Source organism: Campylobacter rectus (assembly GCF_004803795.1).
GTDB lineage: Bacteria > Campylobacterota > Campylobacteria > Campylobacterales > Campylobacteraceae > Campylobacter_A > Campylobacter_A rectus.
In genome coordinates this window covers 2,414,704-2,471,299 of record NZ_CP012543.1, presented here as the reverse complement: position 1 = coordinate 2,471,299, position 56,596 = coordinate 2,414,704, and the positions used below count along the sequence as shown (strand labels likewise).

The window sequence follows — 56,596 nt, the reverse complement described above, 5'->3', positions numbered from 1 at the left end:
GCCTATGGATGATGAGATAGGATGACGGCTGTTGCACCAAAGTGAAAGGAGTATAATATGATCAGATGTCCTTGCTGCGGATACTTAACTATGGAAATAAATGCGAATGACGGATTTTGCATAGATATTTGCAAAGTTTGTTTTTGGCAATTTGACAGCACCTCAAATTCTCGCCCAAATATATCAATAGGACCGAATTCGGTATCCTTAAATCAAGCTAAAGAAAACTATAAAAAGATGGGAGCGATGGAAGAAAGATTTTTGCATTTTGTTCGTCCTCCTACTAAAGAGGAATTTGCGGATAAAAGGATAAAATGTCCTTGCTGCGGATATCTAACCATAGTAGATAAAGAGGATAAGAATTTAATACAAGATGTTTGTCCCGTTTGTTTTTGGCAATACAATACTGAGGCTATAAACAACCCTGATAAAATAATAGAGCCCAATGTAGTATCTTTAAATGAGGCTAAGAAAAATTATAAAGAGTATAAAGCTTCAAGTAAGTTAGGCTCTATAAATGCCAGAGAACCTATGGATGATGAGTTGTTTTAAAAATTTGTCCTATTATAATTATGCCGTGAGGATGTGGAGTTCATATCCTCACTTCTTGGGAGCGATAGTGATAGTATTATAGTAAGCGGATTTAAGCTCAAGCATCGGTAAGTTACGATGAAACCTATGTTCTTGTAGGGCAACGGGAGGTCTAAGGCTTTTAGTCGACGGTAGCCAGCGAAGTTAAAAAGCAAATACATAGCCGGTTTAAGAATTTTAGAGGTTAGATTGACCGCGAAAACGGCCGTTAGTTCCGCTCGTTTCGAGATTTTTTATTTTTATAGTAGCTGCCCACCTCGCTAACGACGATGCCAAAGAGTATGAGCCCGGCTCCTGCTATCTGCACACCGCTTAGTATCTCGCCGCCGACGAAATACCCCACGATTCCCGCACTCACGGGCTCAAAGGTAAAGATGAGCGAGGTTTTAACGGGCGTCGTGTAGCGCTGTGCCGCGGTTTGCACGAAAAACGCCAAAACCGTCGCAAACACCGACGTTACCGCGACCGCGATGAAAAACGCCTCATCCAAAACGGGCACGACGCCTCGAGGCTCGAAAATCTGCGCGGCAACGAAACAAAGCGCCGCCACGGCCGCAAACTGCGCGCTCACCATCCAGTACAGCTCGCACCTGCGCACCAAAACGCCCGTGAAAATTATATGTAGCGCAAAGCCTAGCGCGCAAACGACGCTAAGCCCCTCGCCGACGCCAAAACCCAGCTCGCTGCCCGTTAGCAAATAAAGCCCCGCCGCCGACAAAAACGCGCCGATAAAGGCGTAAACGACGACCTTTTGTCCGAAAAACGCAAGCGCGATAAAGGGCGTAAAGACGGCATTTAGTCCCGTGATAAAGGCGACGGTGGAGCTTAGGGCGTATTTTAGAGCAAAGGTCTGAAGCGTAAAGGCCGCAAACAAAAGCGCGCCTAAAAATGCGCCGAATCTTAACGAATTGCGGTCGATTTTTCGCGTAAATTTGAGGCTTATGAGAGCCATCAAAACGGCCGAGATCAAAAACCTCCAAAACAAAAGCGTAAAAACGCTGTTGGTCTTTAGCGTCTGCGCCATCGGCAAAAACGTCACGCCCCAGACCACCGCGATCACGAACAGCGCGAAGTCGGCCTTAAATTCGGTTGATTTTTTCATCTGATTTCTTTAGCTAAATTTAAGGGGCAAATTTAACGCAATTTGACTAAATTCGGGCTTTATCGCGTCAAATTTAAAAGTCGCCGCCGTCTTAGCGGCGGGCGAAAACGACGATAAATTTAAAGCTAAATTTAAGAGGCGATTTTAAAAGATTTGCGTCAAAATCGCCGCGAGAGTAAATTTAGAGGCGAATTTATAAATTTGATTTTGCGGCGAGGTTTTGTCGCGGACGAAACGGCAAGCAAAACCCGCCAAATTTTAAGCTAAATTTTCCTTTTTGGCGCGCAGGTAGCTGCCTATCTCGCTAATCAAAACTCCAACTAAGATAAGCGCCGCGCCGCAAAGCCTATATGCGCTGATGTCCTCGGCGCCGATGAAATACCCCATCGCTCCTGCGGTTACGGGCTCTAGCGTGAAAAATATCGCCGTTTTAACCGGCGTGGTAAATTTTTGCATCAACGCCTGCGCGAAAAACGCAAACGCCGTGCCCAGCACGCCCACGACTAGCATCGCTATGATAAATGCCTTGTCCACGACGGGCGCGATTTTAGCGTCCTCAAAAACCAAAATGGCCGCAAAACAAAGCGCGATCAGGGTTAAAATTTCAAAATAGACCATATTTACGAGGTCGCATTTTTGCACTAGGCGGTTTGTTAGCACGATGTGAAAGGAGTATGCGCAGGCGCAAACCAGAGCCAAAATTTCGCCCAGCCCAAAGCCCACCTTCGTATCGCCTATCATATAAAGTCCCGCCACCGCAAACGCCACGCCCACATACGCGTAGGAGTAAATTTTATGCCTAAAAAGCCCCCCCGCGATAAAAGGCACCAAAGCCACGTTTAGCCCGATGATAAAGGCTACGGACGAGGTGTCGGCGTACTTAAACGCAAAAGTCTGGCTCACGAATCCCGCGAACAAAAACAGACCCAAGATCACGCCCGATTTTATATCAGGCGCGCTTACGTCTTTTAGCTTTTTATAAAATATCGCCCCGGCTATGATCGCCGCTAGCAAAAATCTCCAAAACAAAACGCCGAAAACTCCGTTAGTCGCGAGCGCGAGCGAGGTAGGCAGATAGCCCAGACCAAAGACTATCGCAACAAATATCATGCCTACGTCGGCGCGAAATTCCAAACTATTTTTCACTATTCTCCCTTATGATTTTACTTAAAAATTCCCTGCAGGATCTTCGTGCCCTGCTCGACCGCGCCGCCTCTTAGCGAGCTTTCTTTCTCACTCATCACGTTAAAGAGCCCGTCTAGCGTCTTGCGCGTGATGTAGTCGTTTAGATCCTCGTTTTCTTGCGGGATGTATTCGCCCGCGCCCATGCTAGTAGCGATGCCTTTTAGCTGTTTTGCGGCGTCGGATTTTGCCAGCGCGCTACCCGCGACGAACGAATTTAGCCCGTTATAGGCGGTTGCGAAGGTATTGTCGCTCATCATCTTGGTAATGATCGGCTTAAACACGGCTTGCAGCTTCTGGCTCGAGTTTTGTTGCAAAAACTTCGTAAAGCTATCCTTGCCGCCTTCTAGCACCTTTTTCACGTCCGCGTCGCTCATGTTTTTTATCACGCCCGAAAATACGTCCGCAGCTCCCGGCACGGCTGCGCTCGCGGCGTTATTTATCGAGGTTACGAGCTCGTTCGCCCACTTTTCGCCGCCTACTTTTTTAGCCAAATTTGCAGCCGTTTCCAGGCTCTTTGGCAGCGGGATTTTAGCCGTGGCGTTGTTTAGAAATCCCCCGTTTGACAGCTCCTTAACGGCCGCGTTTAGAGCCGTGCTAACCGCGCTTTTGTAGTCGCCCGAGTTTGCCGCGCCCAGTATCTGCGCGCCTTGATTTAGAGCCTCTTGCCAGCCTGCCGCCTGCGCCCAAGCTGTGAGCAAAACCGCGCATAAGATCAAACTTTTCTTCATCGATTTTTCCTTAAAGTAAAATTCGGCGGTTATGATATTAAAACTCGGCTTTTAAACGGGTAAATTTTGTCCTTTTTAGGGCGAATTTACCCGCATCTTTACGGCGCGGTAGGCTAAATTTGTCGCCGATTTTATCCGCCGGCGATAATTTTGCGGCTTTTGAGCGACGATTTATTAGATTTATTAAATTCGGTTCCGCAAAACCTGATTTTCGCACCTTAAATTTTACCCGAGAGAGCCGTTAAATTTAACGCCCCTACCTGTCCGAGCAGGCAGGGCGTCTAAGGTGCAAAACCAACTCATAGCGCGTAGCTTCACGCGCTATTTATTTGAGCGGCAAATTCGGCTAGCATTTTAAATTTTACGCGCTTGGGCTTGAGCGATTTTAGCGTAAATTTAGCGGACTTCATCGCGCGCGCAAAAAGTCGAGCAAAATCGGTAAGTTATTTTGCGCGTAAATTTAAGCGACTGCGCCTATCAAAACGCGGGCGATTTGGGGCGTCAAATTTAGCTGCAAATTTGAGCAAGATTGGCCGCAAGAAGTAAATTTTAAGCTAAAATTAGCCTTTTTGAAAGGACGAAATGGAGCTCTTACTTCTCTCTGTCGCGCTTGCTATGGACGCGGCCGCGCTTAGTATCGCAAACGGCGCAAAATACCGTAATCTCGTGCTATCAAAGATTTTATTTATCGCGTCAGTTTTTGGGTTTTTTCAGGCGGCGATGCCGCTTGCGGGCTACTTTTGGGGTGCTGCGTTTGCGAGATTTATCGCGCAGATCGATCATTTCATCGCATTTGCGATTTTGGGTTTTTTGGGCGTAAAAATGATCCGCGAAGCCTGTAGAAACGAGCCCGCGCAGGCCGTGAGCCTTGATACGAAGACGCTGCTTTGGGGCGGGTTTGCCGCCAGCATCGACACGCTAGCCGTCGGCGTGACGCTGAGTTTTACAGCCGCTGACATCCGGTTTAGCGCCGCCGTGATCGGGATAGTTTGCTTCGCGCTTAGCGTCGCGGCGTTTTACGTCGGTAAATTCGCGGGAGAGTTTTTGGAGCAAAAGGCGCTGATTTTAGGCGGCGCGATCCTCATTGCACTTGGATTTAAAATTTTAATCACGCACCTTTTAGATCACGGGTTTTTGAGTTAAAGGCTAAATTTGGGGTTTAGCGGACTAGTTTAGCTTTTGCCGTAAGCGTAAATTTGCTAAAATTTTCTTGATCGATTTGTTAAAATTGGGCGCTAAGCCGGCGTAAATTTAAGCGCAGTCGGCGGATGAAAGATAAGTTCAAGGAGTTTTTATGAACGAAAAATTTAAAATCATAGACACCGGTTCGCCTTACGGCGTACGCTATCCGTATACTCCTATGCCCTCAAACGGCAAAGACGCTAGAGTCGAGATCTATCCGCCTAGTAGGCTTGCTAAGGGCATAGCCTTCGCCAAAAACACGACATCCGCGCCGTTTCGATTGTAGGCAACGGGGGCACGCCTTTTTCGCTTGATTTTAGCGCGTTTGAAAGCTTTCCCGAAATGGAGGTTTTAGAGATCTGGGAAAATTTTAAAATCGGCGAAGTAAAGGGCGCGGAGGCGCTTTACGACACTGCGATGCGGGCTTTGCGCCTTTTTGAAAACGCCGAGTTCGAGCTTGATTTCTCGCGTTTTAAAAATTTAGAAGCGCTTGAAGCGGCACAAAACAAAAGGATGAAATTTAACCGCCTGCCGCCCGCCTTGCGCTGCGCTAAAATTTCAAAACTCTCGCACGAAAATCTAGGTATTTTTCGCGATACGCCAAAGCTTGAGCGGTTGGAGCTTAATTTCTCGAAGGTTACGAGCCTAGAAGGCATAAAGGGCTGCGGCGAACTGGAGCATCTGAGCGTATTTTCCGCGCCTAGGCTTACTAATATAAGCGAGCTAAACGGCCTAAAAAAGCTGAAACAGCTGAGCTTTGAGCGCTGCAGGCTGCTTAATAGCGCGGCGATGCAGGGCGTGCGGCTGGGGTTGCTAGAGCGTTTGGACGCGCGCTTTAACGTGGAAAATTTGAAATTTTTAGCCAATTTTCCGAATTTGCGCGAATTTTATTTTAAATACGTAGCAGACGGCGATCTAACGCCCATACTGGAGAGCAAAATCAGCGGCTGCGGCTTTGAAAGCAGGGGGCATTATTCGCATACCTGGAGCGAGCTTAGCGCGCTGCTAAGGGCTAAATTTAAGGATACATAGCGCAGGCGCGACCGAATTTACGCAGATTCGGATGTGAACGCAGCGAATTTATAAGGTTGCGAGCCAGCCGTCGCCTAGATTTAATTAAGCCGTTGGTTAAATTTAACCCCTGCCGCCGTAAAGCAAGGCGCAAGCGCCAAGCAGGCAAATTGCGCCGCCGATTAAGTCCCATTTGTAAAGGCTTGCTTTTCTACAAAATGCAGCCAAAGTAGCGACGAGACGATGTAGATACCGCCGTAGACGGCGTAGGCGCGTCCGACGAAGTCTAAATTTACCCGCGTCAAAATATAAGCAAACGCCGCGAGCGACGCACCGCCGAGCCCCAAAAACAGCGCGCTTTTGCCCAGCCTAAAATACGCCCAAAAGCTAAAGCGGCCCAAAATCTCAAAAAACGCCGACGCGAAATAAAGCGAGATTTCTTTTAGCAAAGCCTGTCCAAATCGATCTCGATGCCGACGGGGCAGTGATCAGAGCCCGTGATATCGCTCAGGATAAACGCGTCTTTTAAGCGGTCTTTGAGGCTTGCCGAAATGAAAAAATAATCGATCCTCCAGCCGACGTTTTTGGCGCGAGCGTTAAAGCGGTAACTCCACCACGAATACGCGTCCACCGCGTCGCCGCGCACGTGCCGAAAGGTGTCGATAAAACCGTGCGAGACGACCTCGTCCAGCCACGCGCGCTCGATGGGCAAAAAGCCCGAGGTTTTGGCGTTTGCTTTTGGGTTTTTGAGGTCGATTTCGCGGTGCGCGGTGTTTACGTCGCCGCAAAATATCACGTCTTTGCCCTGCTTTACGAGCTCCTGGGCGTAGGCTAAAAATTTAGCGTAAAAGTCCATCTTGTAGGCTAGACGCGCCTCGTCTTTTTGGCCGTTTGGAAAGTAGATGTTAAAAAGCGCGACGTTGCCGAATCGATGCTCCAAAACTCGCCCCTCGTCGTCGTCGAAAAACGCCGCCTTTTGCGTCACGGAGGCAAATTTTGCCAGGCTCATCACGCCAGAATACCCAGCGCGAGTGGCTGAATTTACGCTGATTTCGTTAAATCCGAGTTTATAAATCTCCGAAGGCACGTCGCTCTCGCGCACCTTGATCTCCTGAAGGCCCAAAAAATCGGGCTTTTGCTCCTCTAGCCAAGCAAAGCCGTCTTTAGCGGCGACCGCGCGCAGTCCGTTTACGTTCCAGCTGATTAGTTTCAAATTTGATCCTTTGTTAAATTTGGCGTATTGTATCGCAAGAGCCGTAAAATAAGCTAAAATTTAGTAAAATTAGGATCATTTTAAGGAGTAAAAAATGAAAAAAATCATCGTTTTATCGCTTGCGCTTGCAGTGTTTTTGGGCGCCAAAGAGATAAAAAGCGCGAATATTTTCCTCTCGGACGTAAAGTCGATTACGGAGCTGGGAGCGTTTTTAAAGGCAAACAAGGACGAGATCGTGAAGCTAAATTTGGGCTACTGCGCAAATAAAAACAGTTTAGAAGCGCTCGCGAAAGAAGCGCCGAATCGCGAAGACGGGCAATACGGAAACTACATATCCGAAACCTACGAACTAGCAGGCGGCGCTCGCATCGAATACAGCGGCCAAAACTACGACTCTAACGACTTTGACGGCGGTACGAACGCAGGCGTAAAATCGGGCGACCTAACGATGGTCTACAAGGCAAAGGACGGCCGCGAGAATTTTTTGCTTTTGCAAGCGCTTAACTCGCAAGAGGGCGAAAAATACAAATGGGAATACCTCTGGGACGAAACGGCTAAATGCGCCGGCGGCGAAGTGCGGCTGGAGGGGGCGTTTTATATAGACGAGGGTAAATTCCCCCAGAGCGCGGATATAGAAAAGTCCGGGGATTACGCTATTTTCTCGCTCGATCCCGTCGCGAAAAAATACTTTAAACTGATAGAATACAAGTAAATTTAGCGCGATGACGGAGTTAGAGAGGGAGATTTTCGGTCAAATTTTGGGCGAGAAAAAGATGGAGATCATTTTATTTTTAGCCCAAAATGCGGACGAAAACGGCTTCATAAGCGTTAAGATTTCGGATATTTGCGAGCGGACGGACGCCAGCAAGCCCACCGCGATAGAAACGATAAAACTGCTTGAGAGCCGCAAAATTTTCGAGCGGGTGAAAAACGGGATTTATAGATTTAAAAATTTAAAAGAACTAGAGAAAAAATGAGGAAATTTTGGATACTCGCCGCAGCGGCCGCGCTCGCAAACGCCGCGATAGACGAGGCTGAGTATCAATAAAGGCGACGCCGCGAGCTACAAAACGCTCGCCGCACCAAAAAGCTACTCGGGCGGCGCGCGCCGGCATGCTACTTTGCCGCGGAGTTTTACGCCAAAGGGCTAACGGGCTACAAGGACGGCGCGAAGACTTTTACGATCTACAAAGACGCCTGTGCCGCGGGGAGCGCGGAGTCGGCGTTTTTCTAAAAGGCTACGTCGCCTCGCAAGCTTCGAGCTCTCGGGCGAGCGCCTTAAGGGCCTGCAAACCGAGCTTTAAATGCGCGTGCAATATGCTTAAACTAGCGAAGCAAGGCCGTTAAAGGAGAAAAAGGAGGAGCCTGGCTTTGCTAAATTCGACCGAAAAAGCGGGGCGGTAGAGATGGCGAAATTTGCCGAATTTATGCAAATGTTCGCCATAGTGAAATTTAAAGCACGCTATCTTTGATATCGGCGATGTCTTCGGGTAGCTCTTTGGCTCTTTTGCCGCGATACTGTATGTTGATCTCAAATTCGCTAAGACGCTTATAAATCGAGCGAAGCTCGGTGATAACCGTCCAGTTGCTCATAAAGATATTTAAGCTGCCGCGCACTTGGCGAAATGCGTTATTTGCCTGCATCATCACGCCAAAAGTTATAGCTCCGCTTAGCACGCTCGGCCCCATTGCGATAAGCGGCACGAGCATCATACTTTGGCCAAATGAGTATCTCCAAAGGTCGAAATATCCGTAGTGTAAAAATAAGCGGTTGTAGTTGTATTTGAGGTCTTTAAAAAGGCCGCCGAGAGTCTCCGGCTTTCCGTAGTTTTGCTTGTCGTCTTCCGCATAAACCAGCTCTTTACGAAAGGCGGCTTCGACTTTTTGATTGTTGTATTCAAGCCCCGGAAGCATTATACCAACGAGCCACGATATGGCTAATCCGCCCACGCTAACTACGATGGCTATCCAGATGAGCGAGCCTTCGACATTTTCCATATATGGCACTTTTACCTGTTTGCTTAGTCCCCAAAGTATCGGTATAAAGGCGATTAGCGTCATTATGGAATCTACTATCTGTGCGCCGAGGCTTTCAAGAACGCGGGCGAAGCGATAAACATCCTCTTGCATACGTTGCGAGCTGCCTTCTACGTCGGTTTTTACGTTTTGCCAGTATTTTATGTATTCAAAAGTCATCGCCTCGCGCCATTTAAAAACCCAAATTCTAGTAAAGTAGTTGGTTAGTGTAGCGATAAAAATATACGGGAAAGCATAGCTTGCGAACTGGAAAATTTTACCCCAAAAATCATCTATCGTATGATCTTTGATATTTTGAAAAATATCATAAAAGCCTTTTGTCCACTGATTTATCTTTACGATAAATTCGACTTGGATATATGTCGAGGATATCAAAAAGACAAGTCCCAAATAAGCCCACAATACCCACTTTCTGTTTAAAAAAAACGATGAAAACAATGTAAATCCTTATCAAAAAATTAAGTAGGATGATATCTAATGCGCAATTAAATTTAGATAAAATTATACTTAATATTATTAGAAAACGCCGAGCTTTAAAAAATCATAATTTTATTAAAATTTTATTTTAAAATTCTAATCTTTTGATGATCATCGGCGATGCTAATTTATTTATACATACGCAGCAAAACCGCCGAAACGCCGAGGTTATGGCGTCGGTACGACCGGCTTGATGAGTGTGATAATTTAGTCCATAGGCGGCATACGACAACTACGAAAATTTAGAGCTGGGCAAGCGCTTTAACCAAGATACGATAATGGATCATCGGTATAAATCGTCAAAATATGGCTGCGTTTATAAGTCTTGGCATCGATAATATGCTAGGCAAAGAATAGGCCGCTACCCAAAGCTTGATCTTAACAACGCTTTTTATGGAGCGAGTCGCCGGTTTTGCCTAGAAGGCCGGCCTAAAGCGGTAAAATTTATCGAAATTTAATGTTTTAGACTAAAATTTTGCGGATATTCATACTTTAAAGCCGTAAAATGCTACAATAAGCTCTTTTTGCGGTTTTATAAATCGATCCCGCAAAAATAAGAGGGAAAATGATGCACATCAAAAATAAAATCGGCAACGCGGTATCGCTATCTTTTGGTATCTCGTTTGCTCTGCATTCGGGCGCGACATATCCGGCGTATGTTTTAGCCGATACGAAATCTCGCTTGCCGAAAAAGACGAAGCTCTTAAAATGCGAACGATTAGCTTAAATCAAATTTTGCCGAGCATAAATAACCAAAACCCTACGCAAACTACTCGGGAGCTAGCCCTGCAGTCGGTAGCGAGGCGCGCTCCCGCTACTTCGCATCCGAGTCAAAGCGTATCAAACAACCAAGCCGTATCGCCTTGCGGTGCGTTGCGATCCGGCAAGGGCAAAAGCGAAGAGCGGGCTCGGGTTAGAGTATCGGGCGAGACGCACGCCGCTAAATGCGAATCCTATGCGCTCGTCGTCGCAAAAAGCGAGTTTGGGCTGGTAAGCTATGACGACTATAAATTTATCCCTTTGCCAAGCGTTGGCTACGATCCGTTTGAGACCGCTTTAGATTTGCGTATGATTTTGCTTTCGAGTCTTTGCTGTTTAAAAGGCTGCGTTTTACCGTTTGAAACGAAAATAGCTCATAAGAGCCGTTATCGCAGCCTTAAATTTAGCGAATTTAGCGCAAAGAGCGTATTTTCGCCGGCGCTTGCGTTTTTTGTTTGCCGGCTTAAATTTCATAAACGAAAATCGGTTGCCAAAGCCGCTTGTATCGCGATTTTTGGTATTTACGGCTTTATCGCCGCACTATTTTACGACAAAGGAAAAAGATGAGAAAATTTTTACTTTTCGCGCTGAGCTGTATCAGCCTTTTTGCGTTAAAACAAGACCCGAGCATCGTCTCCGGCGAGCTTGAAAACGGGCTAAAATACTATATCAAAGAGAACCGGCTGCCTAAAGACTCGGCTCATTTTGAGCTGATAATAGATAGCGGCTCGACCGATGAAGCGCAAGACGAGAGCGGACTTGCGCACTTTGTGGAGCATATGGCGTTTAACGGCAGCCGCGACTTTAGCAAAAATGAGCTGATTAAACAACTTGAAAAGCTGGGCGTATCTTTTGGAGCGGATCTAAACGCGTATACGAGTTACGATCTGACGGCTTATCAACTAAATATAACTATAAACGATGAAAATTTAAAGAACGCCTTTAAAGTGTTTAACAACTGGATGGACGGGATAGAATTTGATCCGAATGAGCTTGAAAAGGAGCGCGGCGTCATCATCGAGGAGGAGCGCTCGCGAAATACGCCTAGCTACCGATTGTATCAGCAGCAGTCTAAGGATCTTTTTGCCGGCAGCATCTATCTGGACCGTGCGCCTATCGGCGATATGAACGTCGTTCGCAGCGTTGATGCGGCGAAGATAAAGGCCTTTTATCATAAGCTCTATCAGCCTAGATTTATGAAATTCGTAGCCGTAGGCGACTTTAACGCCACGCAAATACAAACGCTTATAAAGCAAAATTTAAGCGAGGCCAAAAACACGAACGACTACGTTCATCCGGATAAAACCATCCGTTTTAAAAATGGCTTAAACATCTTTAACTACGATGCGAGCGAGGTTGGCATAAATCTCATTAGACTGAGTTTTTTTGATGACTATTCGGCACGAATCGACGAAGCCGGCGCGCGCCGAATTTTAGTAAATTCATACATCTCAAGCATGCTCTCGATGCTCTATCAGCAAAAGCGAACCGAGCAAAACTCGGTACTAAACGTCGGTTTTTCAAGGCCTGGCTTGCAAAATAAACAAACTATGTATAGCTTTGAGATAAAGGCGATAAACGGCGATTTTGACGGTGCGCTAAAAGATATGTTAGGCGTGATAAAGGGCGTGGAAAAATACGGCTTTAGCGCGAGCGACTTTGAGGATGCGAAGAAAAATTTTATAAAATCCATCGAGATAAAATTTAAACGCTCAAAAACCAAAAAGACCTCCGACTACGCCGACGAGATAGTAGATTCGCTAAATTCGGGCGCGATAATCTTAAGCGACAAAGATAGTAGAGATCTTGGCGTAAAGCTTCTAAACGAGATAACGCTTGATGAAGTAAATGCCGAATTTAAGCGCATTTTAGCCATCCCCGACAAACGCGTGAGCGTCTTTAGCGCAAAAGACTATAAGCTAGATAAGGACAAATTCGAGCAGATAGAAAAAGACGCCGTGGCCTACGACGGACATATGAAAAGCGAAAATTTAACCCAAACTTTGATAGACGAGAGCTTGCAGCCAAAACCGGCTGTGAGTAAAGAATTTGACGAGAGATTGGGCATTTATACCGTCAAATTCGAAAACGGCGCGGCACTTGTTTTAAAGCAGGTCAAAACGCGCGAGAATTTCATCTCTTTCGCCGCCGTCGCAAAGGGCGGAACGTCGAATTTAAAAGAGCCTAGATGGGGGACTTTTGGCGTGCAGCTGGCCAACGAAAGCGGAGTGGATAAATATACCAACTACCAAATCTCAAAGATACTAAGCGGCAAGCATATAAGCTACGAGAGGCGAATAGACGCGCTTTCGCAAGGGTTTTACGGCTCGACGGGCAAGGAAGACCTAAAGGCGCTGTTTGGCATTATAAATTTAGAATTTAACTCGCCGAGGTTTGACGAAAAAGTGCTAGAGCGCATAAAAACCAGCCAAATCGACGCTCTAGCTAAACGGCAAAATTTACCGAGCTATAAATTTAATACCGAATTTACTAAATTTTATTATAACGACAACCCTCGAACCAAACCGATACGAAAAGAGGACATAGAGGCGTTAAATTTGCAAAATTTGCGCGATATCGTGCGGGACAAATTTAACGGCGGCGCATTTACCTTTATCTTGGTCGGCGATCTGGATGTCGAGGAGACGCAAAGGCTGGCTCAAATTTACGTCGCCAATCTGCCTGCAAGCAAGGGCGAAAACTTCGTAGATGACGGCGTGCGACCGTTAAGCGGCAAGCAGGAGTTTAGGCGCGACTACCAAACCACGCAACGAAGCGATGTTTTACTAAATATGACGAGCCGAAAGGTTGAGTATTCGCGCGAAAATTCGCTCAAAGCTCAAGCGTTATCAAACGTGCTGGCAACGGCGCTAAGAGAGAAGATACGCGAGGATAAGGGCGAAACCTACGGCTTTTTGGTCGGTATTTCGCTAAATCGCTACCCTTACGCTAACTCGGTCGCAAATATCTCATTTACTTGCGCTCCGCAAAACACGCAAAGCATCGTGACGGACATAAAAAAGATCATCGCAGACATCAAGCAAAAGGGCGCGCTAGAGGCCGTGCATCTGGCCAACTACAAAAAAGCGGCGCGAATCGGCATCAAAAAGAACTATGATCAGCCTGAATTTTGGGCGCGAAATATCCTGTCTAATGTGCTTTACGATCAGCCGATCTGGACGATAGATCAGTATGAAAAAGCGATCGAAGCGGTAACTAACGATGATGTAAAAGAGGCGGCAAGGCTCTATCTGGACGGCACAAACGAGCTTTTAAGGATAAACGATCCGGCTAAAACCACGAAATCGACCGCGAAAAGCGGCTCTAAAACCGACACGAAAAAATAAATTTAAGGCGGTAAAATCCGCCTTAGATCGCCTTAACTTTTTCTTTGAAATCGATAATAGCCGTATAGTTATGACAAATGCGTAATTTATTCAAATTTGCTTACATAATTTATGCGCACGCGAAAAATGCGGCATTTTCATCGACTGGCTGCGCTTAAAATTTTTAGTATTCCTGAGCGGCGGCAGGAACGAATCCCGATCAAAAAACGATGTCGCTACGATAGAAATTTATAAAATAACGAGCTAAAATTTTAGTAAGCGAATGAGTTTGCGTTTTTGCATTTAGCAAGACGGCTACGTATACTAAAAATAGTAGCGTCGTCGCATCGTAAATCAATATATCCGCACCGAATTCGGACTTTGAGATAATCTGGTTTTAGCAGAAATTCTGTAAAATTTAGCAAATTTTGCTCATCTAAATTAGGGTCTGTGGGAAATAAAATTGTATATCGTTTTGTCGAGACGATAAGTTTATTTAAGGAGAGAGGCTATTTGTCCTTGCCGAATTTTTTCGTTTTTGAAATTTTCAAGCGGTAGTTTAAGCAAATTTAAGTCGGTGAATCGGGTGGATTGCGGTTTTCGGATCAAAGGTTGCGCAATCAAAACGAGCTTTTTTGGTGTCGGGGGTATAGGGTAATCTGCATAAATTCGGGTTAAATTTCAGTTTCCGAAATCGCTTCGGCTTGATAATGCGCGATGAGAGGCTCGATGATCTCGTCGAAAAGTCCCGCCGCCATTATCGCGTCGAGGCGGTAAAGCGTCAAATTTATGCGGTGGTCGCTGATGCGGTTTTGCGGGAAGTTGTAGGTGCGGATACGCCCCGAGCGGTCGCCCGTGCCGACTTGGCTTTTGCGCTCGCTGGTTTCTTTGGCTACGCGCTCTTCTTCTTGTATCTCGTAAAGGCGCGCTTTTAGCACCTTCATCGCGGCTTCTTTGTTTTTGTGCTGGCTTTTGCCGTCTTGGTTCGTGACGACGATGCCTGTGGGGATATGGGTGATGCGCACCGCCGAGTCGGTCGTATTTACCGACTGTCCGCCGTGGCCTGAGCTACGCATAACGTCAATGCGAAGGTCGTTTGGATTTATCTCGATCTCGCTATCTTCGACCTCGGGCATGATAGCGACCGTGACTGCAGAGGTGTGCACGCGGCCTTGGCTCTCGGTCTCGGGCACGCGCTGAACGCGGTGAGTGCCGCCCTCAAATTTGAGCCTCGAGTACGCTCCTTTGCCCTTTATCAGTAAAATAATCTCTTTAAAGCCGCCCGTATTGCCCTCGCTTTGGCTTACGATCTCAAATTTATACCCGCGAAGTTCGGCGTATCTCGCGTAGGCGTTAAACAAATCGCCCGCAAAAAGAGCCGCTTCGTCTCCGCCCGTACCCGCGCGGATCTCTAAAAATACGTTTTTATCGTCGTTGGGATCTTTTGGAAGGAGTAAAATTTTAATCTCTTCTTCGAGATTTTCTTTTTGGGATTCGAGATTTTTGAGTTCGTCTTTTGCTAGTTCGCCAAGCTCGGCGTCATCTAGTAGAGCTTTGTTCTCCTCTATGTCTGCGAGAGTTTGCAGATAGGACTTTGCAGCCGAGGCGATATCTTCTAAATTTGATTGCTCTTTGGAGAGCTTGGTCATATTTGCGATATCGCTTGTGATAGACGGATCGCTAAGCAGACGAGAGAGCTCGTCGTAGCGATCCAAAAAAGGCTGCAGTTTGTCGGCTAACATTAAAATTTAGATTAAGCGGATAGTTTGTTTATGAGTTTTGCGAGGCGTCCTACGCGGCGAGAAGCTGTTTGTTTTTTTAAAAAGCCCTTGCTAACGAAGCTGTGGAAGTCTTTGTTTGCTACTTTAAACGCGTTTAGCGCGGCTTCTTTATCGCCCGCCTCGACGGCTACGCGCACGGCTTTAGTGATATTTTTAAGCCTAGTGCGGTAAAATCTGTTTCTTTCAGTCCTTTTGATAGTCTGTCTGGCTCTTTTTTCAGAAGATTTATGGTTTGCCATAATGTCCCTTTTGTCATAATTTTAGTCCGTGATTATATAAAAATCAGTTTTAAAATCCGCTTAATTTAAGTAAAATTTAAAGCGAGGAAATTTACAACTTAAATTTGGATATTTTTTGATAGAATAGGTCGGAAATTTAATAAATCGGCAAAATTTATACTTAAAACAAGGCGGTAGTATCGCGAGATGAATTTAAATGTTTTTGAGAATTTTTTGAGCAAGGCCGGACATGTAGTCCGCCGTAGCGAGAAAAATCGAAAATCATTTAAAGGCGCTTGCGAGACAACGCCGCAAAACCGCTAATAAAAGGAAAGATGATGAAGCTATTCGGTACCGACGGCGTCCGCGGCAAAGCGGGCGAAAAACTCTCCGCTGCCACGTCCATGCGCCTTGCTATGGCTGCGGGAATATATTTTAGGCAGTTTGCGTCGCACACGAACACCATTTTGCTAGGCAAAGACACGCGCAGAAGCGGCTATATGATCGAGACCGCCATCGTCGCGGGCCTCACGGCCGTGGGCTACAACGTCCGTCAGATCGGCCCGATGCCTACTCCTGCGATCGCGTTTCTCACCGAGGATATGCGCTGCGACGCGGGCATCATGATCAGCGCCTCGCACAACCCGTACTACGATAACGGCATCAAATTTTTTGGCAGCGACGGCAATAAACTGGGCGAAGAGGCCGAGGCGCAGATAGAAAAGATTTATTTTGACGACGCGCTCATCGAGAGATCGCAAAAACAGATGCTCGAAATCGGCGCCGCAAAGCGCATCGACGACGTCATCGGCCGCTATATCGTGCAGATCAAAAACTCATTTCCTAAAAACCTAAGCCTACACGGACTGCGCGTAGTTTTAGACGTCGCAAACGGCGCTGCGTACAGGGTCGCTCCGACTATCTTTAGCGAGCTGGGAGCTGAAACCATCGTCATAAACGACGAGCCAAACGGTAGCAACATAAACCTAAACTGCGGCGCGCTCTATCCGCAAAATTTGGCCTCCGAGGTCGTGCGATTACGGGCCGATTTAGGCTTTGCGCTTGACGGCGACGCCGACAGGCTCGTAGTCGTCGATGAGTGCGGCGAGGTAGCAAACGGCGATAGTTTGCTAGGCGTTATGGCCGCATTTTTACAAGAAAACAAAGCTCTAAAAGGCGGCGCGGTCGTGGCCACGGTGATGAGCAACGCGGCGCTCGAAGACTACCTAAAATCCCACAAAATCAAGCTCCTGCGCGCAAACGTCGGCGACAAATACGTGCTTGAAAAGATGAAAGAAAACGGCACGAATTTCGGCGGCGAGCAGAGCGGACACATCATCTTTAGCGACTACGCAAAGACGGGCGACGGGCTCGTGGCGGCGCTACAGTTTGCAGCACTGGTGCTAAAAAAAGGCAAAAAAGCGAGCGAAATTTTAAGCGAGATAAAGCCGTATCCGCAAATTTTGCTAAATTTAAAGATAACCGAGAAAAAGCCACTTGAAAGCATCGCAGGGCTAAAAGAGCTTGAAGCAAGCCTCGCAAAGGAGAGCATCCGCTCGCTATTTCGCTACTCGGGCACCGAAAACTTCATCAGGCTTTTGCTTGAGGGCAAGTGTGCCGACGCGCTAAAAACCCGCATGGACGAGGTCGAAAAATTTTTCGTAAAAGCGCTAAATGGCTAAAATTTTAGGCGTTTTTTTCGCGGCGTTTTTCGTCGTTTTCGCGCTCGATCAGGCGGTCAAGCAGATATTTTTGGGCGGTTTTTCGTGGCAGGGCGAATATTTTTCGCTCGTGCTTGCATACAACCGAGGCGTGGCGTTTTCGATGTTTGCGTTTCTTGGGCAGTGGCTCAAATTTATCCAACTAGCGCTGATTGCGGGCGTTTGCGGCTATCTGCTTTGGCGGCTTAAGCGCAAATTTGACGCGCGGGCCGCGGCGAAAACGAAGCCGAATTCGAGCTCAAATTCGGACTCAAATTTGAGCTCAAGCAACGGTAAAAATATCGAAAAAAAGGAAATTTTAGAGGAGCACGCGCTAGGAGCGGGTATAATCCTGGGCGCGGGTAGTTCAAATTTACTCGATCGCTTCGTTCACGGCGGCGTCGTGGATTACGTCTACTGGCACAAGTGGTTTGAGTTTGCGATCTTTAACCTCGCAGACGTTATGATCGACGTCGGAGTCGTACTCATACTCTGGCAGAGCTTCGCCGCTGGACGAAAAGGGCCTAAAAATGGGCGATAACGTTTATATAGCCTACGTGCTTTGGCTGCTTACGGGCCGGTTTGGCGGGCACGGGTTTTATCCGAGCAAATTCGCAAGCGGTTTTGCGATGATGGCGCTGTTTTTCATCGGATACGGCCTGGCTTGGTGCTTTTCTCGCACTTTTTTGCTTCAAACTTTTTGCAACTTACAAGCAAGAGCGGGCGCGGCGGCTATACAATCTGCGCTCTACGGCTATGGGTCTATAAAATCTACAATAGGAGGAAATGAGAAATAAGCTCGCAAAAGACCTTAAATAGCGGCTAAACGCCGTTGGGCTCTATGGGAGCGACACGATAAACAAGGCGGAATTTGAAGCGAGGAAGGAGAATTTGCCGGGGTGGGAGCAGGGTTGAATTTGTTGAGGTTTTTAAAACTGCTTCAAATTTAACTTTTTTGGGGTTTTGATAAAAATTTAAATCTACTCGCCTAAAATAGAACCCTGAGTCGAAATTTTTAAAACCCAAACGCTCAAAGCAGTTGCCTACCAAATTTCGGCTTCGCTATCGCTTAGCACGAAATTTGGAGGCGGTCTGCTGGCAGTTGCAAGCGTAGCGAAGCAAAAAGCTTTTCGCTTGTTGCGTTTTAAAAATTTTGAATCTAAATTTTAGCATTTTCAAGATGCAGGTCTCGGTGAGTCAAATTTGAACATAAAACGATAAGGCGAAGTTTTTTTCTTTAGACGAGGCGGAAATGAGCCGAGCGAGGGCGCGTATAAATAATACGTAACCGAGCTTCGGCGATATTTCTAACGATGTATAAAGAAAAAAGACAAGCCGTAAAAAACAAAAATTTTAAAAGGAGAAAAAATGGCAGAGTATTACAACCTCATCAAGTATTTCCACTACTTGTGTTTCATCTCGTGGATGGCGTTTTTGTTCTATCAACCGCGCCTCTACGTCTATCACGCGGAGAATATGGACAAACCCGACTTCGTGCGCGTCGTCGAGGTGCAGGAGTATAAGATGTACCACTACATCGGCTGGGTCGCGCTGATCGGCACGTTTTTGACGGGCATTTTGATCATCGTAGCGATGCCTGAGCTTTTGCGCAGCGGCTACGTGCACGTCAAGCTCACCGTCGTCGTCATCCTCGCGGCGTTTCATCTGGATCTTGGCCGCTATATGGTGCAGCTGCGTGAGAAACGCTGTAACAAGAGCGGTATGTTCTTTCGTGCTTACAACGAAGTGCCGACCATCGCGATGGTCATCATCATTTGGATGATGGTGTATAAGCCGTTTTAAATGCGATAAATATGCGTTTCGAGGCGGAGCGAACTCTCTTCGCCTCGGTATCGCAAAGCAAATTTATCTCGTCAATCAAATTAAGCTCGCCGTTTTTTGAGCTGCAAATATCGTAAATTTGACGCAAAAGCAGCGCCGAATTTTGATTTTCGCTCGGCTAAATTTAGACCCCCGACCGCTCAAAAATTTAGCTACGGGCTAAATTCTAAAATTAAAATAAACTCCGAATTCGCAAACCATAAACCAAGGCCGGGAACGCCCAAGCGGACAAATTTAAGCTTTTTTATTTAACCTCAAATTTAAAAATTTCACCCACCTCGATGCCTAAAATTTTTGAAATTTTATAAATATGCTCGAGATTGAAGTGCTTGTCGTAGCGGCAGCTCTCGCAGTTTGAGTAAAATGCGACCGACTTTATATCCATACTTAGCGCCATATCCAGCTGGCTCATGCCTTTACTTTCGCGTAGTTTGCGGACGTTGGCGGAGATTTGCAGATAAAAATTTCGTATCTCGTCACCGTCAAAAAAAGCTAAATTTTCACTCATTTTTTTATCCTGTAGGTAAAGTAAAAATTAAACTTTATTTGGATAAAATCCGCAAATCTATATCCTATAGGATAAATAATTTTAAAGGAGGCCGAAATGGCAGTAAATTTATCAAAAGGCGGCAGAGTTAGTTTGAGCAAAGAAGCTCCGGGATTAAGCAAAATTTTAGTAGGGCTTGGCTGGGACACGAACTCCAGCGACACGGGAGCGGAGTTTGACTTGGATGCGAGTGCGTTTTTGTTGGGCGCTTCGGGCAAAGTAGAAAACGAGAAAAATTTCGTCTTTTACAACAACCTAACTAGCGCGGACGGCTCGGTAGTTCACACCGGCGATAACCGCACGGGCGAAGGCGAGGGCGACGATGAGGCCATCAAGATAGATTTGAGCAAAATTTCACCGAACGTAAAAGAGATCGACATAGTCGTCACGATCCACGAAGCAAACGCTAGAAGGCAAAATTTCGGCATGGTAAAAAACTCGTTTATGCGCATAGTCGATGAAAGAAGCGGCAAAGAGATCGCCAGATACGATTTGGAGGAGGATTTTTCGACTGAAACCGCCGTATCGTTCGGTAAAATTTATTTTAAAGATAACGAGTGGCGCTTTGCGGCTAACGGAAGCGGCTTTAAAGAAGGACTAGCGGGATTTTGCAAGCAGTTTGGGCTAAGCGTATAAGGGCAAGTCATGGCGATAAATTTGATCAAAGGGCAAAAAATCTCGCTTGCTAAAGATGACGGCGAGCGACTGCAAAGCTTTTGCGTCGGCGCGAACTGGGGCGCTATAACCGAAAAAGGCTTTTTTAGAGACAAGATAAAGCCCGTGGATTTAGACTTGAGCGCCGCGATATTTGATTTTAATAAACAGCTTTGCGACATCGTCTATTTCGGTAAAAAATCGGCTCCCGGCATATTTCACAGCGGCGACGATCTCGTGGGCGATATCGGGGGCGACGACGGGCTGGATAATGAAATAATCAGCGTAGATCTCGCTCGCTTAAATGCGAACGTAGAGCAGATATTTTTCATGCTAAATTCCTACAATCAAATAGATTTTGATAAAATTCCTTTTGCTAGCATTAGGCTCTACGAAGGCACGCCCACGCGAGTAAATAAAGTCTTCGCATCGTATAATATCGTGCGAGATAGCGCGTTTGCCTACAAAGTCGCGATGATTTTGGGCAAGCTATATAAGCGAAACGGCGAGTGGAAATTTTCGGCTATCGGCGAGCCTACGAGCGATAGAAAGCTTGATGAGCTGATTTTAAATTCCGTAGTGAAGTACTTATGAAAATTTTATTTTTCGCAGTGGCTATGATCGCGATTTTAGGCGCATTTGAGATGAAGGGCGGTTATGAGATCCCGCCCTCGGCGAAAATTTACGGCAATGCACCCGTAATAAGCGATGAAATGATGCGAGAATGTGTTAAAATTTACGACGAAGCGTTTGCGATAGAAAGGGAGTTAAATTCTACTTTCGCGAATCGATATTCAAGCGACGAGGTAAATTTATACAACAAACGTCCGTATGCATTCGCAGCTAATAGGCCGGTTTAACGCAAATTGCGCCGGCAAGCAATCGTATTAGGCGTCAGGCGGCGCAAGATAACCGCCAAAAGAGACTTCTCCGGCAAAGCCGCCGGCGATAAAAACGGAGCCGAAATTTACCTCGGCGGCGAGTATGCAAGTCGTAAGCGATAATAAAAAGAAAGAGGAAAAATGGAAATTTTAGATTTTAAAACCGCGGTCGTTTTCGTCTCGCTCGCCGTAGCGGCATTTGTGATAGATTTTTTTGCGCACAAGAAGGACGAGAAAATCTCGCTAAAGCAAGCCGCGCTCTGGTCTATATTTTGGATCGGCGTAGCGGCGGCATTTGGCGGATATTTGTATTTTACCGCGGGTAGCGAGGCCGCTAGTTTGTTTTTCGCGGGCTATATTTTAGAAAAGTCGCTCTCAATCGATAATTTATTCGTTATGGCGGCGATTTTTTCGTGGTTTAGGATCCCTGAAATTTATCGTCACAGAGTGCTGTATTTTGGCATTATAGGCGCGGTTATATTTAGGCTCGTTTTCGTGACCGTCGGAGCCGGCTTACTTATGATTTCGCCATGGATGGAGTTTATTTTTGCCGTTGCGGTGGCTTATAGCGCGGTAATGATGATGAAAAAAGGCGAAGAAGGCGAGGAGATGCAGGACTACTCAAATCACCTGGCTTACAGGGCGGTTTATAGATTTTTCCCGGTATTCCCACGCCTTTTAGGCCACAGTTTTTTCGTGAGAAATAGCGAAATTTCGGCTCAAATTTCAGCAGACGAAAAGGCGAAACTGCAAAATCAAATCTCCAAATTAAACGCCAAATGGATAGCTACGCCGCTATTTTTGTGCCTTTGCGTTATAGAGCTTAGCGACGTTATGTTTGCTTTTGATAGCGTTCCGGCCGTCATCGCCGTGAGCAAAGACCCGCTCATCATCTACTCGGCGATGATTTTTGCGATTTTGGGGCTTAGGACGCTTTATTTCGTGCTAGAAGCGCTAAAAAGCTATTTAGCGCATTTAGAAAAAGCCGTGATCGCGCTTTTGTTTTTTATCGCCGCCAAGCTCGCTCTAAACGCTTCTGCGCATATCTTTCATCACGGATTTGAGATCTCGGCGCAGGCTAGCTTGTGGGTCATTTTGGGGATTTTAAGCATCGGGGTTTTATCTAGCCTATTTAAGGCAAAATAATATGCGTATGATCGCTTTATCGCGGTAGCCGGGTTTGGAGCAAACGGGCATCTTGATAGATGCGCCTCGCTCGTAGCGCTGCGATAATTTAAAATGTAAAATTTGAGCGAAAATATCGCGAAACGGATTTAAATATCGTGTAAAATTTAGCTCGAGGTTGGTTGTTTGCTTGCGGCTGCAAATGCAGCGAAGCAAAGCGCTATGCCGCAGACTTAAAATTTTCGTCTGCTCTGCTTTGCGCTTTGCGTTGGCAGCTTTACGAGAAGCGGTTGCGGGCGCAGGCGAAACAAAAAATTATTCAAAGACGCGAGATAAGCCGCTATGTAAAGTCAAGTATCTTTCTATTTTGATGCGCTTATAACTTTTTAAGACGATTTAAATTTACGATAGGCATGCGGCGCACGGCAAGCGAAAGATGCATAAATTTGAGCGAAAGACGAGGCGAAATTCTTGGGTTTAGACAAGGCGGATTTAAAATTCAAGCTCGAAAAATACGCATTTTATCTAAGCTTGATTTTAAACCCTGCGCCGTATAAAGCTAAAGGCGAGCTTTTATCCGCGCGCCTTTTTGACGCATGCGGCGACCGCATCCATCGCAGCCGCGCGAAATCCGCCGTTTTCCAGCGCTTTGACCGCTTCTATCGTCGTGCCGCCGGGCGAGCAAATTTCGTCTTTTAGTGCTGCTGGGTGTTTGCCGCTTTTTAGCATGAGTCGCGCCGAGCCTGCGACGCTAGCCGCGACGGCTTCGTACGCCAGCGCTCTAGGCAGCCCCTCCAGCACTCCCGCGTCCGCAGCTGCCTCGATAAACATAAAAACATAGGCCGGCAGGCTACCCGCGATGCCCGTAAATGCGGCAAATTTAGCCTCCTCCAGCTCATAAACGGCGCCGAAATTTTCAAAAATCTCTCGCACCGCCGCCCGCTCGTCCGCGCTTAAATTTTCGTTAAAGCACAGCGCGCTTACGCCCTCTGCGATTGCCGCGGGAGTGTTTGGCATCGCGCGGGCGATCTTAGCCTGCGTGCCTAAAATTTGCGCGCTTTGCTCCAGGCTAAAGCTCGGCGCAAGCGTGACTACAACCTTGCCTCGCGCTGCGTCTTTTATCAAATTTAATATACCCTCATACGACGCGGGCTTGGTCGCTAGCACCGTGATATCGGCCGCCGACGCGACCGCAGCCTCGCTCTCGCAGACGTTTACGCCGCACTTTCCGCGCAGAGCCGCCGTTTTGCTCCTCGCATAGACGAACAACTGCTCGCCGCCCAGCCTTTGCGCCAAATTTTCGATCATCGCGCCGCCCATATTTCCGCCGCCGATAAAGCCGATTTTAGGATTTTTCATTTTGCCGCCTTTCTTAGAGCTCCGATTTTGACCGCCTTGCCCAAAAGCGCCTCATGCACAGCCGTGCTATCCGTCCAGAGCGCTCCCGTGACCTGCCCCGACTCCAAAGTATAAACGCCGCCCGTCTGTGCCTCGTCGCTGGGTTTAAAGTCGTTACCCGAGATCATCTCGTACGTATCCTTCGTGTCGTTTTCAAATTTTATCGCCGCTTTTATCTTCGGCGCTTCGCCCTGTTTCGCCGTGCCCGCGTACTGCTCGAGTACGTTTTTGCTAAGTCTCGCATAGATGCCTCCGTGCTCGTCTAAACAGATCCGCAGAGCGCGCTCGTTCGAGTTTTTGCCGCCCTTTTCGCCCTTGCCGGCGCTCACGCTCATCTCGTAGGCGCTTTGCCCCGCCCGGAAGTCCTTAAATTTCGCGTCGGGAACGAAAATCCGCACGTTGTCCGTTACTACTTTTTCGTCGTGCGTCTGCGGCGTTACGTCCGTTAGCACCAGAGTGGATTTCACATCCGCGCCTTTGTCCGAAACAAGTGCAGAGATCGGCACGCGTGCAAGCAGCGTCGTCTCGTAGCAACCGCCAAAAATAAACGCCGCGGCAAAAGCAAAGATAAATTTGAGTTTTTTCATTGGTTTCCTTTAAAGTTGCGCCGATTTTAGCATAAATTTCGCCTTTCTACGCCAGAGCGGCGACTCGCAACGGGTCAAATTTCATCGCCGAAAAAATCGCCGCCCACGTCGCAAATCTAGGTATCTTGCCGCACCGAAAAAATACTAATTCAGCTTTAAATTTGACCCCAAATTTAAACGTAAAACGATAAGGCGAAGTATATGACAAAAAGACAAGCCGCTAACGCGTTTGCGGCGTATTTTTGGGCTTCTTTGCTAAATTTGGACGTCGTGATAAATACGCCCTTTTGGTCTGCTTGCGGGGATCGCGCCGACGAATTTTTGAATTTCAGGACGCGAAACCGCGCCTTGCCAGCTTTTAGCCTGGACGTAAATTTGCGATAATCCAAGCTCATCCTCGTCTATAATACCGTCTATACCGCCGTCCGCGCCGCTTTTGGTTAGTCTGCCTACTCCGTAGCCCATACCGCCATCCGCGCCGCTTTTGGCTGGTTCGCCCGCTTCATAGCTCGTTTTTTCGAGCAAGCGCGCCGCCAAATACTCAAAAAAGCTCGGCTTTTTTGCGAAATTTCGTCTAAAATTTGAGATTTTAGATTTTGTGCGAGCTTGTCTGCCGTCTCGGCGATGACGTCGATGGGTGTCTTTTCTTGCGTCACGGTTTGCGAGATTTCAGCGCTCGGCGCGCTTTTGTTTTTATAAATTTCATCATACCAGGCTTCAAATTTAGCCTGCGCATCCTTGCTTTTTAGTATTTGTTTGCCAAGATCCGTTATCTCGTACACGCCTCTGCCGGTTTTTTGACTGGCTTTTTGGTGCCAGGCAAATTGATGACTTCTTTATTTCCTGCAAAATACGACAACGCCCAGCCTGCTCGGTTAACGTATAAAAGCATACCGCTGGGTATCCTTTGCGAGAGTTCGTCGTCGTTAAATTTATAGTACTCCGCGACAAATTTACAAACCTCTTTTCTATCCACGCCGCCGCGCTCGTCGATAAATCTTAAAATCGGAAACATCATCTCTTTGTGGCTCGGTATCATTGTTTTCCTTTATCTATTAAATTTTATAAATTTGACTCCAAATTTGAACGTAAAACGATAAGGCGAAGTATTTTTGTCATAGACGAGGCGCTTTTAAATTTGGTGACGGGAGTTACCGTGTTGGTAATGACCGAGCCAAATTTAAAAGCAACGAAGCATATGACAAAAAGACAAGCCGCTAACGAATTTGACCGTTGCCGCGGACGACGTATTTATAGGTCGTAAGCTCCCTCACCCCCATCGGCCCTCTGGCATGCAGCTTTTGCGTGCTGATGCCGATCTCGCCGCCAAAGCCGAACTCCCCGCCGTCGCTAAAACGCGTCGAAGCGTTAGCGTAAATGACGGCGCTGCCGATTTCGTTTAAAAATCTCTCGACGTTGCCGTAGTCTGCGCTTAAAATCGCATCCGAGTGTCCGCTGGAATGCGCATTTATGTAGCTTATCGCCTCGTCCGTATCCCGCACGCTTTTGACCGCCAAAACGAGCGACAAAAACTCGGCGCCGAAGTCCTCCTCGCCGGCCGGCTCCACGTTGTCAAAGCCGCCGAAATTTTCATACAGCTCCGCTTCCAATCGCAGCTGCACCTCGCTTAGCTCGGCGATTAGCTCAGGCAATATTTTCTCGGCGATCTTTTCGTGTAGGAGCACGCATTCTACGGCGTTGCAGGTGCTCGGGCGCTGAGTTTTGGCATTTTTGATTATCCTTACGGCCTCGTCCAAATTTGCGCTCTCATCGACGAAGATATGACACACTCCGGCACCCGTCATTATGATCGGTATAGTTGCGTTTTGCACGATAAAATCCTTTAAATTTTTGCCTCCGCGCGGTATCAAAACGTCGATATATTCGTTCATTTTGATCATCTGGGCTACCGCTTCGCGCTCGGGGCTTTTTACTAGCTGCACCGTGCCTTTGGCAAGGCCCTTTTTCGCCCCCGCTTCGTTAAATAAATTTACTAAAAAAGTGTTCGAATTTAGCGCGCTGGAGCTACCGCGCAAGATTACCGCGTTACCGCTTTTTAGCGACAGAGCCGCCGCGTCGATGCTGACGTTTGGGCGACTCTCGTAGATGATGCCAAGCACGCCCAGAGGCACGCGAATTCGGCTGATTTGCATACCGTTTGGGTGGGTCCAGCCGCCTAGATTTTCGCCTACGACCTCGGCAAAGCCGGCCACCTCGCGCACGCCCTGTGCCATAGCTTCGATGCGAGCGTCCGTTAGCCTTAGGCGATCTAGCAGTGCCGAGCTCAAGCCCGATTTCTCGCCGTTTGCAAGGTCTTTTTTGTTTGCCGCTTTTATCGCGTCTTTTTGCGCGAGTAACTCGTTCGCTACGGCGCTTAATATCTCAAATTTAGCCTTGCCGTCAAGTCTCAAAAGCTCGTTGCAAGCGGCCTTTGCCTCTTTGCAAATTTCTAAAATTTCGCTCATATTTGTCTCCTATTTATAAACTCGGCCGATTTCGAGCGGTTCGCTCAAAAATCGCCGGCTAACTTTTAAAACCTCATTCTCATCCCGCGCATAGTCTTGTATGGCGACTATGCCGCGCTCTAGCAGGCCAGCGGGCGTGAAACCAAACCTGCGGTTGGCGCTTGGTGCGATGCTCGGACATCTTTGTGGATCGCCAGGATCGTTGCTCGCTTATATTTTTCCAAGCTCGGTGTATCGAAATTTATACTTTATCTCGTTTGCGATCCCCGATTTTTTATACGCTTAAAACCAAGCTTGATTCGTAAATCTCGTCTAAATTTTATTATCAAGCGGCTCGGTTTGGCTTTAGCTATGCGGCCTCATCCGCTTTTTGCCGTAAATGCGGCGTCTAATTCGTCCGAGAGCTCGAGAGTCGCCCATTTGTTTTTGCGCTTTTTACGGGCCGCAAAAACGCCAAAAGATTATTTTTTGGTCAATTTGCACCGCTTTTCCTCGTTTTGCGAGTTTTATCGTAAAATTGGCCGAAAGCTAAGCTTTTTCATCCGTTTTCCCTTAAATTTATAAATCAAATCGCACGCTACGTGCGCAAAGCTCGCAAATACAAAGCCGATACCCAGCCCGGCGGCTAGGTTATAAAGCGCGCTGTCGTTTGCGAGGGAGTAGTTGTCAAATCGCACGTAAACGCCCCATCTGCCGCCCATCCCCTCGGGCGCAAAGAGCAGCCCGCTAAGCGCGAGAAAGCAAAATCCGCCTAGCACGACGAATTTCGCGGTCACGACGATCAAATTTACCCCTCCAACGTCCGCACGGCCGTAGTTTAGACAAAAGATGGCGGCGAAAAACAGACCCAAAGCGGCGCGGCGCAGGCGTAAAAAGCAAGCACGTTTAAGCTTGCGCCGTTGTTTGCGAAGTCGTCCAAAAACGGTGCAAAAACCCGCACGCCGCAGATAAAAGGCAGCCAAAATTTAAGCTCCAAAATCTCGTCCGGGCTCAAATTTAACGCCCAGATCCCAAGCGCGGCAAAAAATAAGACCCCGAGCGAAAACGGCGCCCAGCCTGCCAAAATCGCTCTCTCAAACAAGCTTTTACGCGCCGCAGAGTCATGCCCGAATTTCGCTTTCACCGCTTCTTTTTCGTTCATTGTTTTCCTTAAATTTATTCGTATTTTAAAGCGCGCTCAAAAATCAACCGTCAAATTTAACGGCGACCGCGCGGCTAGTTCAGGTAGTCAAATTTGATCAAATTTAGCCGCAGGCAAACCGTCAAATTTAACCTAAATCAGCGCGATGTTGTCGATATGCAGCGCCTCGTTCTCGTATTTGTAGCCAAGAACCGCCTCGATCTCCTCGCTCTTGCGCCCTTTTATGAGGGCTAGCTCGGCCGAGGAGTAGTTCGTGATGCCGCGAGCCAGCGCTCGGCCGCCTGCGTCTTTGATGGCGAGCGTTTCGCCGCGCTCAAACTCGCCCGTCACCTCGGCAATGCCGACTGCTAGCAGGCTTTTGCCATCTTTTAGCGCCTTTGCCGCTCCCGCGTCGATAGCGACCGAGCCTTTGTGTTCGGCGGAGTAGGCGAGCCAGTATTTACGCGAATTTATCCTATTTTTGCCCGCCAAAAAGAGCGTCCCGACCTCGCAGCCGTGTGCTGCTCGCACGATATTTCGCGGATCCGCGCCGTTTGCGATGATGAGGTGCGTGCCGTTTTTGGTCGCCATTTCGGCCGCGGTTATTTTGGTGCGCATGCCGCCGGTGCCTAGTTTACTGCCCTCCGCGCCCGCAGCCGCCCTGATGCTATCATCTAAATTTTCGACCAAATTTATAAATTTAGCGTCGGCAAAAATGCTTGGATTTTTATCGTATAGTCCGTCGATATCGGTCAAAATCACGAGCAAATCAGCCTCGATTAGTCCCGCTACGAGCGCGCTTAGCGTGTCGTTGTCGCCGACTTTTACGCCCCTTATTCCCTCGCCCACGACGGGGTCGTTTTCGTTGATGACGGGTATGATTTTTTTAGCGAGTAGGGAGCGTAGGACGCTGCGCATATTTAGGTAGCGGCGGCGGTCGCTAAAGTCGTCTTTGGTTAGCAGTAGCTGCGCGATCGTTTTGCCGTGCGCCCAAAATAAAATTTGATAAAGATGGATGAGCGAAACCTGCCCGATAGCCGCCAGAGCTTGCTTTTCGACGATGGATTTTGGCTTGTGCGTGAGCTTCATCTGTCCCATGCCCGCACCCACGGCGCCCGAGGTTACGAAGACCACTTCGGCGTTTTCGTTTAGCTCGCTTAAATTTGCCACGATTTGCTTGATTTTATCCTCGTTTAGCGAGCCGTCCGCGTTTGCTAGCGTCGAGGTGCCGATTTTTACGACTATGCGTTTTACGCCGCCCAGAAGCTCTTTTCTGTCCATTTTATCGCTCCGAAATTTTTGAAAATTATACCCAAAACGGCTTATTTTAAATTTTTATACTTTAAGACAAGCGGCGGCGCGGCGGCTCGGGTTTTTGAGTCGCCGTATTAATGGCGTTTGGATGCGACAATCAGGCTTTAATAAGCGCGCTTTTCGGACATTTTGGATTTACGGAATTTTTCGAGATTTTGCAGGGGCGTATCGCTCGGGCACAAATAATGAGCGCGATAAAAAGGTGCTTGAGCCCTAGATATGCGAGCGCAAAAAAGAGTGCAGCTACCGGGCGACGAAATTTATTTTAAAATTTTAAGTGCGCAGGCGCTTTTGATGCTGAAATTTAGATATAAATTTGCTAGGTTTTCTTACGCTATTGACTCGGCGGTAATATTAATTTAAATTTCATCATACTAGGCTATAATGACTAAGCTAAATTTACCTTCGCAAAAAGGAGCTTTTATGAAATTTTTACTCGGCTTTTTGCTAGCACTTAGCTTGGCGTTTGGCGGCGAGTTTAGCGTCAAAGATATGCGCGGCGCGGAGGTCAAGATCGCCTCTCCGCTCGATAGAGTCGCTACGATCGACGACGGGTTTGTAGAGAGCGTCATGACGCATCTTGGCGTGATCGACAAAGTAAAGCTCATCGGCTCGTGGTCTATGAAGCGAGACTACAAATACGACTTCGCCACCAAAGCCGGCGAAGCTTACACCCTTCGCGGATGGAACGTCATGAAGTATCTGCATCCGTGGCTAAATGATCTGCCGTGCGTAAATTCTCCGCAAGGAAACGTCGTAAATTTCGAAGCCTTAGCAAACGAAAACCCGCAGCTAGTGATCCTTCGTATCGGAGACTGCACGCTGCGCGGCTCAAATAAAGACGCGGTAGAAAAAACTATCGCTACTATCGAGGCTCTAGGCATCCCGCTTGCCGTGATCTACGCTCCAAGAGGCGCTGAAATCGCAACGATGCAAGAGGAGATGCGGGTGCTAGGAGAGATATTTGGGCAGAAAGACAAGGCTCTAAAGCTCTTTGAATACCTCGATAAAACCCAAAAACTCGTGCAGGAGCGCACGGCAAATTTAAAAGACGATGAGAAGGTCAGCATGCTCTACATGGGGCTTAATCCAAACATCCGCAAAAACGGCGGCGTGGCGAGCGCTTACGGCGTAAATACTCCAGAATCCTTCATCATCGAAAATATCGCGGGCGCTAAAAACGCATTTAGAGGCGACGGCTCAAACGTGATCCTAGGCACCGAGCAGCTCTACGCGATAGATCCCGACGTCATCGTGCTACCGACCTCAAACGGCTACCATCCCGCAAGCGAGCTTTTAAATTCGGCAGATTTTGAAAAACTAGAGGAGCTAAAAGCAATCAAAAACAAGCGCGTTTACGCCATGCCGTGGTCGCCGATGAACTGCGCGCGCCGCGTGGAGTATCCGATAGATATCCTCATAATCGCAAAAGCGGCCTATCCGCAGCTCTTTTCGGACATCAAGGTTCATAAATTCGTCATCGATTTTTACAAAGACGTTTACGGCGTGAGCGAGGAGCAGGCAAAGGCGCTTAGAAGCGAGCAAATTTTAGACTGGACGGTAGAGAATGACTTTTAAGCCCGGCGCTTTTAAGTCAAATTTACTATTTTTATTCGTTCTTTTGGGCGCGCTTTTGCTCTGTATGATCGCGGCGCTCATGCTCGGGGATTATAAAATTTCTATCGCTAAAATTTTAGACGTTTTAAATTTGAAAATTTTTGACATCCCCGCCGCAGGCATCTCTAAGATGGATCAAACCGTCATCTTTGAAATCAGAATGCCTAGAATTTTAACCGCCGTGATAGTGGGTTTCGCGCTTTCAAACGCGGGCGCGATATATCAGGCCTGCTTTAAAAACCCGCTTGTTGAGCCATTTATACTGGGAGCGAGCTCCGGAGCAGCCCTGGGTGCGGCTTTGGCGATACTGTTTTCGGGCATATTTTTTAATATCGCTTTAAGCGCGTTTGCTTTTTCGTTTTTTGCTGTGTTTTTATCCTACACGCTCGCAAAAAACGGCGGTATAGTGCCCGTAGTGGGGCTTATCCTGTCGGGCGTCATCGTAAGCTCGATATTTTCGGCGTGCGTATCGATCGTAAAATACGTCAGCGAGGACGCGCAGCTCAGAGAGATCACATTTTGGATGATGGGCGGGCTGTACTATTCCAAATGGCAAAGCCTAGGCGAGATCGCCTCGGTCACGGGAGTTTGCTTTTTGGCGCTTTGCACGCTTGCGTGGAAGTTAAATTTACTAAGCCTAGGCGACGATCAGGCAAGAAGCCTCGGCATAAATCCCGAAAAATACAAGCTTATATTTATAACGATCGCTACATTGATGACCGCCGTGTGCGTGGCAAACGTGGGCATCATAGCCTGGATCGGGCTCATCATGCCTCACGTCGCGCGCCTAATTAGCGGGCCCGACAATAGATGGGTGCTGCCTCTATCGGGGCTCATAGGCGCGCTGTATCTGCTCGTATGCGATACGCTCGCGCGCACGGTAGCGATGGCCGAGATTCCCGTGGGCATCATAACCTCTTTGGTGGGCGCGCCCTTTCTCATCGCGCTTTTAAGAAGCAAGGCAAAGGAGCTGCTAAAATGATACTGCAAACGAAAAATTTATCCTTTAGCTACGGCGGATTTGGCCTCGAAGACGTGAGTATCGAGATCAAAAGAGGCAGCATATGCGGTCTTTTAGGCACTAACGGCAGCGGCAAGAGTACGTTTTTTAACTGCTGTATGAAATTTCTAAGTATCAAAGGCGGCGAAATTTACGTTGATTCGCAAAATACGAAGCACAAAAGCCCTGCGTGGATGGCTAAAAACATCGCCTACGTCGCGCAGCATACCGAGTTGCATTTTCCGTTTTTCGTGCGAGACATCGTCCTAATGGGGCGCTCCACGCACGTAAAGAGCCTGTTTGGCTTTAGCAAAGACGATAAAAGGGCGGTGAGCGAGGCGATGGAGTTTATAGGTATCTCGCATCTAGCCGATAAAAAGATGAACGAGCTTAGCGGCGGGCAGCGGCAGCTAGTTTTTATCGCTAGGGCGCTTGCGCAGGATACGCCGCTCATACTGCTTGACGAGCCCACGTCCGCGCTTGATTTTAAAAACCAAATCACGCTTTGGAAAATTTTAAAAAAGATCGCTGTGGGCGGCAAGACGATCGTCATCTGCACGCACGAGCCAAACCACATCCTTTGGTTTTGCGACGAAGTGATAGTATTTCGCGACGGACGGATCGTCTCAAAAGGCAGCGTCGCGCAGGTTTTAAACGACGAACTGCTGGCTAAAATTTACGGCGACGTCTGCACCTTTGAGAGGCTCGCGCAAAAAGAGGTGATCCTGCCTAAGCTGTAGCTACTCCTCCAAACTATACCCGATACTACGCACGGTTTTGATTAGCTCAAAGGGTAGTTTCGCGCGTAGCTGACGCACGAGCGAGCGCAGGCGATCGGACGAGACGTTTTCGTCCTTATAGATACTCCACTCAAGCTCTTGGATCGTTACTACGTGCGGGGCGTTTTTAGCCAAAATTTCTAAAAACAATCCCTCTTTTTTGCCTAGCATTATGTTCGTGCCGTTTATGTGCAGAGTGAGGCTGTTTTTGTCGTAGATAGCGCCGTTTTTTAGCTCAAATTTGCTTCCGAGCAAAATTCGGCAGTTTCTAAATACCCGAAACAAAAACTCCTCCGGCAAAAACGGCTTAACCATAAAGTCGTCGTATTTGGCGTAGTAAATTTTCTTATAAAGCGCAGGGATGGCTTTGTCTACAAGGATCATAACGGGAGTTAGGCTCCCGTTGTCTCGCAGAAATTTGACCGAGTCGAAATTTGCCAAATCCTTCGTCTTTACGTCGATGACGTAAAAGATGTAGCGGTTGCCGTTGTAGTAATCCTCTTTTAGCTCGCTTAAATTTTCAAAGCGAACTATGCGGATGTTAAAGCGGTAAAGCGCGGCGTTGAGGTTTATTTGCATCTGGGCGTCGTCGCTAACGAGCAAAATTTTCTTCATTTTAGCCTACTTTTTGGTGGCATTGCCTTCTTTATTTCCCACTTTCGGCGCTACATAATCCTCCCCAAAATATGCCTTCTTTATCTCTTCTTTTTTGATCGTGGCTTTCCTTTCGTAGATTTTGTATTCAGGCTTCCAGTAGTTTAGCATATTGTTTAGCCCGCTGTGGCCTACCTCGGCGTGACAGCTAGCGCAGGTTAGTTGCTTATCCGTATTTAGCAAGCTTTGATAGTGAGCGTGCATCTTCCTGGCTTGAGCTGAGGTTAGCTTATTATCCACTAAATTCGTATGGCAGCTAACGCAACCGTTATCAAATACGAAGTGCTCTCTTTTCTCTCTATTTTTATGCCAGTCTATAGCCTCCGGATCTTTAAAGAAATGAATATATCCCTCCATCACTCCGTTTTTAGCTTTAACTAGGACGTATTTGGCTAGGTTGTCGTGAGGTATATGACAGTCTACGCATTTAGCCCTTACTCCGCTTTTGCCTTTGCCGCTGTGAACGTCGCTACTATAAGCTATAACCATAGGATCCATCTCGTGGCATACTACGCAAAACTTCTCTCCGCTAGTCTCCTCTAGGGCGTAATGCACGGGTAGTACGACTAAAAACCCTATAACGCCGCTTACTAATATAATAAGCGCTAGTACTTTCTTTGAAATTTTCATGGCGTTACCCCCATCCATTGCAAAACTTCGTGTTCGTGGCACTCCGTGCACATATTGGTTGATTTTTTATGCTCGTTGTGGCACTCGTCGCAGTATAGCGTAGGGCCGTCGTGAACCGAATTGTGAGGATTTGCTTTTAGCAGATCCATGTATTCTAGTCTTTTAGCTATCTTTTTCTTGTCGCCGTGACAGGACAAACAGCCTTTATCGCCGATAGATTTAAATTTACTAGCGTCGTTTCCTTGTCCTTCGTGACAATCAAGACAGGTGAAGCTTAGCTTTTCGTGATGAGGCTTTAAAGGGTGTTTGGCTCGTAGCTCGTCGGTGACGTTAAGATCAACTAAAGACGTTATCTTTGCGCCCACCGCTTCCGCGCTAAATGCAAAAGAGCATAGCAGCACAGACGCGCACAAGGCGAGAAACGCTTTATGTTTCATACGAATTCCTTTCTGTAAGGACTTAAAGAGACATATTCTCTTTGTCGTTAAATTTGAGAGGCGAATTTGGTTTTTAAATTTAACTCTTTAAGTAAAAAACAACCGTCTAAGGTTGTTTTTTACTTTATTGTAAAGGGGGTGGGGGCTTAAATTGCGAAGTCGCTCCCCACCCCCTTTAATCCCCCTCCCCCTACGACGCTCTTAAGGTGGCGACACTGCTTTGCCTTGCAGGCAAAGCGTCGCAGTTTTGGGAGTAAATTTTACAAATTTACCATCAAATTTAACGAAGTATCGCAAGTCGAATTCTCGAATTTAATCTTAAATTTGACCTGCGATACTAAATAAGATTTGCAAGTATTTTGAGATGGATTTGAATGTTGTGCAGAAATTTTAAGTCAAGGCTAGACAAGTAGTCTGCCGCAGACTTAAAATTTCAAACTCATTCAAAGACGCTCAAAAGACGCCGAAAATTTAGGCTAGATTTTCTCCGGCTATCATTCCAAACACTATGCAGTCCGTGATCGCGACGGTGCCCAGCCTGCTTGCGCCGTGAGTACCGCCGGTGATCTCGCCCGCAGCGTAGAGGCCTGGATCGGCTTATTCGTCTTGCTTGAGATGACCTCGGCTTTGGCGTTAATCTTTAAACCGCCCATCGTGTGGTGAGGCTTCGGCGATAGGCGGATGACGTAGAAAGGCCCCGCTTCGTTGATCTCGCTAAGCGCGCTTTCTTGCTTGCCGAACTCGTCTTTTTTCGCCTTAACGCCTTCGTTGTATTTTTTGACGCTCTCTTTTAAGGCATCTGCAGGCACGCCGTATTTACTGGCGATCTCATCTAGGCTCGCGCATTCGCCCACTACCTTACCGCCTGCCATGCCTTTAGAAATAATCTCTTCGCTTAGGTCTTTAAACGCCATTTTGGTATCGGCGAAGGTTATCGGATAGGCTTTCGGATCCTCGCGTAAAATTTTAAACTCCGCGTCCGCGCGGGTCTTGCGGTCTGCAAGCTCGTTCATAAAGCGCTTGCCCGTGCGCACGTCCACGGCGATACCGTATTTAAAGGTGCCTTGCTGAGTTAGGATCGGAGCGGCGCCGAAACCCTTCTCATCGGGGCTCGCCCACGGACCGAACTGGATCCAATCTACCTGCACCGGATACGCGCCGATCTCAAAGGCTTTTAACAGCACGCCCGCGGTAGCTCCGGCGTGATTTGTGCTATCGACGTCGTCAGGAATGCGCGGATCTTGAAGCTTGCGATAAAATTTATCGCGGCAAAATCCGCCCGCTGCGAGCACTACGCCTTTTTTGGCTTTGAGCGTCTTTTTAGTGCCGCTCGTGTTTTCAAGATCGTCGCTGTAGAGATTTGTATCAAATTTATACTCCTCGCGGATCACGACGCCCGCTACTCGCTCGCCGTCCATTACGAAATCGTCAAATTTCGCGCGACGGCGAAGCTCGCAGCCCTTATCTTTAAAGCCTTCGAATTTTTCAAGCATCGGCTGGATGTAGCCAGAGCCGCTATCGTTTGTAGTTAGCATCGAGCGCGCGACGCTGTGTCCGCCGAAGTGTGCGCAGTGTTCTTTGAACTGAACGCCGTTTTCGACAAGGAAGTTATAAGCGTCCATACCGCGATCGACTAAAGTCTCCAAAAGCTCGGTGTGGTTGATACCAAGACCGGCTTTTAAGCAATCGGCGATAAATAGCTCTTTGCTGTCTTTGATGTTGGTTTTTGCTTGCACCGGGTTGTTTGCGACCGCCATACCGCCGCCGTTGATGACGGAGTTGCCGCCGATACGACCCATTTTTTCGAGGATCAAGACTTTGTTTCCTTTTTGCGCCGCTTTTAAGCCCGCCGCAAGTCCCGCAAAGCCGCTGCCGATGATGATGACGTCCCACTCCTCATCAAATTTGACGTCCTTTGCGTCCACCGCGCTTGCTTGCGCATTTACCGCGCCGAGTGCGATCGCACCCGCACCCGCCATACTTAGCTTTAACAAATCGCGTCTTGATATTTGCTTTTGCATACATTCTCCTTTGGATGAAATATCATAATAGCATTATAATTATATTATCGTGAGTTTGCTGTGAGTTTTATTAAAGATTTATTCTATTTAAAAATCCCTAAATTTAGGGATTTTATATAAATTTATATCCGAAGTGGCGAATTGTCGGGATTTTATTTTTAAATTTTAGCAAAGAATTTTTATTAAAATAGAATTTTTATGTATATTATTTTGAGACGCTTTAAAGAGTGAAATTTGAAGAATGCGTTTGTGCTTGAATTTCGCAAGGGTTTCAAAAAAACTAAAAATTTAAGCTAATTTCAATATTATTTTAGGTAAATTTTCATTTTTTATTAGGTCCCGTAGCTCAGTTGGTAGAGCACTACCTTGACATGGTAGTGGTCGATGGTTCGAGTCCATTCGGGGCCACCATTTCGCTTCTTTTAAAGTCCGGATTTTTCAAACTCTCATCAAAATTTCATTCAAAAATTCGCATTGCAAACCAAAATGCAAAATTCGCGTCAAAGTTTATTCATCGGAGCCAAAAATATACTTAATGTTTTAAAATTTGCAAAATTTAAAGCTAAAGCATCAAATCCAGGCGTGTTTTGCGGGATAAAATTTAAAAATTAAGCGCAAAGGCAACCACTCCTTTGCGCAATTTGGGAGAAAAATGAATCAAAACAATGCAAAGACGAGATAAATGCACGATTCATTTCGGTAAAATAGTAGCGGTATTTTTCTTAAAATATAATAAATTATATCAAAAATATAGCCTAATTTATCGGATTTTATACCCAATTAATATATTTTAGTATATTCAAAGCGCTAAAGCCGAATTCGGTAGCCGTTTAAATCCAAATCAAATAAAACGTTAAGTAACGCTTAAAAACAATTTAGCTAAAATCCCAACCAATTCTTTCAGCGTAAGAAAGATGTTTCGATAAAAAGGACTTAAAATGAGCGATATCATCGCATACAAACTGGATGGAAACATAGTCGATACTCAGAGTATCAACGGGCGAGAAAACGCCGCAGAACCGATTTATTACGGTAACTCCCCCGACGCGCTAAACGTCATCAGGCACTCCTGTGCGCACCTAATGGCGCAGGCGATCAAAGAGCTTTATCCGCAGGCTAAGTTTTTCGTCGGACCAAACGTCGAGGACGGATTTTATTATGATTTTAAGGTCGATGAAGCTAACAGCAAGCTTAGCGACGAAGACCTAGAGGCGATAGAAGCCAAGATGAAAGAGCTCGCCGAAGCCAAACAAGACATCCTCAAAGCAAGCTCCACAAAAGCCTTTATGAGCGATAAATTTAAAGACGACGAGCTAAAACAAGAGGTGCTAAAACGTATCCCCGAAGGCGAAGTCAGCAGCTACAAGCAAGGAAATTTCGAGGATTTGTGCCGCGGACCGCACCTACCTAATACCAAATTTTTAAGATTTTTTAAACTAACCCGCGTAGCCGGAGCGTATCTGGGCGGCGACGAAACGCGCGAGATGATAAACCGTATCTACGGCACGGCATTTGCCGATAAAGAGAGCCTAAAAGAGCATATCCGCATCATCGAAGAGGCTAAAAAACGCGACCACAGAAAGCTTGGCGTCGAGATGAAGCTGTTTGCCTTCGACGAAGAGGTCGGCGGCGGTCTACCGATCTGGCTACCAAACGGCGGACGTTTGCGCTCCAAACTCGAGCAAATTTTATACAAAGCGCACCGCGACCGCGGCTACGAGCCGGTTAGAGGCCCCGAGCTACTAAAAGCCGACGTGTGGAAAAAGAGCGGCCACTACGCAAACTACAAAGAAAATATGTACTTTACGACGATCGACGAGGCAGAATACGGTATAAAGCCGATGAACTGCGTCGGCCACATCAAGGTCTATCAAAGCGACATCCGCTCATACCGCGATTTGCCGCTTAAATTTTTCGAATACGGCGTCGTGCATCGCCACGAAAAAAGCGGCGTTTTGCACGGACTTTTCAGGGTGCGCGAATTTGCCCAGGACGACTCGCACATCTTTTGTATGCCAAGCCAAATCAAAGAAAATATCCTAGAAATTTTAAAATTTGCCGGCAAAATAATGGAAAATTTCGGCTTTCATTACGAGATGGAAATTTCAACCAAGCCTGCAAAAGCGATCGGCGGGGACGAAATTTGGGAAACGGCGACCAAAGCGCTAAAAGAAGCCCTTGACGAAAACGGCTTTAAATACGGTATCGACGAGGGCGGCGGCGCATTCTACGGTCCAAAAATCGACATCAAAATCACCGACGCGCTAAAACGAAAATGGCAGTGCGGCACGATCCAGGTCGATTTTAACCTACCTGAGCGCTTCGATCTAGGCTACATCGACGCAAATAACGAACGCCGGCAACCAGTCATGCTGCACCGCGCGCTACTGGGAAGCTTTGAGCGATTTATCGGCATTTTGATCGAGCACACGGGCGGCGAGCTGCCGTTTTTCGTCGCTCCGACGCAAGTAGTCATCGTGCCGATCAGCGATGCGCACCTAGACTACGCTAAAACAGTCGCCAAAGAGCTTCGCAAAATCGGCGTAGATAGCGAAATCGCGAGCAAAAACGAGAGCCTAAACAAACGCATTCGCACCGCTGAAAAACAACGCGTGCCGATGATCGCGGTGCTGGGCGACAACGAAGTGGCAAATAGCGCCATCGCCTTGCGCGACCGCACGACCAGAGAGCAAAAAGATATGAAGCTGGATGAATTCGTAGGGCTGTTAAAATCAAAACTCGCCGAGGTAACTTTTTGAAATACGGAATAAAATCCGCTAAATTTGAGCTAGGCGCGGCTTTATGCTAAGCCCGGCTTTTACCAAAATCCGCAAAAATTGTCACGGCGCAATAAATTTCTACGAAAAATACAATAAAAACACAATATTTTTGGATATAATCAACAAATTTCAACTTAAAGGAAAAAACTAATTGGCTAAAGAAAACGAAGTGTTGCTCAACGAAGATATCAGAGCGAGCGAAGTAAGATGCGTGGGAGACGACGGCACCGCATACGGCGTCATTCCAAGAGTAGAGGCCTTGAAAATCGCCGAGAAAATGGGGCTTGATCTGGTGCTAATCGCGCCTGATGCCAAACCTCCCGTTTGCAAGATAATGGACTACGGCAAATTCCGCTACCAGCAGGAAAAAAAGCAAAAAGAGGCCAAGAAAAAGCAAAAAACGATCGAAGTAAAAGAGATCAAACTCTCCGTCAAAATCGCTCAAAACGACATCAACTACAAAGTCAAACACGCGCTTGAGTTTCTAGAAGAGGGCAAACACGTCAAATTTCGCGTATTTCTAAAAGGCCGCGAGATGAGCAATCCCGAAGCTGGCGTCGCGATGCTACAAAAAGTTTGGGAGATGGTAAAAGACGTCTCCGACCGCGATAAAGAGCCGCTGCTAGAAGGCCGCTATGTCAATATGTTGGTAACGCCGAAGAGGTAAATTTAATAAATTTGGGCGAGAAATCGCTCAAATTTTAAGTCTTAAAATTTGGCAAAATTTGACGATAAATATCTGTTTTTAGATCTTAGTTTTTAAATTTTAAGAAATTTTATAAGTATCAAAAAGCAAATTCGCGCGAGTCAAATCGCTACACAAACGATCAAATCAAAGAAATTTTAATACGTATAAAGCTAGCAAAAGGGCTTATCTCCTGCGAAATAGCGAAGCGAGAAACACTAAAATCGTCCCGACCTACACCGTTTATAATCTAAACAGCGACGCTAAGCGAATGCAAAAAACTCTTGTCGGTATAGGCGAATACGGCTTTGGCTATCCTGCAAACTGGGCGCAAGCGCTGCTTGAAATAACGAGCGGCGAAGAACGATGGCAAATTTTTAAAGCCCTAAAAGAGCAACAGCGACTGTATCTAGAAAAAGACGGTAAAAATAACAAAAAGCTAGAAAAAATATTTCAATCTGCTGAGCAAAATTTAACCGAATAAAAGCCGAAAAGCTCGGTAAATTTAAGCCCGCAAATATAAAATTTGCAAGTTGGCATAGGCGTGCAAAACGGCGTCAAAGAAGCAAAATTTGAGCCAAAATCGCTAAAACAATAAATTTCGTATGCGAGCCGCCTAAAGCTAAATTTTCACCCCAAAAAAGCGGCCGCACACTTAAAACTGAGACTTTAGATGAGCCCGCGCGATTTATTTGCCCACTTTTTTGCAGCAGTCTTTTCTGAGGCCTTTGCTCTTCTCACAGCATCTTTCATAGGCCTGCCTTGATAGGCTCGCATCTTTTTTCACTGCCTGAGCAGTAGCGCCGCCTCTGCCGTACTCGTATATCTCGCCCAGATCCTTGCACGATGCGGTGTCGTTCTCGTTATAGCAGCCTTTCGTAAAAATCTGCACCGCCGTAGCCCACTGCCCCTTAGACACGGCCTGCGCTCCGTCGCTATGGCTCTTTCCGGCCTGGGCCGAAGACAACGCCAAACAGGACAAAAAGATCGCTAAAATCAATCTTTTCATAATGGTTCCTTTGTGTGGATTTATAAGGCGATTATACTACAAAAACGCTTTGATGTTTAGAAATTATTTACGCTATATCGTGATTAAATTTGGGTAAAAATTAATCATTGCATTCAAATTTAAGCCGCGACCCGCAAAGCCATCCAAATTTCAGACTTGCCAAATTTTACGGTTTAAATTTAACTCTTTTACTATCTGAGTAAAGCTTGCTATCTCGCTCTCGCAAAGCGCTATGGTTTCATTGTTCATTAGCGATTTGCCAAGCTGCGGCTCAAATTCGTCGCATTCGGTCTACGGCGATAAAGATTCGGCTATCTTTAAAACGGCGTTTGCGGACGCGCCTAGTCTTAAGCAAAGCCGGGTAAATTTTTCCATCAGTGCCGGACTAAGCGCGTATCTAGCGCCGATCTGATCGGTCGTATAGACTCAATATCTCCTCGAACCTCGCGTCGTCCATATTCGCCTTTTTGCCGTAGATTGCTAAATTTTGCGAATTCACGTGTGCGATTTGCGTTATATAGCTTAATTTTTATTGAAATCGGCCTTAAAAAGCGCGCTTTGAAATTGCACGACCGTTTCGGTACTGTTTTTCTTTTTCACCTTTTTGGCTGCGTAAAAGTCGCTAAATTTGACGCTAATGCCATCTATATCGCCCCCTCCCACCAGATCCTCGCTGCTCTACTGGTGCACCGTACAATCATAAATCGTAAAAAAATTATCAAACCCCGAGCCCGCGGTCTTTATCATAGCTAAGACCGTGCTTTTTTACGATATTTTCTATGATCTGACGCTTAAAATTCGCCCCAAACTCACGCCTTTTTGCTGCAGTAATGAGCATTGTCGTAAAAGTATAAACAAGCGCGCCTATCACCGTGCCGAAAATCGCATCTAAAAGATACGTTATAGCCGCGCCCACGCAAACGCCGACGTCAATGCCGATCAAATTTGCTTTTTTGATAGCGGCGACTAAATTTACGCGCTCGTTTTCCAGCTCGCCTAACTAGGCGGCAAGCTCGCCAGAGACGAAATTTTGGGCATTTTTGCTTGAAATTTCCGCCGGTTTTGCATAAAATTTGCTACAAATCCGCAAACCGAAGGAACGATAAAAAGGTAGCTAAAGGCTCGTAAAGCCCGCCCGTTTAGGACTGCGCTTGCTAGCGCGAAAATGGCGGGCGCGGCGAATCAGGACGGCAGCTACGAGAGCGAGCGTTTCGAGCGCATCGGTTTTTTGCCTTGGCGTAGAGCTCGTCCGTATCCGCCATCCTCTCCTAAATTTGCCTAGTCTTTTTTGCCTTTGTTTAGCGATTTTAGCTTAGCATCGGTGTCATCAGTTAGCATCGTGAAGATTTCATTGGTCAGATTACGAGTTAAAGCTTTGGCTTCCTTCATCATATTTATCGAGAATTCGTTTAGCAGCTTGTTTGCTTTGGCTTTGTCTTTTTTGTAGAGTTTGACGTATTCGTCTTCAAATTTAGCCTGCTTGACCGCGAGCGCGTCCTCAAACTCCTTGTAGGCCTTTTTCACGACCGGCGAATACTTATCGTAATCCATCATCACGAGAGTTTGCAGCTTTCTATACGTCCAGTAGATCGACTCGTCGTCGGCCTTATACGAGCCCTTGTCGTAGCCGTCTATAAATTTATCCAGCCCGTAGTAATACGGCAAATAAACGCCAAGATCGGACATACCCAGCGCCACGTAGGTCACTCTGCCGATCTCTTGCGGTAGCCACGGGCGCACCTGCATCACGTGCGACTCGTAGGTTCTAAAGACGCTCACGGCGCGGTAGATATTTTTTTGATTTTCATCCTTGCTAGAGTAGTTATCGTAGGCGGTGCCGTCGTAGTGGGCTCTAAGCGCGTTTTTTAGATCCTGCACGCTTAGCTTTTTGGCCGGTTTTAAAAACACCGGATAGTCGCCGCCGCTCAGAGTCTGCTTATTTTTTAGCTCGGGATTAAACATCTGCTGCACCCAGCAAACGCGCGGATAGTTGTAGGTTACGTCTCTCTCATCGTCTCTGGTGTAGGCTTTGGTAAATTCAAATTCGCCGTCTTTTGCCGGATCGTAGGCGCCGTTATCTTGGGCAAATTTGATCAAATTTTTCGACCCCATAAAATTCGGATCGTTTTCTTTGTAGTTTTGTAGCCTGCCCTGGTTTGCGGAGACGAAGTATTCGTCTTTTGGTAGCTTTGCCGCCATCCAGTGATGACCCGTACCCGTCTCAAAGTACCAAAGCTCGTTTTTATCCACGAACACTACGCCAAAACCCTCTCCCGCGCCCGTAGTTTCCACTATCTCGCCGAGCAGCTTCACGCCCTCGGCTGCGCTTTTCATCCTAGGTAGCAAGACGTCCGGGATATCGTCCTCCGTGATGCCGGTCGCTTCGTTATACGGATCGATTTTTAGCAGTTCGTCTTTGGCGTAGATGGTCTCGGTGCCGCTGATGCCAACGCCCGCGTCATTGTAGCCGACCGCGCCGTGAAGCCTGGTGTGGGAGTTTGCTATCGTCGTGTATCTCATACCCTCTTTTGGCAGCGGATAGGTAAAATCATTCGCTCCGTTATGCGCCTTTGAGCTGTGGACGCCTTTTTGATTGGTTTTTTTCGGATGTATCAAAAACACCTGCGCCTTTATCGCCTTACTATCGGCACTCCTAGCTATCAGCATAGAGCCGTCTTTAGAGGCGCCCTCTCCAACCAAAATAGTCGTGCAAGCTAACGCATTTGCGCAAAACATCGCGCTTATTACCGCCGCAGAGGCGAGAAACTTTATCTTCATCGTTACTCCTTGATTTGAGATAAAAAATTTGATGAAATTATATGACTAAAAATATTAATTAAATATAAAATTTAAGCTACTTTCAAGATTGTATTGTAAATTTGTTTTGTATTTTGCCGCGCGACGTATCAAATTTAAATTTCTTAAAGGAATTTTGGGTATAATCCCACTCTTACGCATAAGGCGTAAAAGAAATTTTAAAAGGATTAGTATGCCTAAGATGAAGACAGTTCGCGGCGCTGCTAAACGTTTTAAAGTGGGCAAAAACAAGATCAAAAGAGGCTCTGCTTTTAGAAGCCACATTTTGACTAAAAAATCTCGCAACCGCAAGAGAGATTTGCGCTCGCCTCAATACGTAGACAGCACAAACGTCGCAAGCGTCAAAGCGATGCTCGGAATTTAAGTTTTTGACGAAAGGTCATTTTAAACTCCCCCGAATTTGGGGCAAGACTCACTCGGTGAGCGCCGATTTGTAAAGGATAAATATGGCAAGAGTAAAAACAGGCGTAGTTAGAAGAAGACGCCATAAAAAAGTTTTAAAACTAGCTAGAGGTTTTTTCAGCGCTAGACACAAACACTTTAGAAAAGCTAAAGAGCAATTAGAAAGAAGTTTGGTCTATGCTTACCGCGACAGACGCCGCAAGAAACGCGACTTCCGCCGCTTGTGGATAGTGCGCATCAACGCTGCGTGCCGCCTAAACGACATTAGCTATTCGCGCTTTATCGCGGGACTTAAAAAAGCAAATATCGAGCTTGATAGAAAAATCTTAGCCGATCTAGCTATGAATGACGCAAAAGCTTTCAGCGAGCTAGCTTCAAAAGCAAAGGCTGCTTTATAATATACTGGGGCGGCTTTCCGCTCCTTTTTTAATAAACATTGGCTTTGCCGATACTTCAAAATTTATCTTTTAATCTATAAATCGAATTTTTACCGTTTTTTGGAATTTTGTTTTGCATTATTGCGCTAAATTTGACGAATTTGCCGTTAAATTTTTATATGAACAAAAACGAAATAGATTAAAGGGCGTAAATTGAGTTAAATTTGAGTAGAAGCGGAAGGCTAAAAGAAGATTTCGCAAATGAGCTAGTCGTAAAAATTTGGGATCGAATTTTAGTAAAAAATAATCATAATTTAGTATCTGTAAAACAAAACGCACAAGTGCATTTTAGATAAAGCGGGATTTGCGTAGCTTCCAGGAACCCGGCTTAAATTTACTTAAGCGAAGCGTAAATTTATTAAAGCCGTTGCTAAAATTTATCCAAGCAAAGCTTAAATTTGCATACCAAATCTAAAGCAAAATTTTGCCAAGCAAGCTTTTTGCCGCACTCGGCAGTATTTTGCTTAATTTAACAAGCAAAGCGAGCAAACCTGTCAAAGCAAACGGCCAAATTTGATGCGTCGGTTAAATACCGGCTTTAAATCCAATAGACTTGCGATATGATATAAATCAAATCAGCAGGCAAGGTTAAATCTCAAGCCGGCTTTAAATTTATGGGCAAGCCCGAAAATCGGATCAAATTTAATGAATAAGCCTTCTAATTTAGCCGTTTGATTTATCTAAATCGGCAAACCGACAAGAGATTAATCGGGGTTATCCATCCAAATTCGAGCGAGCAAGCCAAATTTAGCCTGCTTTGTTCAGCCGAGTAAATTGCCCAAAACGGCTCTTGCTCGGCAAAATTTAGTAAGCAAATCGTTCAAATTTAACGAACGCTCTGCTTTAAATTTAACAAACAAATAAGCAAAAATAGACAAAGCCCGCCGGCTAAAAAAGCAAGCAGGCTTACTTATCAAATCACGCCCCGACGATGATTTGAGTAGCTTTGATGATAGCCGTTACTTCATCTCCGGCTTTTAGAGATAGGTTTTTAGCAGATTCGTTGGTAACGATAGCGCTTAGCTTATCTCCGCCGGCTATCTCTATATCTACTTCGGCATTTACCGCACCTTCTACTACTTTTGCTACCTTACCTTTTAGTTGGTTGGTAGCGCTTAGTTTTAGTTTGTCTTCGCCCTTAGCTACTATGATAGAAGAAGCTTTAAATAGATAAACTACCTTTTTGCCCGCTACTAAACCCAGATCTTTTTGGCTATCTACGGTTACGGTCGCTTTTACCGTCTCTCCGCCTTGTAGCTTTGCTACGATGAGCGAGTTTACCGCTCCTTCTCTTACCTCTACGATCTTGGCCTCCAGTTGATTTCTTGCGCTAAACATTGCGTCTCCTTGTAAATAAATTTGATTTCGTATTAAAATCTTGACGAAATAGTAACGACTTAAACTTCGGCGAAACTTAAAATGAATATATGCAAAAATTTAACTTTATCACTGAAATTACCTACATTAACGATTTTTTAAATTTTAGGCATCCTAGTATGCCAAATAGAAAAATTAAATGATATAAATTGAAATTCGGGACAAATGTTTTTTGGGGTAAATTTAAAAAGGAGCGGGATGAAAAACTTAAATTTGATCAAATTTAAAATAAAAAAGAGGATTATCGGACGAAATTTACTCTTTCGCCCGATAAGGTTTGAGAGACTAGAATTTAACCTCAAACGAAGCCGTGAAGTTTCTGCTATAGGTCGGTCGTGCCCCTTTATCTTTGTAAAAAAGTTTATAATCTGCTATAATTCCCGCGTATTTTATAAATTTAAACAAGGAGACGATATGTCAATTACCAGCATCGACATCAGTGCTTTATATATCACTATGTTTAACAGAGTTCCCGAAGGCGCGGGACATAAATTTTGGTTTAATCTTGCAAAGAAACAAGGCCTAAACACGAGCCAAGTAGCCCAGCAGATGTTAAATTCCACCCCTGCCCAGGAGTATTTTGCGGGTAAAAACTCAAACGAAGACTTCGTAAATCATATCTACTCGAATTTATTCGGTAAAACCATAGCCCAGGATCCTAAGGGTTCCAAATTTTGGATAGATAAGCTAAAAGAAGGCAACTCAAAAGCTTTCGTAGTATCTGAGATGTTGAAAGCTGCTATGAGCAATACCTATACCAAACCGGAAGAACTTAAAGCTCAAAAACTATTCTTAAATAAATTAAAAGCTGCCGAGATAGCTCATAAAGCTATAGAAAACGTTCCAAGCAGCGGAAGCATAACAGAAAAGATAGCAAGCTTTGCCAATATACTGAAAAATATCAAAGACACCAGCACCCCTACCCAGATAGCCCAGGTCATAAAACAAGAAGCCCTAAAAGGAAATTTGACTGTATTAAACAGTCATCAACTGGCCCAAATCACAAAATCCATATTCCCGTCCGTAGATGCGGATGCACTACAAAAAGCTTTGGATAACACTACTGCTACTACTGATATATATGAAGAAGGAGGAAGCACTCCTACCCCTCCTACTCCTCCTACCCCTCCTGCTCCTACCCCAAATCCTGGAGGTGGAAGCTCAGGCGGAAGCAATAACCCAAAACCTCTAACTCCGGAAGAACAAAAACAAAAAGCAAAAGAAGAGGCCGTAAAACAAGCAGAAGAAAACCTACAAAAAGCAAAAGAAGCGGCCGAGCAAGCCAAAAAAGATGCCGATATAGCAAAAGAGATCAAAGAAGCCGTCGAACATGCGATAAATAACCACAACGGCATAAAACAATACGCCCTAAACCATATCCAAAACAAGATAGATGATCCATCTACTACCGATAAACAAAGAGAAGCTCTGGAAAAAGCAAAAGATATAGTAAGCAAGCTTGGCAGAACATTGGATCAAAAAAATCTCGATGAAGCAAAAGACAATGTAACTATAGCGGATAAAACAAAAGACGTAGCGGATAAACAAGAAAAAGTAGCCGAGAAGCAAGTGGACCACTCAAAAGCCGTAGCCAAAGAAGCCCCTCTACTGGATGCGGTTAAAAAGGCATATGAGGATAAGGTCAAAGCCCAGAGCGAACAAGCTATAGCCAAAGTTTTGAAAGAAAAGATCGACGAAAATTCCAAAATATATGTGATTAAAGAGGAGATAGAAATATCCAACGAATTAACATACCAACAAAAATTAGCAGCCAAAGCCAAGCTGGATGCATGGGCTAAAGAGCTGAATTTAAATTCCGGAGATAATCCAAATGATGCCCTAAAGGCTAAAGCCGATGCAAACAAAACCGCCGCCGATACCAAAGCCGCCGCCGCCGACAAAGCATATCAAGACGGCGACAAAGGAGCGCTAATCGATCATAATAATAATAAATCAGCGATCACAAACTCTTCAGCAAAAGTCGCCCAGGCTAAAGCCGATGCCGCTACTGCCATAGTCGCACTAAAAAAAGCCAAAGAAGATATCGCTAAAGCGAATCTAAATAAAGATCCTGATAACGAAGAGCTCAAAGCCGCTTTGCAAAAAGCGCAAGCCGAGCTGGAGAAAGCCAAAGCCGAGGAAAAAACCGCAAAAGCAACCGCTAAAGCCGAGGAGAAAGGAACCGTCCTAAAAAAAGTAGGCGACACAAACGTCTATAAGAGCGAAGACGGAAAATACACCGTGGATCTTGGCAACGATAAGGTAGCCGAAGGAAAAGCGCTTGTAGTAGGCAAAGACAATAAACTATACGAGGTAGATGAAAATGCCGCCGATGGCCCTAAATATACAGATAAGCCGCTGCTAAAATCAAACGACAAAGGCGGCACTATTTATAAAGGTGGAGTAGAGCAGTTTAGCTTCCTCTCAAAAGACGGTAATGCCGTAGCCGCACTCAAAGGCACCGACCCAAACAACCCAAACAAAGCCGAAGGCTTTATACTAAAACCGGGCGTCAAGGCTGACTACGACACGATGTCAAAGGCGGAGTTTGATTACGCTAACGGTAAATTTAAGGCAAACGGCGCCGAGCAACAAACCTATAAAATCGAAACCGAAAAAGCTCCTTCGCTCCATAATCCGGATAATCCTCAGTATAAGATAACTAAGGTCAATGACTATGTGTTTAAAGATAAACCTATCCTGGACGGTGATTTTAAGATCACGGGCACTAAAGACTTGAAAGACGACCTGAAGATCCCTCTCATAAACGGCAAGATATATGACGGTTCTATAAACGGATACACTATCAATACCGACACCGATAATAATCTGGTAAAAAGTATAGAAAAAGAGGGTAAGACTTATAATCTCGATGCCGACGGAAAAGTCGAAAGCATCAAAAAAGGTGATTTCACCTATAACCTAAAGGAGCATAAGACTTTAAACGACGCTATTGCTTTAGCTACCGGAGCTCAAGACGCTCTAAACAAAGCGAGCTCTACCGTCGTGAATAACTACACGAATGACGTTTTTAGATTAGATAATGATGGCAAGGCGACATCCGTGCAGCTTTCTAATAAAAACGAGCTGACGGTGAGAGATCTTACCCCTTTTAATCCTGACACGATAGACAATTTGAAGATATCAGAAATCAAATTTGCAAGCGGAGAGAAATTTACGCTCACCGGTGATCATGAGTATGATGATGTTCGAAATTACGAAAAGGTTGCCGGTAAATTTTTATTAAAACGTGTAGATAAATATAAAAATAGCGTATATGAAAAAGACGGGCATAAAGTCGAAGTCACGAATGCAGGAGAAAACAAATACACCCTTACCGAAACCAAAGACGGCAAGAAAGTATCCGTAGAGATCCAAGACTGGGGGCATACAGGAAGTATTGTACTAAAGACCGTCAAATACGATGCCGACGGAACTACCGTAAAGAGCGTGGATATGGTTGATCAAGAGGGCAAAGACAACGATGCTGTAACCGTGACTAGAGGCGAGACAGGAGTCGCGAATGGAAGGCAAATAGGTATCAAAGACGTCAACGCCGGAAAAGTCAGCTTTAAAGGTATAGAAAAGATTTATGTCGACTCAAGCGAAGCCCTTGACGGAAAAGGCTTAGACTATCTAAACAAGAGCGGAGCTAAGGAGATCAAGCTTTCTTCGAACCTTACTTTAAAAAATGAAGGCGACGGCACGCTTGATCTTGGCAAGATAAAATACAACGACAAAAAGCTTACGATCAAAGCGGGTAACACAAAATCAGATACCGTCAAATTAGGCGCCGAAGCAGCCGGAAATAAGCTAAGTATAGAAGGCTTTGAGCAGCAAGACAAAATAGACTTTAGCGCGCTGGGAGCTACCGATAAAAAAGTAAATAAAGTCGCGTCAAATGCAGAGAAAGGGCTGGAAAACGGTAAAATTTATACTACCGATGTAGCCGGCAATATCGACGAGAATGACTATGCAAACGGTGATTTCGGCCAGTTGTTCGGCAACGGCAAGACGTTTAAAACAATTACCGCAAACGGAAAATCCATAGTAGCCGTCAAAGGAAACGACAAAACCAAGGTATATCAGGTAAATGATGCAGACGGTAGCGGCACGATAGAGAAAAATGAAGTGAATTTGGTAGGCACCTTTGAGAGCAATGTCGAGCTTGGCGACGCCAATATCGCTTAAGCATTTCAGTCCGTCGTCCCTGGCGACTTAAATATAGCTTAGCGGTGTTGAGCTTAGCTTTAGCAGCGCTGAGCTTAGCGACTTAGCTTGGAGGGCCTAGCTTGGTGGCTCCGACGTCGCTTAAGCCTTTCAGTCCGTCGTCCCTTGGCGGCGGACTTTTTAAATATCCTTAAAATTTACGAAACGCAAACCGCATCGCGACAAATTTAACCGCCGCGCAGGGAAACTCGCTCAAATTTATAAATTTGCATAAATCAAGATGCAGGCCGTCACGTATGACGGAGCCCGCTAAAACTTAAAATTTAGCGCAAATTTTAAGCGGATCTCGCGTCGCTACCTCGCCGCGACGTTTGTCGCTTCTCCGCCCGATATTAACCGCCCTTTTAACGTATCCATCTATACAAAGCCCTTAAAATTTGCCCCTCGTTAGAACGATGAATTTAACCAAATCCCGAAAATAAAATTTGCCGTCAAATTTATCCCGCCGATCGCCAGATTTGCGAGTGCGTAGTCGCTACTCTTGGATTGTGATGCCGACACGGCTTGGCAGCAGCCTGGAAGCGCCTAGCTTGGCGACGGACTTTTTAAATATCCTTAAATTTAACCTCAAAATCTAAAAATATAAAAAATATTCACGATAAATTTTGCTATAAATTTACCTACGATAGGTTCGTTTAATCGGTCAAATTTAGTCTGCTTGCAAAATTTAACCCGTCAAACGAAAACGCATGAATTAACGGCAAATTCATCTCCTTTAGCTTTGCTTTAAATTTTATGGCTCAAGACGAGTAAATTTAGCCGCCGCTTTTATTTTTCGCAGTTTATCCCGGTCGCGTTAAATTTGCAAACTAAACAATGGCAAAAAATATAAAAGAGGAGAGAGCGGCTAAATTTAACCGCTCGGATTTAGATGCGAATTTGAGCGCCGTTCCTCGCCAAGCAATTTACGCCGATTAAAATAAAGCCTAAAATTTAGACGCCGCGTCCGTCAAATTTCACGGCCGTGCATACGAAAATCTCAAATTTAGATAGGCAAAACGCGGATATTTGGACTGAGGTTTTCTTGCAACACGTTTTCGATCGCGTAAAGCGTGCCCGTCGCGCCGCTCGCACAGCCGCTGCAAGCGCCCATATAGCGGATGTAGACGTCAAATTTACCCTCGGCGTCTTTTTGCAGATCGAGGATCTCCATATTGCCGCCGTCCATCATCAGCATCGGGCGGATCTGCTCGTCGATGACGCTCTCGATGGCTTTTAGTTGGCCCACGACGGTCATATTTTCAAAGCTCACGTCGTCAAATTTACCCGATATCTGCGCATCCAGCACGGCTTGCTTTTCCTCTAGCTCCATCTCGGCTCTGGTCTCGGCGAGGATATCCTCGAGATAATACTCGCGCTTCTCGTGTCCGCCCGGGCGCACGCAGGATTTGCAAAAGGCGCCCGCTTTGGTGTATTGCGTGATTTCCTCGACCGTGCGCAGGTCGTTTAGGCGGATGACCTCCTTGATCGTGCCTAGGCTCACACGCGCGCACTCGCATACGATGATCTCGTCCTCGAAATGCTCAGGATCCACGCCCTTATACTGCGCCGCGGCGGCCTTGATAACGTCGTAGGCCATAACCGAGCAGTGCATCTTTTGCGGCGGGACGGCAGGGATATCGGGAGTGTCGCGCATAGCTTTTTCCACGTCGATGTTAGTGATTTTTACGGCCTCATCCACGGTCTTGCCGATGCAAAGCTCGGCCATCGTATCGGAGCTCGCTACCGCCGTGCCGCAGCCGAAGCTTTTAAATTTAGCGTCTATGATGCGGTCGGTTTTCTCGTCCACGAGCCAATACAGCCTCACCGCGTCGCCGCAGCTTTCGGCGCCAAAATCCGCCACGATGAGCTTGCCGCCTCTTGCTTTGGCTTCGTCCTGCGTTATCTCGCCCATAAATTTGGGGTTGTTCATACGGTCTTGGACGTTTTGGGAGTATTCGTCCCAGATGGAGCCGCCGATTAGGTCGTTTTTTGCCATTTTATTTCCTTTTTTTGCGCTTCGTCTTTTGAGCGCTTTTCGCGGAGCTTGCTAAAATTTAGCTCGGCGGACTATCTGTCCAGCCTACGCTAAATTTTACCTGCGCAACCTCAAAAATCATCTCAAAATACTTCAGCTTGCACTTTTTATTTAACTCAAATTTGGATTCTTAAAAACCCAAATTTGAACCAAATTTATGAAATTTAAGTTGTTAAGGCGAAGTATTTTTTCTTTTTACTTCGCACAAACGCTCGTAACGCTCTGCTTGCAGTAGCGAACGCAGTGAAGCTAAACTTCGCTACGAGGAGACGAGGCGGAAATAAGCCGAGCGAGGGCGCGTATACGAAATACGTAACCGAGCTTCGGCGAAATTTCTAACGACGTATAAAGGAAAAAGACAAGCCGCTACTTTTCGCTAGGAGCATAGGCGTACGTGCTTGAAATACCCCTTAACCTCACCACCGCCTTTTTGATATGTTCTATCGCATAGTCGATCTCTTCTTCGGTGTTAAACCTCGATAGCGACAGCCTCAGCGCAGTATGCGCCAGATCGCTGCTAGCTCCGATGGCTTCCATTATCGGGTTGCTCTCTAGCGTCTCGGACGCGCACGCCGAGCCCGTAGACGCCGCGATACCGGCCTGATTTAGATCCCATAGCATCGCCTCGCCCTCGACACCTTTGATAGCGGCTAGGATGGTGTTTGGCAGCCTGTGAGCGCGCTCTCCCACGACCGAGACGTCGGGTAGCTCTAGCAGCGCGTCCTCGAGCTTGTCGCGCAGGCGTCTAACGTGCAGATTTTCAAACTCGATTAGCTTGTTGCTGTTTTCCAGCGCTTGCGCCATGCCGACGATGCCCGCGACATCGAGCGTTCCGCTGCGTCTGCCGCCCATATGCTCGCCGCCGTGGAGCAGACTCGTTAGCTTTTGCGAATCCTTGATATATAGGCCGCCTACGCCTTTTGGTCCGTGAAATTTATGCGCCGAAAAGCTCATAAAATCCACACCCATCTCGCGCACGTTTATCTTGATCTTGCCGACGGTTTGCGTCGCGTCGGTGTGAAATAGCGCGCCGTGCTCGTGAGCGATTGCCGCACACTCTTTGATCGGGAAAATGGTGCCCGTTTCGTTATTTGCCCACATGATGCTAACGAGCGCTGTTTTGTCGTCGATGAGCTTTCTTAGGTCGTTTGGATCGAGCAGGCCGTTTTCATTGACGGGCACGCGGCTCACGCGCACGCCGTATTTTTTGAGAAACTCGAAGGTCGCCGAGATAGCCGGGTGCTCGACGGCGCTAATGATGACGTGATCTTTGTCTTTATTTAATATATGATCGAAAAATACGCCCTTAGCTACCCAGTTGTTGCTCTCGGTGGCGCAGCCCGTGACCACGATGTCGTCGTTATCGCTCGCGTTTATGCCCGCATAGAGCTGATCCATCGCGCGGCGAAGCGCCGGGTGCGTCTCGGAGCCGAATCTATGAAGCGAGTTTGGATTGCCGTATTTTTCGCAGAAAAACGGCTTCATAAGCTCGAAGGCTTCGGGATCGACCATCGTCGTGGCATTGTTGTCTAGATATACTCTCACGCTTGACCTTTATCAATTAGGATATATTTTATCCCTTTTATTTTCGCGACGATAATATAACAAATTTTATAAATTTTTGATTAAAATTTTAGCTTAATTTTTTCAAATTTAGCCGTTTTTTGATAGAGTTAGTATATTGAATTTCTTTATCAAATAATTAAAACATCGCTGTTTGGGTTAAATTTGAGATAAAAAGATAAAAAATATCCTAAACTTAGTTTGATTTCTTAAGGTTTTAGAAAATTTAAAAATTAAAATTTTCGCATTTTGGGTGAAATTTAGCGAAATAAATCCGAATTTACACCCTTTTTTTAGATAAATTCGTATCTTTGCCCGGTAAAATTCGACGCGAGGTAAAGACGAAAGAAAGCGTTAAATTTAAAGCTGATTGAGGTTTCCGGGGTCGTAAAATTTAACCGTCCATGGCGCGCTCGCGACGTCTGTGCCCAGCTTTGACGCAAAATACTCCCGCACCGCGGTGTAGTCTGATTTTGAGATGAAATAAATATTTATAACGCTTGTTTGGCTAAATACGGCAAGGTTGCAAAAGTAGCTTAAATTTACATCCTTATCAAAGGCTCTGAGCACGCATTTTGCGATAAAAATCAGCACATAAAAAACAAACGCGGCCAAGACGAACATAAATGGAATTACGATCGCGGAAAGCGGATTTTTCGGTATCGCTCCTAAAATTTGATAGGGCGATTTTCGCATTTGGGTGATATCTGCCAAATTTATCGTTACTCCCTTTTTGGTTTGGAAAATTTTATCCTCGTAAAGGTAAACGAGCGAGGGATTTTTGAGTTTTTTGATTAGGTCGGCGGCGGCTAAAATATTCATAAAAATACCGGCTATAAACATCGAAACAAATCTGCCGTCTCGCATCGCTTCGGCTCTGAAAACCTCCCAAAGGGGGCCGCTTTGCCAGTCTACTATGCCGCTAAAAAATATTAGAAATATCATAGAAAGGTTAATGCCGAGCAAGAACGCGCAGCCAACCGCGATGCGGTAAAAATCATCCTGTAAAACCAGCGAATTTTCGTCGTAGTTTCTGCTCAAATTTGATCCTTTTGTATCGCTTATGCAAATTTTATCTTAAATTTAACGCTTTTTAATCTGCCGGATTAGATCCGGTTCGTTAAATTTGATGAAAACGGATACGCTTAAATTCATTTTAATGGGGCAAATTTTACGGCAAAAGCACAAATTTGAGCTTCAAATTTAGCCGCAGACCGCAGCGCTTGGATAAAATTTGGAGCAAATTTATAAAAATCTCGGCAAATAGGTCAAATTTGAGCTACTCGTAAATTCGGCTAATTTATCCCGCCTAGCAGCTCCTGCGTCTGCTCAAAGCTAAATCCCTCTTCGGCGTCTTGTTTTAGGAAGGCGTTGATAAATTCTTTTTTTGAGATCGCAAGGTCAAGCTCTTTGTCGCTACCTTTTTGATACGCGCCGATGCGCAGCAGCACTTCGTTTTCTTTGAGCAAGGAGTATAGGCGCTTTAGCTTGGCGGCGTTTGCTCTGTGCTCTTTGCTCGCGATGTCGCTCATCACGCGCGAGGCCGAGTTTAGGATGTTTATAGGTGGATAGATGCCAAAGTCCGTCATCTCGCGGCTAAGCACGATGTGGCCGTCTAGGATCGAGCGGCTCTGGTCGGCTATCGGATCGCTCATATCGTCGCCGTCTACTAGCACCGTGAAAAAGGCCGTTATGCTGCCCTTGCCCTCCTCTTTGCCCGCTCGCTCCATCAGCTGAGGCAGTAGGGTGAGCACGGAGGGCGGGTAGCCCTTGGACGTCGGCGGCTCGCCAAGAGCAAGACCTATCTCTCGCTGCGCCATAGCAAACCTCGTCACGCTATCCATGATAAAAAGCACGTCTTTGCCTTGGTTTTTAAAGTATTCGGCCACGCTCATCGCGCAAAAAGCGCCGTATTTTCGCATCAGCGGGCTATCGTCGCTGGTGGCTACGATGACTACGGTGCCGCTTAGGTCGCCGCGTAAATTTTTCTCGATAAACTCCGGCACCTCGCGGCCGCGCTCGCCGATAAGTGCGACTACTTTGATCGGGGCTTGCGAGTTTTTCACTATCATACCCATTAGCGTGCTTTTACCTACGCCCGAACCCGCAAAAATGCCTAGCTTCTGGCCCTTGCCGCAGGTTAGCAGCCCGTCGATGCTTTTAACTCCGACGCTAAAAATTTCATCTATCAGCCCGCGCTTCATCGCATCGATCGGAGCGCGCATTATCGGGGCGTATTCGGTCGCGACGATCGCGCCTTTGCCGTCTTTAGGATTCATAAAAGGATCCACCACGCGTCCCAAAAGAGCGTCGCCCACGGGGATTTTCATACCTTGGTCGCTTTGATAGACGAAGTCGCCGATTTTGTAGCCCTCTACAAAGCCAAAGGGCGAGATGAGCGCGGTATTTTGCCGCACCTCAGTCACCATCGCCAGCCCACTTTTGCTCTTGTCTTTAGCGCAAATTTGCACGATGTCGCCGATGCTGGGGCGCAGACCCGAGATCTCTATCGTCGTAGCAGAAATTCGCTCTATCACGCCAAAGACGCTAGAGAGAGATAAATTTGCGCCCAGTTTTGATTTTAAGCTATCTAAATTCACTAAAATCTCAATTCTTTGTGCGAATTTATGAGGGAGAAAAACTCGCGCCTAGTCTCGCTACTCTTTAAAAAGCAGCCTCGCAGCGCCGATGTGGTCGTGGTCGAGTTGATCTTGCCCACGCCTCGCATCTCCACACACATGTGCCGCGCCTCGATGACGACGCCCACGCCTTTTGGCTTGATGACGTCTTGCACGGCTTCGGCGATCTGCTCGGTGAGCTGCTCTTGGATCTGCAGGCGGCGGGCGAAGATATTTACCATGCGCGGGATTTTGCTAAGGCCAACGACCTTGTGATTTG

The 56,596-nt window shown here is 46.4% G+C and carries 59 protein-coding genes, 1 tRNA gene and 2 pseudogenes (2 of these 62 running past the window's edge); 29 read left to right on the top strand and 33 right to left on the bottom strand.

Features of this window, described 5'->3' with window-relative positions; genetic code table 11:
- A protein-coding gene (locus CRECT_RS11855; protein WP_081451653.1) for a CPCC family cysteine-rich protein crosses the window boundary here: on the top strand, positions 1-25 show its final stretch. Its footprint begins 470 nt before the window's first position; 25 of the gene's 495 nt are visible here — the last part of the coding sequence; its start codon lies off the left edge, out of view; the stop codon is at positions 23-25.
- Positions 26-57: 32 nt separating this feature from the next.
- Positions 58-552 carry a CPCC family cysteine-rich protein gene (locus CRECT_RS12380; protein ID WP_002944213.1) on the top strand — a complete coding sequence of 165 codons (495 nt, stop codon included), beginning with the start codon at positions 58-60 and terminating at the stop codon, positions 550-552.
- A 247-nt stretch (positions 553-799) separates the two neighbouring features.
- Here the strand turns inward: CRECT_RS12380 and CRECT_RS11845 are convergent, their stop codons facing one another.
- From CRECT_RS11845 to CRECT_RS11835, 3 genes are all read right to left on the bottom strand, one after another.
- Positions 800-1,693, bottom strand: a complete 894-nt coding sequence (locus CRECT_RS11845) for a DMT family transporter (protein WP_002944046.1) — start codon at positions 1,691-1,693, stop codon at positions 800-802.
- Positions 1,694-1,951: 258 nt separating this feature from the next.
- Positions 1,952-2,839 carry a DMT family transporter gene (locus tag CRECT_RS11840; protein ID WP_002944072.1) on the bottom strand — a complete coding sequence of 296 codons (888 nt, stop codon included), beginning with the start codon at positions 2,837-2,839 and terminating at the stop codon, positions 1,952-1,954.
- Positions 2,840-2,856: 17 nt separating this feature from the next.
- Complete coding sequence (locus CRECT_RS11835) at positions 2,857-3,606, bottom strand: DUF4197 domain-containing protein (protein ID WP_002944064.1); 750 nt, start codon at positions 3,604-3,606, stop codon at positions 2,857-2,859.
- Positions 3,607-4,188: 582 nt separating this feature from the next.
- On the opposite strand from CRECT_RS11835, the gene CRECT_RS11830 reads away from it, so the two are divergent.
- The 3 genes from CRECT_RS11830 (at position 4,189) to CRECT_RS11820 (ending at position 5,820) form a co-directional block, all read left to right on the top strand.
- Positions 4,189-4,749: a manganese efflux pump MntP gene (locus CRECT_RS11830; protein WP_002944253.1), complete on the top strand. Its 561-nt coding sequence runs from the start codon at positions 4,189-4,191 to the stop codon at positions 4,747-4,749.
- A 151-nt stretch (positions 4,750-4,900) separates the two neighbouring features.
- The gene (locus tag CRECT_RS11825) at positions 4,901-5,074 is read left to right on the top strand and encodes a hypothetical protein (protein WP_002944171.1); all 174 of its coding nucleotides are present in this window, start codon (positions 4,901-4,903) and stop codon (positions 5,072-5,074) included.
- Positions 5,075-5,130: 56 nt separating this feature from the next.
- Positions 5,131-5,820 (top strand): leucine-rich repeat domain-containing protein, encoded by a 690-nt coding sequence (locus tag CRECT_RS11820; RefSeq protein WP_002944066.1) that lies wholly within the window; start codon positions 5,131-5,133, stop codon positions 5,818-5,820.
- A gap of 161 nt (positions 5,821-5,981) precedes the next feature.
- Here the strand turns inward: CRECT_RS11820 and CRECT_RS11815 are convergent, their stop codons facing one another.
- Entirely contained in the window at positions 5,982-6,248 is a 267-nt protein-coding gene (locus tag CRECT_RS11815; protein WP_198400768.1) for a YnfA family protein, read from the bottom strand.
- Positions 6,242-7,012, bottom strand: coding sequence for an exodeoxyribonuclease III (locus tag CRECT_RS11810; RefSeq protein ID WP_002944277.1), 771 nt, complete (start codon positions 7,010-7,012; stop codon positions 6,242-6,244). The genes CRECT_RS11815 and CRECT_RS11810 overlap by 7 nt, the downstream gene beginning before the upstream one ends.
- Before the next feature lie 94 nt (positions 7,013-7,106).
- On the opposite strand from CRECT_RS11810, the gene CRECT_RS11805 reads away from it, so the two are divergent.
- Complete coding sequence (locus CRECT_RS11805; RefSeq protein ID WP_002944184.1) at positions 7,107-7,724, top strand: hypothetical protein; 618 nt, start codon at positions 7,107-7,109, stop codon at positions 7,722-7,724.
- A gap of 10 nt (positions 7,725-7,734) precedes the next feature.
- Complete coding sequence (locus CRECT_RS11800) at positions 7,735-7,989, top strand: replication/maintenance protein RepL (RefSeq protein WP_002944037.1); 255 nt, start codon at positions 7,735-7,737, stop codon at positions 7,987-7,989.
- Between the two features lie 475 nt (positions 7,990-8,464).
- Here the strand turns inward: CRECT_RS11800 and CRECT_RS11795 are convergent, their stop codons facing one another.
- A complete protein-coding gene (locus tag CRECT_RS11795; RefSeq protein WP_002944040.1) occupies positions 8,465-9,487 on the bottom strand; it encodes a putative transporter in 1,023 nt (340 codons plus the stop codon).
- A gap of 604 nt (positions 9,488-10,091) precedes the next feature.
- Here CRECT_RS11795 and CRECT_RS11790 point away from each other — a divergent pair.
- The 3 genes from CRECT_RS11790 to CRECT_RS11780 are packed head-to-tail and all read left to right on the top strand — an operon-like array spanning position 10,092 to position 13,632.
- Positions 10,092-10,253: a hypothetical protein gene (locus CRECT_RS11790; protein ID WP_157752368.1), complete on the top strand. Its 162-nt coding sequence runs from the start codon at positions 10,092-10,094 to the stop codon at positions 10,251-10,253.
- Complete coding sequence (locus CRECT_RS11785; RefSeq protein ID WP_002944187.1) at positions 10,235-10,852, top strand: hypothetical protein; 618 nt, start codon at positions 10,235-10,237, stop codon at positions 10,850-10,852. The genes CRECT_RS11790 and CRECT_RS11785 overlap by 19 nt, the downstream gene beginning before the upstream one ends.
- Complete coding sequence (locus tag CRECT_RS11780; protein ID WP_002944173.1) at positions 10,849-13,632, top strand: M16 family metallopeptidase; 2,784 nt, start codon at positions 10,849-10,851, stop codon at positions 13,630-13,632. Before CRECT_RS11785 ends, CRECT_RS11780 begins: the two co-directional genes overlap by 4 nt.
- Positions 13,633-14,285: 653 nt before the next feature.
- On the opposite strand, the gene prfA is transcribed toward CRECT_RS11780, so the two are convergent.
- Positions 14,286-15,353 (bottom strand): peptide chain release factor 1, encoded by a 1,068-nt coding sequence (gene prfA / locus CRECT_RS11775; protein ID WP_002944179.1) that lies wholly within the window; start codon positions 15,351-15,353, stop codon positions 14,286-14,288.
- Between the two features lie 11 nt (positions 15,354-15,364).
- Positions 15,365-15,631 carry a 30S ribosomal protein S20 gene (gene rpsT / locus CRECT_RS11770; protein WP_002944288.1) on the bottom strand — a complete coding sequence of 89 codons (267 nt, stop codon included), beginning with the start codon at positions 15,629-15,631 and terminating at the stop codon, positions 15,365-15,367.
- A 317-nt stretch (positions 15,632-15,948) separates the two neighbouring features.
- Between rpsT and glmM the strand changes: the two genes are divergently transcribed.
- The 4 genes from glmM (at position 15,949) to hemJ (ending at position 19,113) form a co-directional block, all read left to right on the top strand.
- Positions 15,949-17,292, top strand: a complete 1,344-nt coding sequence (glmM, locus tag CRECT_RS11765; RefSeq protein ID WP_002944129.1) for a phosphoglucosamine mutase — start codon at positions 15,949-15,951, stop codon at positions 17,290-17,292.
- On the top strand, positions 17,285-17,851 hold the full coding sequence (locus CRECT_RS11760) for a signal peptidase II (RefSeq protein ID WP_002944093.1): 567 nt from the start codon (positions 17,285-17,287) through the stop codon (positions 17,849-17,851). Before glmM ends, CRECT_RS11760 begins: the two co-directional genes overlap by 8 nt.
- Positions 17,841-18,107, top strand: coding sequence for an NINE protein (locus tag CRECT_RS11755; RefSeq protein WP_002944291.1), 267 nt, complete (start codon positions 17,841-17,843; stop codon positions 18,105-18,107). The genes CRECT_RS11760 and CRECT_RS11755 overlap by 11 nt, the downstream gene beginning before the upstream one ends.
- Before the next feature lie 571 nt (positions 18,108-18,678).
- Positions 18,679-19,113, top strand: coding sequence for a protoporphyrinogen oxidase HemJ (gene hemJ, locus CRECT_RS11750; protein ID WP_002944278.1), 435 nt, complete (start codon positions 18,679-18,681; stop codon positions 19,111-19,113).
- 283 nt (positions 19,114-19,396) lie between these two features.
- Here hemJ and CRECT_RS11745 read toward each other — a convergent pair whose 3' ends face one another.
- A complete protein-coding gene (locus CRECT_RS11745) occupies positions 19,397-19,660 on the bottom strand; it encodes a helix-turn-helix transcriptional regulator (RefSeq protein WP_002944168.1) in 264 nt (87 codons plus the stop codon).
- Positions 19,661-19,756: 96 nt separating this feature from the next.
- Here CRECT_RS11745 and CRECT_RS11740 point away from each other — a divergent pair, with 96 nt between their 5' ends.
- The 4 genes from CRECT_RS11740 (at position 19,757) to CRECT_RS11725 (ending at position 22,380) form a co-directional block, all read left to right on the top strand.
- A complete protein-coding gene (locus tag CRECT_RS11740; RefSeq protein ID WP_002944113.1) occupies positions 19,757-20,335 on the top strand; it encodes a TerD family protein in 579 nt (192 codons plus the stop codon).
- Positions 20,336-20,344: 9 nt separating this feature from the next.
- Positions 20,345-20,947, top strand: a complete 603-nt coding sequence (locus CRECT_RS11735) for a TerD family protein (RefSeq protein ID WP_002944267.1) — start codon at positions 20,345-20,347, stop codon at positions 20,945-20,947.
- Positions 20,944-21,213 (top strand): hypothetical protein, encoded by a 270-nt coding sequence (locus CRECT_RS11730; RefSeq protein ID WP_050771476.1) that lies wholly within the window; start codon positions 20,944-20,946, stop codon positions 21,211-21,213. Before CRECT_RS11735 ends, CRECT_RS11730 begins: the two co-directional genes overlap by 4 nt.
- 162 nt (positions 21,214-21,375) lie before the next feature.
- Positions 21,376-22,380 carry a TerC/Alx family metal homeostasis membrane protein gene (locus CRECT_RS11725; protein WP_002944142.1) on the top strand — a complete coding sequence of 335 codons (1,005 nt, stop codon included), beginning with the start codon at positions 21,376-21,378 and terminating at the stop codon, positions 22,378-22,380.
- Positions 22,381-22,932: 552 nt separating this feature from the next.
- Here the strand turns inward: CRECT_RS11725 and proC are convergent.
- From proC to proB, 9 genes and pseudogenes are all read right to left on the bottom strand, one after another.
- Complete coding sequence (gene proC, locus CRECT_RS11720; protein WP_002944259.1) at positions 22,933-23,718, bottom strand: pyrroline-5-carboxylate reductase; 786 nt, start codon at positions 23,716-23,718, stop codon at positions 22,933-22,935.
- Positions 23,715-24,344, bottom strand: a complete 630-nt coding sequence (locus tag CRECT_RS11715; protein ID WP_002944083.1) for a hypothetical protein — start codon at positions 24,342-24,344, stop codon at positions 23,715-23,717. Before CRECT_RS11715 ends, proC begins: the two co-directional genes overlap by 4 nt.
- 173 nt (positions 24,345-24,517) lie before the next feature.
- Positions 24,518-24,869 (bottom strand): annotated as a pseudogene (locus tag CRECT_RS12865) (restriction endonuclease).
- Positions 24,794-25,126, bottom strand: a complete 333-nt coding sequence (locus tag CRECT_RS12860; protein ID WP_050771478.1) for a hypothetical protein — start codon at positions 25,124-25,126, stop codon at positions 24,794-24,796. Before CRECT_RS12860 ends, CRECT_RS12865 begins: the two are co-directional and overlap by 76 nt.
- Positions 25,114-25,383 (bottom strand): winged helix-turn-helix domain-containing protein, encoded by a 270-nt coding sequence (locus CRECT_RS12855; RefSeq protein WP_050771479.1) that lies wholly within the window; start codon positions 25,381-25,383, stop codon positions 25,114-25,116. Before CRECT_RS12855 ends, CRECT_RS12860 begins: the two co-directional genes overlap by 13 nt.
- 178 nt (positions 25,384-25,561) lie before the next feature.
- The gene (locus CRECT_RS11705) at positions 25,562-26,809 is read right to left on the bottom strand and encodes a glutamate-5-semialdehyde dehydrogenase (protein WP_002944148.1); all 1,248 of its coding nucleotides are present in this window, start codon (positions 26,807-26,809) and stop codon (positions 25,562-25,564) included.
- A 506-nt stretch (positions 26,810-27,315) separates the two neighbouring features.
- Entirely contained in the window at positions 27,316-27,660 is a 345-nt protein-coding gene (locus tag CRECT_RS12850; protein WP_002944061.1) for a hypothetical protein, read from the bottom strand.
- Positions 27,627-27,950, bottom strand: coding sequence for a hypothetical protein (locus CRECT_RS12845; RefSeq protein ID WP_002944222.1), 324 nt, complete (start codon positions 27,948-27,950; stop codon positions 27,627-27,629). The genes CRECT_RS12850 and CRECT_RS12845 overlap by 34 nt, the downstream gene beginning before the upstream one ends.
- A gap of 132 nt (positions 27,951-28,082) precedes the next feature.
- Positions 28,083-29,210 carry a glutamate 5-kinase gene (gene proB / locus CRECT_RS11695; RefSeq protein WP_002944274.1) on the bottom strand — a complete coding sequence of 376 codons (1,128 nt, stop codon included), beginning with the start codon at positions 29,208-29,210 and terminating at the stop codon, positions 28,083-28,085.
- A gap of 252 nt (positions 29,211-29,462) precedes the next feature.
- Here proB and CRECT_RS12375 point away from each other — a divergent pair, with 252 nt between their 5' ends.
- The 4 genes from CRECT_RS12375 to CRECT_RS11680 are packed head-to-tail and all read left to right on the top strand — an operon-like array spanning position 29,463 to position 32,600.
- A complete protein-coding gene (locus tag CRECT_RS12375; protein WP_002944293.1) occupies positions 29,463-29,606 on the top strand; it encodes a hypothetical protein in 144 nt (47 codons plus the stop codon).
- Between the two features lie 60 nt (positions 29,607-29,666).
- Positions 29,667-30,821 carry an ABC transporter substrate-binding protein gene (locus tag CRECT_RS11690; RefSeq protein ID WP_039887955.1) on the top strand — a complete coding sequence of 385 codons (1,155 nt, stop codon included), beginning with the start codon at positions 29,667-29,669 and terminating at the stop codon, positions 30,819-30,821.
- The gene (locus CRECT_RS11685) at positions 30,811-31,842 is read left to right on the top strand and encodes a FecCD family ABC transporter permease (RefSeq protein ID WP_002944284.1); all 1,032 of its coding nucleotides are present in this window, start codon (positions 30,811-30,813) and stop codon (positions 31,840-31,842) included. The genes CRECT_RS11690 and CRECT_RS11685 overlap by 11 nt, the downstream gene beginning before the upstream one ends.
- Complete coding sequence (locus CRECT_RS11680) at positions 31,839-32,600, top strand: ABC transporter ATP-binding protein (protein ID WP_002944114.1); 762 nt, start codon at positions 31,839-31,841, stop codon at positions 32,598-32,600. Before CRECT_RS11685 ends, CRECT_RS11680 begins: the two co-directional genes overlap by 4 nt.
- On the opposite strand, the gene CRECT_RS11675 is transcribed toward CRECT_RS11680, so the two are convergent.
- The 4 genes and pseudogenes from CRECT_RS11675 to CRECT_RS11660 form a co-directional block, all read right to left on the bottom strand.
- Positions 32,601-33,254, bottom strand: coding sequence for a response regulator transcription factor (locus CRECT_RS11675; protein WP_002944036.1), 654 nt, complete (start codon positions 33,252-33,254; stop codon positions 32,601-32,603).
- 6 nt (positions 33,255-33,260) lie between these two features.
- On the bottom strand, positions 33,261-33,923 hold the full coding sequence (locus tag CRECT_RS11670) for a cytochrome c3 family protein (protein ID WP_002944055.1): 663 nt from the start codon (positions 33,921-33,923) through the stop codon (positions 33,261-33,263).
- Positions 33,920-34,360, bottom strand: a complete 441-nt coding sequence (locus CRECT_RS11665; RefSeq protein ID WP_002944092.1) for a cytochrome c3 family protein — start codon at positions 34,358-34,360, stop codon at positions 33,920-33,922. The genes CRECT_RS11670 and CRECT_RS11665 overlap by 4 nt, the downstream gene beginning before the upstream one ends.
- Before the next feature lie 471 nt (positions 34,361-34,831).
- Positions 34,832-36,381: pseudogene (locus CRECT_RS11660) on the bottom strand (flavocytochrome c).
- Positions 36,382-36,716: 335 nt separating this feature from the next.
- Here CRECT_RS11660 and CRECT_RS11655 point away from each other — a divergent pair.
- From CRECT_RS11655 to CRECT_RS11640, 4 genes are all read left to right on the top strand, one after another.
- Positions 36,717-36,792, top strand: a tRNA-Val gene (locus CRECT_RS11655).
- Positions 36,793-37,319: 527 nt separating this feature from the next.
- Positions 37,320-39,140, top strand: coding sequence for a threonine--tRNA ligase (gene thrS, locus CRECT_RS11650; protein ID WP_002944035.1), 1,821 nt, complete (start codon positions 37,320-37,322; stop codon positions 39,138-39,140).
- Between the two features lie 172 nt (positions 39,141-39,312).
- Entirely contained in the window at positions 39,313-39,828 is a 516-nt protein-coding gene (gene infC / locus CRECT_RS11645) for a translation initiation factor IF-3 (protein ID WP_002944238.1), read from the top strand.
- A 289-nt stretch (positions 39,829-40,117) separates the two neighbouring features.
- A complete protein-coding gene (locus tag CRECT_RS11640) occupies positions 40,118-40,330 on the top strand; it encodes a hypothetical protein (RefSeq protein WP_002944051.1) in 213 nt (70 codons plus the stop codon).
- Between the two features lie 204 nt (positions 40,331-40,534).
- Here the strand turns inward: CRECT_RS11640 and CRECT_RS11635 are convergent, their stop codons facing one another.
- From CRECT_RS11635 to CRECT_RS11625, 5 genes are all read right to left on the bottom strand, one after another.
- The gene (locus CRECT_RS11635) at positions 40,535-40,855 is read right to left on the bottom strand and encodes a hypothetical protein (RefSeq protein ID WP_002944043.1); all 321 of its coding nucleotides are present in this window, start codon (positions 40,853-40,855) and stop codon (positions 40,535-40,537) included.
- Positions 40,856-41,146: 291 nt separating this feature from the next.
- Entirely contained in the window at positions 41,147-41,230 is an 84-nt protein-coding gene (locus CRECT_RS13285; RefSeq protein WP_332370065.1) for a hypothetical protein, read from the bottom strand.
- A 147-nt stretch (positions 41,231-41,377) separates the two neighbouring features.
- Positions 41,378-41,518 (bottom strand): hypothetical protein, encoded by a 141-nt coding sequence (locus tag CRECT_RS12835; protein ID WP_227932303.1) that lies wholly within the window; start codon positions 41,516-41,518, stop codon positions 41,378-41,380.
- Positions 41,519-41,573: 55 nt separating this feature from the next.
- Positions 41,574-41,798, bottom strand: a complete 225-nt coding sequence (locus CRECT_RS12830) for a hypothetical protein (protein WP_227932301.1) — start codon at positions 41,796-41,798, stop codon at positions 41,574-41,576.
- A 335-nt stretch (positions 41,799-42,133) separates the two neighbouring features.
- The gene (locus CRECT_RS11625) at positions 42,134-43,633 is read right to left on the bottom strand and encodes a C69 family dipeptidase (protein WP_002944097.1); all 1,500 of its coding nucleotides are present in this window, start codon (positions 43,631-43,633) and stop codon (positions 42,134-42,136) included.
- Positions 43,634-43,844: 211 nt separating this feature from the next.
- Here CRECT_RS11625 and rpmI point away from each other — a divergent pair, with 211 nt between their 5' ends.
- Positions 43,845-44,036: a 50S ribosomal protein L35 gene (gene rpmI / locus CRECT_RS11620; protein WP_002944195.1), complete on the top strand. Its 192-nt coding sequence runs from the start codon at positions 43,845-43,847 to the stop codon at positions 44,034-44,036.
- A gap of 82 nt (positions 44,037-44,118) precedes the next feature.
- A complete protein-coding gene (rplT, locus tag CRECT_RS11615; RefSeq protein ID WP_002944116.1) occupies positions 44,119-44,472 on the top strand; it encodes a 50S ribosomal protein L20 in 354 nt (117 codons plus the stop codon).
- Between the two features lie 957 nt (positions 44,473-45,429).
- On the opposite strand, the gene CRECT_RS11610 is transcribed toward rplT, so the two are convergent.
- Entirely contained in the window at positions 45,430-45,849 is a 420-nt protein-coding gene (locus CRECT_RS11610) for a TOBE domain-containing protein (RefSeq protein ID WP_002944232.1), read from the bottom strand.
- A 237-nt stretch (positions 45,850-46,086) separates the two neighbouring features.
- On the opposite strand from CRECT_RS11610, the gene CRECT_RS11605 reads away from it, so the two are divergent.
- Entirely contained in the window at positions 46,087-50,079 is a 3,993-nt protein-coding gene (locus CRECT_RS11605) for a DUF4214 domain-containing protein (RefSeq protein ID WP_171992757.1), read from the top strand.
- Positions 50,080-51,103: 1,024 nt separating this feature from the next.
- On the opposite strand, the gene CRECT_RS11600 is transcribed toward CRECT_RS11605, so the two are convergent.
- The 5 genes from CRECT_RS11600 to folE form a co-directional block, all read right to left on the bottom strand.
- Positions 51,104-52,096 carry an iron-sulfur cluster assembly scaffold protein NifU gene (locus CRECT_RS11600; protein WP_002944880.1) on the bottom strand — a complete coding sequence of 331 codons (993 nt, stop codon included), beginning with the start codon at positions 52,094-52,096 and terminating at the stop codon, positions 51,104-51,106.
- Between the two features lie 405 nt (positions 52,097-52,501).
- Positions 52,502-53,680, bottom strand: coding sequence for a NifS family cysteine desulfurase (locus CRECT_RS11595; protein WP_002944877.1), 1,179 nt, complete (start codon positions 53,678-53,680; stop codon positions 52,502-52,504).
- 378 nt (positions 53,681-54,058) lie between these two features.
- Positions 54,059-54,739 (bottom strand): hypothetical protein, encoded by a 681-nt coding sequence (locus CRECT_RS11590; RefSeq protein WP_002944869.1) that lies wholly within the window; start codon positions 54,737-54,739, stop codon positions 54,059-54,061.
- Positions 54,740-54,993: 254 nt separating this feature from the next.
- Positions 54,994-56,298, bottom strand: coding sequence for a flagellar protein export ATPase FliI (gene fliI / locus CRECT_RS11585; RefSeq protein ID WP_002944896.1), 1,305 nt, complete (start codon positions 56,296-56,298; stop codon positions 54,994-54,996).
- Positions 56,298-56,596: the 3' portion of a GTP cyclohydrolase I FolE gene (folE, locus tag CRECT_RS11580; RefSeq protein WP_002944898.1), read on the bottom strand. The gene runs 304 nt beyond the window's last position; 299 of the gene's 603 nt are visible here — the last part of the coding sequence; the start codon falls outside the window, past its right edge; the stop codon is at positions 56,298-56,300. Before folE ends, fliI begins: the two co-directional genes overlap by 1 nt.

Coding starts and splice junctions, on each gene's coding strand:
- CRECT_RS12380 (WP_002944213.1), top strand. CDS start 58: ATGATCAGATGTCCTTGCTGCGGATACTTAACTATGGAAATAAATGCG.
- CRECT_RS11845 (WP_002944046.1), bottom strand. CDS start 1,693: ATGAAAAAATCAACCGAATTTAAGGCCGACTTCGCGCTGTTCGTGATC.
- CRECT_RS11835 (WP_002944064.1), bottom strand. CDS start 3,606: ATGAAGAAAAGTTTGATCTTATGCGCGGTTTTGCTCACAGCTTGGGCG.
- CRECT_RS11830 (WP_002944253.1), top strand. CDS start 4,189: ATGGAGCTCTTACTTCTCTCTGTCGCGCTTGCTATGGACGCGGCCGCG.
- CRECT_RS11825 (WP_002944171.1), top strand. CDS start 4,901: ATGAACGAAAAATTTAAAATCATAGACACCGGTTCGCCTTACGGCGTA.
- CRECT_RS11820 (WP_002944066.1), top strand. CDS start 5,131: ATGGAGGTTTTAGAGATCTGGGAAAATTTTAAAATCGGCGAAGTAAAG.
- CRECT_RS11805 (WP_002944184.1), top strand. CDS start 7,107: ATGAAAAAAATCATCGTTTTATCGCTTGCGCTTGCAGTGTTTTTGGGC.
- CRECT_RS11800 (WP_002944037.1), top strand. CDS start 7,735: ATGACGGAGTTAGAGAGGGAGATTTTCGGTCAAATTTTGGGCGAGAAA.
- CRECT_RS11790 (WP_157752368.1), top strand. CDS start 10,092: ATGATGCACATCAAAAATAAAATCGGCAACGCGGTATCGCTATCTTTT.
- CRECT_RS11785 (WP_002944187.1), top strand. CDS start 10,235: ATGCGAACGATTAGCTTAAATCAAATTTTGCCGAGCATAAATAACCAA.
- CRECT_RS11780 (WP_002944173.1), top strand. CDS start 10,849: ATGAGAAAATTTTTACTTTTCGCGCTGAGCTGTATCAGCCTTTTTGCG.
- prfA (WP_002944179.1), bottom strand. CDS start 15,353: ATGTTAGCCGACAAACTGCAGCCTTTTTTGGATCGCTACGACGAGCTC.
- rpsT (WP_002944288.1), bottom strand. CDS start 15,631: ATGGCAAACCATAAATCTTCTGAAAAAAGAGCCAGACAGACTATCAAA.
- glmM (WP_002944129.1), top strand. CDS start 15,949: ATGAAGCTATTCGGTACCGACGGCGTCCGCGGCAAAGCGGGCGAAAAA.
- CRECT_RS11760 (WP_002944093.1), top strand. CDS start 17,285: ATGGCTAAAATTTTAGGCGTTTTTTTCGCGGCGTTTTTCGTCGTTTTC.
- CRECT_RS11755 (WP_002944291.1), top strand. CDS start 17,841: ATGGGCGATAACGTTTATATAGCCTACGTGCTTTGGCTGCTTACGGGC.
- hemJ (WP_002944278.1), top strand. CDS start 18,679: ATGGCAGAGTATTACAACCTCATCAAGTATTTCCACTACTTGTGTTTC.
- CRECT_RS11745 (WP_002944168.1), bottom strand. CDS start 19,660: ATGAGTGAAAATTTAGCTTTTTTTGACGGTGACGAGATACGAAATTTT.
- CRECT_RS11740 (WP_002944113.1), top strand. CDS start 19,757: ATGGCAGTAAATTTATCAAAAGGCGGCAGAGTTAGTTTGAGCAAAGAA.
- CRECT_RS11735 (WP_002944267.1), top strand. CDS start 20,345: ATGGCGATAAATTTGATCAAAGGGCAAAAAATCTCGCTTGCTAAAGAT.
- CRECT_RS11730 (WP_050771476.1), top strand. CDS start 20,944: ATGAAAATTTTATTTTTCGCAGTGGCTATGATCGCGATTTTAGGCGCA.
- CRECT_RS11725 (WP_002944142.1), top strand. CDS start 21,376: ATGGAAATTTTAGATTTTAAAACCGCGGTCGTTTTCGTCTCGCTCGCC.
- proC (WP_002944259.1), bottom strand. CDS start 23,718: ATGAAAAATCCTAAAATCGGCTTTATCGGCGGCGGAAATATGGGCGGC.
- CRECT_RS11715 (WP_002944083.1), bottom strand. CDS start 24,344: ATGAAAAAACTCAAATTTATCTTTGCTTTTGCCGCGGCGTTTATTTTT.
- CRECT_RS12855 (WP_050771479.1), bottom strand. CDS start 25,383: ATGATACCGAGCCACAAAGAGATGATGTTTCCGATTTTAAGATTTATC.
- CRECT_RS11705 (WP_002944148.1), bottom strand. CDS start 26,809: ATGAGCGAAATTTTAGAAATTTGCAAAGAGGCAAAGGCCGCTTGCAAC.
- CRECT_RS12845 (WP_002944222.1), bottom strand. CDS start 27,950: ATGAACGAAAAAGAAGCGGTGAAAGCGAAATTCGGGCATGACTCTGCG.
- proB (WP_002944274.1), bottom strand. CDS start 29,210: ATGGACAGAAAAGAGCTTCTGGGCGGCGTAAAACGCATAGTCGTAAAA.
- CRECT_RS12375 (WP_002944293.1), top strand. CDS start 29,463: ATGCGAGCGCAAAAAAGAGTGCAGCTACCGGGCGACGAAATTTATTTT.
- CRECT_RS11690 (WP_039887955.1), top strand. CDS start 29,667: ATGAAATTTTTACTCGGCTTTTTGCTAGCACTTAGCTTGGCGTTTGGC.
- CRECT_RS11685 (WP_002944284.1), top strand. CDS start 30,811: ATGACTTTTAAGCCCGGCGCTTTTAAGTCAAATTTACTATTTTTATTC.
- CRECT_RS11680 (WP_002944114.1), top strand. CDS start 31,839: ATGATACTGCAAACGAAAAATTTATCCTTTAGCTACGGCGGATTTGGC.
- CRECT_RS11675 (WP_002944036.1), bottom strand. CDS start 33,254: ATGAAGAAAATTTTGCTCGTTAGCGACGACGCCCAGATGCAAATAAAC.
- CRECT_RS11670 (WP_002944055.1), bottom strand. CDS start 33,923: ATGAAAATTTCAAAGAAAGTACTAGCGCTTATTATATTAGTAAGCGGC.
- CRECT_RS11665 (WP_002944092.1), bottom strand. CDS start 34,360: ATGAAACATAAAGCGTTTCTCGCCTTGTGCGCGTCTGTGCTGCTATGC.
- thrS (WP_002944035.1), top strand. CDS start 37,320: ATGAGCGATATCATCGCATACAAACTGGATGGAAACATAGTCGATACT.
- CRECT_RS11640 (WP_002944051.1), top strand. CDS start 40,118: ATGCAAAAAACTCTTGTCGGTATAGGCGAATACGGCTTTGGCTATCCT.
- CRECT_RS11635 (WP_002944043.1), bottom strand. CDS start 40,855: ATGAAAAGATTGATTTTAGCGATCTTTTTGTCCTGTTTGGCGTTGTCT.
- CRECT_RS13285 (WP_332370065.1), bottom strand. CDS start 41,230: ATGGAAAAATTTACCCGGCTTTGCTTAAGACTAGGCGCGTCCGCAAAC.
- CRECT_RS11625 (WP_002944097.1), bottom strand. CDS start 43,633: ATGAAGATAAAGTTTCTCGCCTCTGCGGCGGTAATAAGCGCGATGTTT.
- rpmI (WP_002944195.1), top strand. CDS start 43,845: ATGCCTAAGATGAAGACAGTTCGCGGCGCTGCTAAACGTTTTAAAGTG.
- rplT (WP_002944116.1), top strand. CDS start 44,119: ATGGCAAGAGTAAAAACAGGCGTAGTTAGAAGAAGACGCCATAAAAAA.
- CRECT_RS11610 (WP_002944232.1), bottom strand. CDS start 45,849: ATGTTTAGCGCAAGAAATCAACTGGAGGCCAAGATCGTAGAGGTAAGA.
- CRECT_RS11605 (WP_171992757.1), top strand. CDS start 46,087: ATGAAAAACTTAAATTTGATCAAATTTAAAATAAAAAAGAGGATTATC.
- CRECT_RS11600 (WP_002944880.1), bottom strand. CDS start 52,096: ATGGCAAAAAACGACCTAATCGGCGGCTCCATCTGGGACGAATACTCC.